Origin of the sequence: Haloferax marinisediminis (assembly GCF_009674585.1) — an archaeon.
GTDB classification, from domain to species: Archaea; Halobacteriota; Halobacteria; order Halobacteriales; family Haloferacaceae; genus Haloferax; species Haloferax marinisediminis.
The window spans coordinates 115,343-173,013 of the sequence record NZ_WKJP01000004.1 but is presented as its reverse complement, the minus strand read 5'-3'; the positions used below and the strand labels follow the sequence as shown (position 1 = coordinate 173,013).

The 57,671-nt window shown below is 57.6% G+C and carries 42 protein-coding genes and 1 pseudogene (2 of these 43 running past the window's edge); 18 read left to right on the top strand and 25 right to left on the bottom strand.

The genetic code is table 11. The features are described from left to right. Both GJR98_RS15345 and GJR98_RS15340 read left to right on the top strand, forming a co-directional pair. Window positions 1-554 carry the end of an archaea-specific SMC-related protein gene (locus tag GJR98_RS15345; protein WP_151139605.1) on the top strand. 1,399 nt of this gene lie to the left of the window's left edge, so 554 of the gene's 1,953 nt are visible here — the last part of the coding sequence; its start codon lies off the left edge, out of view; it ends in the stop codon at window positions 552-554. Window positions 555-1,226: 672 nt separating this feature from the next. Beyond that, entirely contained in the window at window positions 1,227-2,162 is a 936-nt protein-coding gene (locus tag GJR98_RS15340) for a DMT family transporter (protein WP_151139604.1), read from the top strand. Window positions 2,163-2,240: 78 nt separating this feature from the next. Here GJR98_RS15340 and GJR98_RS15335 read toward each other — a convergent pair. From GJR98_RS15335 to GJR98_RS18015, 11 genes and pseudogenes are all read right to left on the bottom strand, one after another. Further along, window positions 2,241-2,726: pseudogene (locus GJR98_RS15335) on the bottom strand (hypothetical protein). After that, complete coding sequence (locus GJR98_RS15330; RefSeq protein ID WP_151139603.1) at window positions 2,716-3,408, bottom strand: nucleotidyltransferase domain-containing protein; 693 nt, start codon at window positions 3,406-3,408, stop codon at window positions 2,716-2,718. The pseudogene GJR98_RS15335 and the gene GJR98_RS15330 overlap by 11 nt, the downstream one beginning before the upstream one ends. Before the next feature lie 198 nt (window positions 3,409-3,606). Next, the gene (locus GJR98_RS15325) at window positions 3,607-3,759 is read right to left on the bottom strand and encodes an HVO_2142 family zinc finger protein (RefSeq protein ID WP_154269865.1); all 153 of its coding nucleotides are present in this window, start codon (window positions 3,757-3,759) and stop codon (window positions 3,607-3,609) included. A gap of 176 nt (window positions 3,760-3,935) precedes the next feature. Next, entirely contained in the window at window positions 3,936-5,786 is a 1,851-nt protein-coding gene (locus GJR98_RS15320; RefSeq protein WP_151139602.1) for a hypothetical protein, read from the bottom strand. Next, complete coding sequence (locus tag GJR98_RS15315) at window positions 5,783-8,569, bottom strand: hypothetical protein (protein ID WP_151139601.1); 2,787 nt, start codon at window positions 8,567-8,569, stop codon at window positions 5,783-5,785. The genes GJR98_RS15320 and GJR98_RS15315 overlap by 4 nt, the downstream gene beginning before the upstream one ends. Beyond that, window positions 8,570-10,066, bottom strand: a complete 1,497-nt coding sequence (locus GJR98_RS15310; protein ID WP_151139600.1) for an alkaline phosphatase family protein — start codon at window positions 10,064-10,066, stop codon at window positions 8,570-8,572. Window positions 10,067-10,198: 132 nt separating this feature from the next. Beyond that, window positions 10,199-11,632 carry a sulfatase-like hydrolase/transferase gene (locus tag GJR98_RS15305; RefSeq protein ID WP_151139599.1) on the bottom strand — a complete coding sequence of 478 codons (1,434 nt, stop codon included), beginning with the start codon at window positions 11,630-11,632 and terminating at the stop codon, window positions 10,199-10,201. Between the two features lie 24 nt (window positions 11,633-11,656). Next, the gene (locus GJR98_RS15300; RefSeq protein ID WP_151139598.1) at window positions 11,657-13,582 is read right to left on the bottom strand and encodes a glycosyltransferase; all 1,926 of its coding nucleotides are present in this window, start codon (window positions 13,580-13,582) and stop codon (window positions 11,657-11,659) included. Further along, on the bottom strand, window positions 13,579-14,865 hold the full coding sequence (locus GJR98_RS15295; RefSeq protein WP_151139597.1) for a hypothetical protein: 1,287 nt from the start codon (window positions 14,863-14,865) through the stop codon (window positions 13,579-13,581). The genes GJR98_RS15300 and GJR98_RS15295 overlap by 4 nt, the downstream gene beginning before the upstream one ends. Window positions 14,866-14,868: 3 nt before the next feature. Next, the gene (locus GJR98_RS15290; protein WP_151139596.1) at window positions 14,869-15,687 is read right to left on the bottom strand and encodes a hypothetical protein; all 819 of its coding nucleotides are present in this window, start codon (window positions 15,685-15,687) and stop codon (window positions 14,869-14,871) included. A gap of 394 nt (window positions 15,688-16,081) precedes the next feature. After that, complete coding sequence (locus GJR98_RS18015) at window positions 16,082-16,855, bottom strand: helix-turn-helix transcriptional regulator (RefSeq protein WP_449271770.1); 774 nt, start codon at window positions 16,853-16,855, stop codon at window positions 16,082-16,084. 212 nt (window positions 16,856-17,067) lie between these two features. On the opposite strand from GJR98_RS18015, the gene GJR98_RS15280 reads away from it, so the two are divergent. The 4 genes from GJR98_RS15280 (at window position 17,068) to GJR98_RS15265 (ending at window position 22,178) form a co-directional block, all read left to right on the top strand. Further along, window positions 17,068-17,985 carry an NAD-dependent epimerase/dehydratase family protein gene (locus tag GJR98_RS15280; protein WP_151139594.1) on the top strand — a complete coding sequence of 306 codons (918 nt, stop codon included), beginning with the start codon at window positions 17,068-17,070 and terminating at the stop codon, window positions 17,983-17,985. A 312-nt stretch (window positions 17,986-18,297) separates the two neighbouring features. Beyond that, a complete protein-coding gene (locus GJR98_RS15275) occupies window positions 18,298-19,242 on the top strand; it encodes a UbiA family prenyltransferase (RefSeq protein ID WP_151139593.1) in 945 nt (314 codons plus the stop codon). Window positions 19,243-19,421: 179 nt separating this feature from the next. After that, window positions 19,422-21,098 (top strand): histidine kinase N-terminal 7TM domain-containing protein, encoded by a 1,677-nt coding sequence (locus GJR98_RS15270; protein WP_225316446.1) that lies wholly within the window; start codon window positions 19,422-19,424, stop codon window positions 21,096-21,098. 69 nt (window positions 21,099-21,167) lie between these two features. Beyond that, entirely contained in the window at window positions 21,168-22,178 is a 1,011-nt protein-coding gene (locus tag GJR98_RS15265) for an aldo/keto reductase (RefSeq protein ID WP_151139592.1), read from the top strand. 309 nt (window positions 22,179-22,487) lie between these two features. Here the strand turns inward: GJR98_RS15265 and lrp are convergent, their stop codons facing one another. After that, the gene (gene lrp, locus GJR98_RS15260; RefSeq protein ID WP_151139591.1) at window positions 22,488-22,946 is read right to left on the bottom strand and encodes an HTH-type transcriptional regulator Lrp; all 459 of its coding nucleotides are present in this window, start codon (window positions 22,944-22,946) and stop codon (window positions 22,488-22,490) included. Between the two features lie 143 nt (window positions 22,947-23,089). Here lrp and GJR98_RS15255 point away from each other — a divergent pair, with 143 nt between their 5' ends. The 3 genes from GJR98_RS15255 to GJR98_RS15245 all read left to right on the top strand — a co-directional run bounded on the left by GJR98_RS15255 (window position 23,090) and on the right by GJR98_RS15245 (window position 25,639). Beyond that, window positions 23,090-23,914 (top strand): carbon-nitrogen hydrolase family protein, encoded by an 825-nt coding sequence (locus tag GJR98_RS15255; protein ID WP_151139590.1) that lies wholly within the window; start codon window positions 23,090-23,092, stop codon window positions 23,912-23,914. Between the two features lie 85 nt (window positions 23,915-23,999). After that, on the top strand, window positions 24,000-25,223 hold the full coding sequence (gene lhgO, locus GJR98_RS15250) for an L-2-hydroxyglutarate oxidase (protein WP_151139589.1): 1,224 nt from the start codon (window positions 24,000-24,002) through the stop codon (window positions 25,221-25,223). A 62-nt stretch (window positions 25,224-25,285) separates the two neighbouring features. Further along, window positions 25,286-25,639 (top strand): hypothetical protein, encoded by a 354-nt coding sequence (locus GJR98_RS15245; protein ID WP_151139588.1) that lies wholly within the window; start codon window positions 25,286-25,288, stop codon window positions 25,637-25,639. Between the two features lie 48 nt (window positions 25,640-25,687). On the opposite strand, the gene GJR98_RS15240 is transcribed toward GJR98_RS15245, so the two are convergent. The 7 genes from GJR98_RS15240 to GJR98_RS15210 form a co-directional block, all read right to left on the bottom strand. Continuing rightward, the gene (locus GJR98_RS15240; RefSeq protein WP_151139587.1) at window positions 25,688-26,914 is read right to left on the bottom strand and encodes an AGE family epimerase/isomerase; all 1,227 of its coding nucleotides are present in this window, start codon (window positions 26,912-26,914) and stop codon (window positions 25,688-25,690) included. 175 nt (window positions 26,915-27,089) lie between these two features. Further along, the gene (locus GJR98_RS15235; RefSeq protein ID WP_225316436.1) at window positions 27,090-28,445 is read right to left on the bottom strand and encodes a hypothetical protein; all 1,356 of its coding nucleotides are present in this window, start codon (window positions 28,443-28,445) and stop codon (window positions 27,090-27,092) included. A gap of 12 nt (window positions 28,446-28,457) precedes the next feature. After that, a complete protein-coding gene (locus GJR98_RS15230) occupies window positions 28,458-29,606 on the bottom strand; it encodes an ABC transporter ATP-binding protein (protein ID WP_151139586.1) in 1,149 nt (382 codons plus the stop codon). After that, a complete protein-coding gene (locus GJR98_RS15225) occupies window positions 29,599-30,753 on the bottom strand; it encodes an ABC transporter ATP-binding protein (RefSeq protein WP_151139585.1) in 1,155 nt (384 codons plus the stop codon). Before GJR98_RS15225 ends, GJR98_RS15230 begins: the two co-directional genes overlap by 8 nt. A 1-nt stretch (window position 30,754) precedes the next feature. Further along, the gene (locus GJR98_RS15220; RefSeq protein ID WP_151139584.1) at window positions 30,755-31,675 is read right to left on the bottom strand and encodes a carbohydrate ABC transporter permease; all 921 of its coding nucleotides are present in this window, start codon (window positions 31,673-31,675) and stop codon (window positions 30,755-30,757) included. Between the two features lie 46 nt (window positions 31,676-31,721). Next, complete coding sequence (locus GJR98_RS15215) at window positions 31,722-32,630, bottom strand: carbohydrate ABC transporter permease (RefSeq protein WP_151139583.1); 909 nt, start codon at window positions 32,628-32,630, stop codon at window positions 31,722-31,724. 27 nt (window positions 32,631-32,657) lie between these two features. Continuing rightward, window positions 32,658-34,046: an ABC transporter substrate-binding protein gene (locus tag GJR98_RS15210; protein WP_151139582.1), complete on the bottom strand. Its 1,389-nt coding sequence runs from the start codon at window positions 34,044-34,046 to the stop codon at window positions 32,658-32,660. 156 nt (window positions 34,047-34,202) lie between these two features. On the opposite strand from GJR98_RS15210, the gene GJR98_RS15205 reads away from it, so the two are divergent. The 4 genes from GJR98_RS15205 to GJR98_RS15190 all read left to right on the top strand — a co-directional run bounded on the left by GJR98_RS15205 (window position 34,203) and on the right by GJR98_RS15190 (window position 39,978). Continuing rightward, window positions 34,203-35,288, top strand: a complete 1,086-nt coding sequence (locus tag GJR98_RS15205; RefSeq protein ID WP_151139581.1) for a TrmB family transcriptional regulator — start codon at window positions 34,203-34,205, stop codon at window positions 35,286-35,288. A 14-nt stretch (window positions 35,289-35,302) separates the two neighbouring features. Further along, window positions 35,303-37,210, top strand: a complete 1,908-nt coding sequence (locus GJR98_RS15200) for a glycogen debranching N-terminal domain-containing protein (protein WP_151139580.1) — start codon at window positions 35,303-35,305, stop codon at window positions 37,208-37,210. 201 nt (window positions 37,211-37,411) lie between these two features. Further along, window positions 37,412-37,978: a TATA-box-binding protein gene (locus GJR98_RS15195; protein ID WP_151139579.1), complete on the top strand. Its 567-nt coding sequence runs from the start codon at window positions 37,412-37,414 to the stop codon at window positions 37,976-37,978. A 767-nt stretch (window positions 37,979-38,745) separates the two neighbouring features. Next, window positions 38,746-39,978, top strand: coding sequence for a Cdc6/Cdc18 family protein (locus GJR98_RS15190; protein WP_151139578.1), 1,233 nt, complete (start codon window positions 38,746-38,748; stop codon window positions 39,976-39,978). Between the two features lie 855 nt (window positions 39,979-40,833). Here the strand turns inward: GJR98_RS15190 and GJR98_RS15185 are convergent. Both GJR98_RS15185 and GJR98_RS15180 read right to left on the bottom strand, forming a co-directional pair. Further along, window positions 40,834-41,223 (bottom strand): hypothetical protein, encoded by a 390-nt coding sequence (locus GJR98_RS15185; RefSeq protein ID WP_151139577.1) that lies wholly within the window; start codon window positions 41,221-41,223, stop codon window positions 40,834-40,836. Further along, entirely contained in the window at window positions 41,220-42,083 is an 864-nt protein-coding gene (locus GJR98_RS15180) for a ParA family protein (protein WP_151139576.1), read from the bottom strand. Before GJR98_RS15180 ends, GJR98_RS15185 begins: the two co-directional genes overlap by 4 nt. Before the next feature lie 476 nt (window positions 42,084-42,559). On the opposite strand from GJR98_RS15180, the gene GJR98_RS15175 reads away from it, so the two are divergent. Together GJR98_RS15175 and GJR98_RS15170 are read left to right on the top strand one after the other, a co-directional pair. After that, a complete protein-coding gene (locus tag GJR98_RS15175) occupies window positions 42,560-43,054 on the top strand; it encodes a TRAM domain-containing protein (RefSeq protein ID WP_151139575.1) in 495 nt (164 codons plus the stop codon). A 73-nt stretch (window positions 43,055-43,127) separates the two neighbouring features. Then, window positions 43,128-44,045: a TIGR03571 family LLM class oxidoreductase gene (locus GJR98_RS15170; RefSeq protein WP_151139574.1), complete on the top strand. Its 918-nt coding sequence runs from the start codon at window positions 43,128-43,130 to the stop codon at window positions 44,043-44,045. Between the two features lie 22 nt (window positions 44,046-44,067). Here the strand turns inward: GJR98_RS15170 and GJR98_RS15165 are convergent, their stop codons facing one another. Then, window positions 44,068-45,597, bottom strand: coding sequence for a helix-turn-helix transcriptional regulator (locus tag GJR98_RS15165; RefSeq protein WP_151139573.1), 1,530 nt, complete (start codon window positions 45,595-45,597; stop codon window positions 44,068-44,070). A gap of 776 nt (window positions 45,598-46,373) precedes the next feature. Between GJR98_RS15165 and GJR98_RS15160 the strand changes: the two genes are divergently transcribed. Further along, on the top strand, window positions 46,374-46,805 hold the full coding sequence (locus tag GJR98_RS15160; RefSeq protein WP_151139572.1) for a molybdopterin-dependent oxidoreductase: 432 nt from the start codon (window positions 46,374-46,376) through the stop codon (window positions 46,803-46,805). A gap of 217 nt (window positions 46,806-47,022) precedes the next feature. On the opposite strand, the gene katG is transcribed toward GJR98_RS15160, so the two are convergent. After that, window positions 47,023-49,161: a catalase/peroxidase HPI gene (katG, locus tag GJR98_RS15155; protein WP_151139571.1), complete on the bottom strand. Its 2,139-nt coding sequence runs from the start codon at window positions 49,159-49,161 to the stop codon at window positions 47,023-47,025. A 316-nt stretch (window positions 49,162-49,477) separates the two neighbouring features. Beyond that, window positions 49,478-52,198, bottom strand: a complete 2,721-nt coding sequence (locus GJR98_RS15150; RefSeq protein WP_151139570.1) for a cation-translocating P-type ATPase — start codon at window positions 52,196-52,198, stop codon at window positions 49,478-49,480. Window positions 52,199-52,443: 245 nt separating this feature from the next. Here GJR98_RS15150 and GJR98_RS15145 point away from each other — a divergent pair, with 245 nt between their 5' ends. After that, on the top strand, window positions 52,444-55,782 hold the full coding sequence (locus tag GJR98_RS15145) for an Eco57I restriction-modification methylase domain-containing protein (RefSeq protein WP_151139569.1): 3,339 nt from the start codon (window positions 52,444-52,446) through the stop codon (window positions 55,780-55,782). Window positions 55,783-55,821: 39 nt separating this feature from the next. Here GJR98_RS15145 and GJR98_RS15140 read toward each other — a convergent pair whose 3' ends face one another. Next, window positions 55,822-56,610 carry a helix-turn-helix transcriptional regulator gene (locus GJR98_RS15140; RefSeq protein WP_151139568.1) on the bottom strand — a complete coding sequence of 263 codons (789 nt, stop codon included), beginning with the start codon at window positions 56,608-56,610 and terminating at the stop codon, window positions 55,822-55,824. A 206-nt stretch (window positions 56,611-56,816) separates the two neighbouring features. Between GJR98_RS15140 and GJR98_RS15135 the strand changes: the two genes are divergently transcribed. Beyond that, on the top strand, window positions 56,817-57,671 hold the 5' portion of the coding sequence (locus GJR98_RS15135; protein ID WP_151139567.1) for a DMT family transporter. The gene runs 90 nt beyond the window's last position; the window shows 855 of its 945 coding nt (coding positions 1-855); it begins with the start codon at window positions 56,817-56,819; the stop codon falls past the right edge of the window.

Genomic DNA, 57,671 nt, shown 5'->3' with positions numbered 1-57,671 from the left:
ACGAGATTGCATCTATCGAGGACCAACTCGACGAGCGCGATGAGTTAGAGGCGACTCGTGACGACATCGACGAAGAACTGAAAGAACTTCGCACGCGAATCGATCGGTTGGAATCAGAGGCCGTCGAGGCGTTCAACACCCACATGGAAGAGGTTCTCGACATCCTCGAGTACGACAACCTCGAACGGATCTGGATCGAACGCACAGAGCGTCGCGTCCGTGAAGGCCGCAAGAAAGTGACGAAGTCGGTCTTCGACCTGCACGTGATTCGGACGAACGACGAAGGCGTAAGCTACGAAGACTCGGTCGCACACCTCTCAGAGTCCGAGCGTGAGGTGACCGGTCTCGTCTTGACGCTCGCTGGATACCTCCTTCACGACGTCTACGAGACGGTCCCATTCATGGTCCTGGACTCGCTCGAAGCGATAGACGCAAACCGAATCTCCAAACTGGTCGACTACTTCGCCGACTACGCCAACTACCTCGTGGTCGCGCTGCTCGAAGAGGACGCACAGGCGGTCGACAGTTCGTACCCACGGTATTCGCCGGTGTAGGAGCGGTCACGCGGGACGTCGCCCGCGACCGTAGTATGAGTCGGCTTTCGAAGCCGACTGCCCCTTGTTCACCGATTCGGTCCAGTCAATTCGATTGCGATGGCCAATAGAACTCAAATACTGTTTAGTTAATATAGTATCAGGAATTATATTATTAGACACTACTCGGTGTGTAGCAGTTCAGCAGGCACAACATATCGTGTGAACCACCTCAAAAAAGCCCGATGTACTACGTTTTCAGTCGATGGTCGTGAAGAGAACAGTAGACGAAGTAGAATTGTGGATTTAATTTTAATATTTTTATTTGATTAGATACTGTTGTTTTTCCCCACTTAATATAGACTTTTCTCCATAATTTACCAGGTAAATGTACTATGTTATATTGACTTGGCCCAGGGCAATTAGCCCAGAAGTGGCAGTTTAAATTAGAACGTTAATTGTGTTTAATTGGGGCGCCCAGCCACGTTTTGGCATATTCTCATTCTGTTCCAGATAGCCACGTTCGCCGCGCACTCGCGTCCGATGACGAGAGCTTCGGCGTCAACCCGAATGGGCCGGTCGGGTCAGCGGAAAACGTGAAATATCTCCACACGTGGTCGGCCCACAAATGGCAGTTGGCAAATAAGAATTCAGTTCCGCCGAGTATTTACAGACGTGCCACCGAGTCGGCACATGGACCTCTCGGCCCCGATTTCTGTCCTCCTTCTCGCATTTGCACCGGCAGTCATGTGGGGGTTCACACCGGTCATCGAGAAACGGGCGCTCTCAGAGGGCGGAGGTCCGCTTCAGGCGTCACTCGTCGTCGTCCTCGTGGACTCTGCGATTTATCTCGCTGCGCTTGCAGTCTTTCAAGACGACCCGTTCGGTGGGATTACGCTCGGAACCATCGGCATCTTCGTCGCTGCTGGTGCAGTGGGAACTGCGTTGGGCCGACTCGCAATCTTCGCTGGAAATGCCCGCGTCGGGGCGAGTATCTCCAGCGCCGTGGTTAGTTCTCGGCCGCTGTTCGCGACTGCCCTCGCAATCGGATTCCTCGGAGAACCTCTCTCAGCGCCGACTGCAATTGGGATTTTCATCCTCGTGATCGGTCTCGGCGTCCTCTCAGTCGCCAAGGGCGGCGACCTCGAAGGGTGGTCGAACCGAGACCTTCTCGTCCCACTCGCCGCTGCAGCGTTCTTCGCGCTCGGCAACGTCGCCCGGCGATGGGGCCTCGCGACCGGTGAAGCGACACCACTCGAAGCAGTGGCCATCAACGAGTTCGCTGCACTCCTCACACTCGGTGCCTACGTCGCCGTCGCCGGTCGAGGGACGGTTCTGAACCGGCCACGTCGGTCGTATCTCGTGTTCGCTGCGAGCGGCGTCATCACGTCAGTGGCGCTCCTCTCGATGTTCACTGCACTGGCGGCCCCAGCGGGTCGGATTGCAGTCGTCGACCCACTCGTCGCGACTGCGCCGCTGTTCACCGTCATCTTCTCGTGGATTTGGCTCGGCGACCTGGAACGAGTCACTCGTGGTGTCGTCGTCGGAGTACTCCTCGTCGTCTTCGGTGCTGCACTCGTGACTGGTGGTCCGTCGTTGGTCCGTGGGCTCGGTGCGCTCGGGTTCTGACCGCGTCGACGACTGGTTCGGGGTTCACCGCGTCGACAACGTACTCGAGATTCACGCTGCACTCTCGACTTCGTATGCTTACTCGCAGAGACACTCGAACTTCTTCGTGGACTGGTTCACGACGAACTCGTGTACCTCGGAAGCCAGTTCGAACAGTTTCTCTGCGCGTTCCTTCGCCGCAAGCCCGTCTTGATAGTACGTCTTCGCTCGGTGGTTCCGCCACAGGTCTTGGAGGTTGTCGGCGACGTGTTCCGAGAGGATTCCACGCCTCGCTGCTTCAGTGTATACACCCGGATGTGTTCCGGGGAGGTCTCGTGCTTCGACACCCCCTTCGAGCAGCTTGAACTCGATAACTCGCTCCATCGCGACGAACGACATCTCGATGACGATCGTGTAGAACCCCTGCCTGAGGAGCGTTTCTGCACCTGCGAGCAGTCGACACGACTTCCGAAGTTGGAGGATATCTGCTTCGTTCGTGTCCAACCCAGTTTCTATCTCGTCGGGTCGGCGGTCAAAAGCCGCCTACACCTCGTCGACGAGCGTCTCGATTTTGTTACCGCTCACTGTTCATCACCTCCTTTCGGACCTGTTGAAACTCGTCTCCGCCGAGCACCGTGACACCCTCTTGGAGTGTCTCGCGGAGTTTTGCACCCGCACGACGAGTGCTCTCGACGGATTCGACGAACGGTTCGAACGTGTATCGGTCACCGTCGAACCGCGTCTCACCGAGTTCAGCGGCGATCCCGGAGACGATGCGCCGGGCTGTGGTTCGGTCACCGTCTACGAGAACGAACACGTCGATGTCGCTCTTCCGGTCGGCCTCACCACGGGCGACGCTCCCGAAGACGAGGACGCCGAGTAATTGTTGCACGTCGTCCGTCTCTTCGACAGCATCCGTGACACGCCCAACGAACGCTCGAATCGGTTCGTGGTACTCGACTTGCTCGATGGCGAGTATCGGGTCTGCTTTCTGGAGGTGTGTCGGGTCGATTGCGACGTAGTTTCGCTGCGTCGTCTCCCGTATCTCGATGACGCCGAGTTCGTCGAGGAGGCCAACCGCTCGCCAGATAGTGGACCGACTGTGGTCCGTCGCCGTTGCCAGTTCAGTCATGGTAAACTCCGATTCGTGTGCGTCGACGAGCAGTCGCAACACGTCGTCGGCAGCACGGAGCCTGAATATCTTCGTGTCCTTCCCTGGGTGGACACGCAAGCACACTCGTGGTTGTTGTTTCGTCTCGTCGGACACTGTTTCGTTTTATGCAACGACATATAATAAGGATGGCGCCCCAGTCAGACGTAGCTCACCAGAATAAGGCCGTATTCGACGCCTGAAACGCCGCGGAAGCATCGGGGCGGTTCAGATGTCGAAAGATAGAGTCGAGTTCGAAGAGAAACTCGCACTCAGCAGCGTCCGTCTGGGTCGTCCACAGACTGTCCGCGCGGGTTAGTCGTCGCCTACGAACCGGTCACGCCGGTACCGGCACTGCTCACAGAAGAACTGTGCGTAGCCAGTTGGTATCGTTCCAGTAAACAACATCTCAGTACCACAATCCGGACACCACTCTGCGAGTCCGTTTTGTTTGTGGTCTGTGCTCATACCACGTTCATACAGACGGAGGGTTATTACATTATCGATTATAACAAATTCACTCGAGATGACGAGTCCGCTCGTGTCGCGACCAGTTCACCTTCGTGTGGGCAGAAAAACACGGACAGCAGTACGACACCTCGGTCACTGGGCGGCCGTGTTCGTCACTGAGGACAGCACATCCACTATCGCTCGCTGACGGAGCGGCGCACGAGAGCACAGGTTGCCCCCACCGACACGAGACAGCCGAATCCGAGCGCGCGACCCGGTACTGGCGGTCCTGCGCGTGGCCACTCTGCTGAGCGGTCTTCGTAGACTTCGTTCTCGTACACTGTCAGCCCCTCGCTCTCGAACGCGACGGTGAAGTCCGAATGTGAGCGTAGACTCTCGTACTGTCGATAATCGGCTTCGTGAGCCAGCACGACGTACTCGATACCCACTGAGGCGAGTTTGTCACCAAATTCTGGGTCGGACGGCGACGTGAGCGCCTCACGGACGCGAGAACGTGTCGGGTCACTCCCGCGCGTCTCGATACCACCGACTTCGATGTTACGTCCCTCGATCACTGTTCGGTCGAAGAACAGCACGGCTGGAGTCGCGAGACGTCGGTCGGCCCACGAGAACGTGAGATACTGATGCCACGGGAGAAAGAGCACGCGACCCGAGCCATCCGTTCCAAGCAGGTCGTTCGCCTCGTGCCACGATTCCGGGTACTCAGTGGTGTCCAGTTGTCCACCGAAGCCACCGAACATCGGTGCGGTGTAGACGAGTGGCGAAACCAGTAGAAGAAAGACGAGGACGAGACTCGTGAGCTGAGGCGTGTCGAGCGGTGTGGCGGGCCTCGAAATTCGGTGTGTGACGAACTCGTCGACCCCACGCGCGCCGAGCAGAGCGTACGCCAGTACGACGAGCCCCGCGAACTTCTGTGTATCTCGCATCCCTCGGAGGATGGGGACGAAATCAAAAAGGGTCCGAACGAGTGGTTCCGAGACTGCTGTACTCACTCCAAGACTCAACACGAACCCGACGACTCCAACGAGGACGAGCCCACGAACCCTCGAATCAGTCCACCGATGGAGCGTACCGTAGACAGCGACGTACACTAGACTGGCGAACAGGAGTCCAACTGACCACGTGGGAAGGACGTCGAGAGCCGTCGTCGCCCCACCCCGCCAGAACCCGTACAGCATCGCAACCGACAGTGGGACGTTGCCAGCGATTGTGCCGCTGGCACTGAACACCGTCAAATCTGCGCCGGAGATGACCGACAGTTGTGTCTCACCTCCGACTGTGGTGACCGCCGAGGGGAACAACCAGTACGCGTTCACGGCGGCGGCGGCGAGACAAAACGAACCAAACCGACGAACGTAGCCGCGCAGTTCGGCGTTCGAGGTGCCACCCGACTCTTTCCACACGGTAGGAACGGCTCGGACGGCCCACAAACAGCCACCGGCGACTGCAACGAGTACCGTCGCGTGGGGGTCGAACACGCTGACGATAGTCGTCCACCCGACGGCTCGCACGAGCGCCCGGTCGGTGCCAGAATCGACGTACCGGTCGAAGGCGACGACTGCCAACGGAACGAACGCATACCCCCAGAGGAAGTACCAGTGCCCAGCGAGTAGCCGGACGTAGACGAACGGGTTGATGGCGTACAGCGTCCCAGCGAACAGTGCGGCGATTCGCGTCCGCGACTCGCACGCCGTGTACATTGCCAACCCACACACGGCTGGAAGCGACACGAGGAGGAGTTTCTGGATGAGCCAATCATCGAGGAACAGTGCGAGTCCATCGAGGACGAGCAGGAATGGGAGCCTGCCGTAGTACAGTGGCCCCTTCGTGTGCAGACCGAACTGGAGATAGTCAGCATTCGGTGCGAAAATCATGTCCAGCGTGAGGATGAACCCCGGTTTCAACAGTGGGTAGAAGACGAGGAGACTCAGTGCTGTGAAGTACGCCCCGGGTAGCGCGAGCGCAGCGGAAACCTCCCGTATCCGACGTCGCGCATCGGCGCCAGTCCGGGGTTCATCGTTCATAGACGCGACTGTTCGTCACTCTGGGACTGCTGTCGACGCTTCCGCACGTTGATGATGCCGAGTGCGCCGAGTGTGAGCGCCCAACTGCCAGCCCAGACGTTGACGACCCAGCGACGAACCGTCCCGCCAGTCCATCGAATCTCGGATGGAGTGGCGTCGATGTAGCCGTTGGCCCACCCGTAGGCCTCGAAATGAGTCGAGTCAGTCGGTCCCTCCCAGCGTTCGTCGTAGGAGGTGTACAGCACCGTGACCGGGCGGTCGTCGAACTCGCCGACGACCCAGTAATCGAGAACTGTGCCGTTCGGATGGTCGAAGGTAACGACACGAGCCTCCGCTGGAACAGATTCAGGAACCTCGTCGTCAGGGAGCAACACACCGGCACCCTGCCGATAGGAGTCGTCGTACACGAGTTCGCCGTCGAGGACTGTCTCAGCGTCACGAATGCTGACAGCAGGGTCGACCAGTTCTGCCTCGGTCTGGTTCAGGTTGACGCCGACAGCGACACCGACCGTTTCGTTGGTCTCTCTGCCGTCGATGACGACACCGGGAACCTCGTCGGTGTTCGCGGTGAAACCAGTCCGTCGCGGATACGTCGTTTCTTGCAGTGACACGCGTTCGATTTGGACTCGCGATTCGTTCGGACGGATACGAATCGAGAGCGTCGAACCCTGTGAGACGACAGTCTGTGGCGACGCGTTGAGCGCGTAGCTCTCTCGTTCGACGAGGTTCTCGGGAGACCGAGTGCCGTTGTACCAGTACAAGTAAACGTTCCCAGAGCCCTCAGCGTCGAGAGTCAGTTGGTAGGGCTGACCGGGAGAAACGACGGCCTCCTGAGCGATTGGATAGATGTCACCCGATTCGGTCACCATCTCGACTGCGTGGCCGTCCGCCGTGTCGACGACTGTCGTTTGTGTTCCGTTCGACCCATCCCATGCCCACCAGCCTTCGAGACCGTCGTCGAACTCACCGTTCGCGACGAGATTCGGCCCATCGGTGTCGGTGTAGTCGGGTCGTTCCGGATAGTATACTTGGTGTATCCCGTTCGACTGTTCGAACCGTTCGTGGTCGGTGGCACCCTCGACGCGGTAGACGGTGTACTCACCAGCAGTGAACGCATAGTCGTAGCCGCTGCTCTCGTTGAGTGCCGTGTTGTAACTCTCCGGAGAGCCCCACAGCCACGGCGCACCCCATCGCTCGACGACACGGGGCGGCCCATGGGTAATGTCGCCCGGCGGGTCCGACTCGACGACGACGTAGTTCACACCCTGTGATGCGAGTTGCTCGTGGACTGTCTCGGGGTCCTCGGCGAAGTCGTGAAACAACGAAGAGACGTACTCGGTGTTCTGGATGCCGTGAAGGACACCACCGCTCTTGATGCCGAGGTGGTCGGGGGCGGTATGCCGCAAGCGCAACTGGGTCGTGTAACCGTAAGGTGCCCACAGAATTGTCCCGTCTAACTCGTCCGTGAGTTCAGCGTGTTCCTGTGGCACGTAGTAGCCGTCACCACGAACTTCTTCGAGACCAAGCGCACCTGATGCGGGTGCAGCGTACGACAGCAGCGCGAGCACGACCACGGCGACGACGAGGACGTTACTCTGCACTGTGGTTCCGCCGTCGGTGAGAGCGTGTGATGACTGTGACGACTGAGAATCCCACCAGACGACCGACCCGTTCGGCCCGGCGAGGACGGTTTCGAGGCCCGCACCAAATAGGATACTCAAGCAGACCAGTAGTGGGTACTGAAGTTTCACCGGGTTCCGAAGCGACCACACGGGCGGGAACAACTCGAACAGAACTGTCGTGTATCCGTGTTTGGTCAACACGATGAACGCGATGATGGCCCCGGCGATTCCGTAGTAGACGTGGAAGCGTCGCTGGCGGATTGCGAGGAGGGCGATTCCCGGGATGACCAGCCCGATGAGCATCGCGGGGTCGGTGTTGTATCCGAGTTTGTTCATCGCCATCACCCCGTGGTTGCCCGCGAGACGAGCGACTGTGAAGACAGTCGCCTCGGCGTAGTTCCACGTCAGCGTACTCGACAACACGCTCTGGCCGCCGTCGAACCCGAGCGCGCGCTGGAGCATATGGTGGACACTCGGGAGTGAGAGAACGACGCCGAGGACACCGGACGCACAGAGTTTCAGGATGGTTCTGGGAGCGTCACGGGCGCGATAGACCAGATAGCCTGCGAAGGGGGCAACCATCCAGAAGCCGAGCCACGGACTGACAGTGGTCGCCCCGAAGACAGCCCCCGTCTTCAGTGTCTCCTCCCACCCGTCAGTGTCGACGATGGCATACAGGTAGTGCAGGAGGAGCGGGAGGGCTGCGTACCCGATGAGGGCGGCCATGCCACCGTTGACGAACTCACCGATGGTCAACGGGTTGATGGCGTAGACGAACGCTGCGAGGTGGCGCACGGGAATCGACTCGATGAACCGTCGTCCGAACAGTACGAAGGCGAGGTACCCCATCGGGAGGAACGACAGGAACAAGAGATTCTGTGCGAGCACTCCCCCGACGAGCGTGACGGCACCGAGGTACAGCGGGAGGACGTGGTAGATGTACGAGAATCCAAGCCCTTGGTCGACCCACACGGTGGTGAATTTCTCGATTCCACCCATGCCGTAGAACGGCGGAAAGTCACCGAACGTGTACAGTTGTCCGATGGTGATTCCTCGAAGGAGGTACGCGTAGACCGTCAGAAAGCCCAGGAAGCAAAGTACATGAGCCAGTCGTTGGCCGACACGAGGGCGTTCGAGCAGGTTGTCGACTCGCCGGGTCATCTACAGGTAACCAAGGTTCTTGAGTTTCTCCTCGACGTCCGAATCGTGTTCGACGACGCGCTCGACGTTGCGCTCGACAGGCACGGGTCGGCGCTGGCTGTTCGACCCAAGCAGGCCGATGCTCTCGCCACGCATGTCCTCGGGAACGTCGATACCGAACCCATCGAGGATGGTCGGCGCGAGGTCGTACAGACGCGGTTCGTCGAACTCGATGTCCTCCACATCGGGGCCGCGAGCCGTCAGAATCCCATTCCGACGGTGGTGGGCAGTCTTGTGATGTCGCCAGTCGCCGTCGTACTCGAACAGCACACCGGGCTTCACGATGTCGCTGATTCCGTAGTCGGTGTGTTTGATGACGAGGTCCGGAACACGCACGTCGGCGTCAGGGTAGATGTCCTCTCCGTAGTACACCTCCTGGATGACCCGGTCGCCGTACTTGTCCGTGACTTCGAGGAGTTTGCTCCGAATCTCGTCTGCGACTGCTCTGTTCCGTGTGTAGATGAGCGGGGCGAGCGCGACGGCGTCGGCCTCCCATTCGATTTTGTCTTCTAATCCCTCCAGTTTCCGGTTGCCCGGCATCTGTCGGGCCACCTTCCGAAGGAAACTCTCTGGGAGGACGTCGAGGACGACACCAGACAGTCGAAGCTTCTGCATGAGTGCGAGCGCCCTGTCGTAGTCGAGGCCAACCAGACCGAACAGGTCGCCGAAGTCGAATCCGGAGTCGTCGATGTGGATGTAGCCTTCTTGTTCGAGCCACGTATTGAGGTAGAATCGACCCTTCGTGTGGCCGAATCCGTGGTCAGACATGAGAACGACGTTCCACTCGTCGTCGAGTTCGTCGAGGAACCACGCGAGTTTCTCGTCGACCGACTCCCAGAAGGACTTCGCGACCGGGGAGTCCCACTCTGTGTGCTGAACTGTGTCGGTGAGATACAGCGTCGTGTGGACGAAGTCGGCCGTCTCGGTGAATCCGAGGGACGTCTGGAGTTTCGTCTCTACCGAGTCGACTGCCTCCCCGATGTCGTCGGGGTCACGTGAGAGGTAGTACTCAGGCAGAATCGTGTACCCGTTGCGGTCGAGGGTGCGTCCGAGTTCCTCCGGGCGGGTGTAGTCTTCTTGTTTCCCCGAGAACGGGCCGCTGATCTGCCACCCATCGATGTCACGCGGTGGGTACGTCGTCGGCATGTTGACGACGGCACTCTTGTGCCCGTGTTCGCCGAGGTAGTCCCAGATTTCTCGCGTCGTGAACGACTCGTTCGTGACGGTCTTGAATCGCTCTTCTTCGAAGTCGGGTTCGACGAAGGTGAACACCCCCAAGTCGCCCGGGTTCATCCCCGTCGAGTACACTTTCCACGCCGGCATCGACAGCGGTGGAATACAACTGTCGAGGGTCGTCCGGCGTTCGTCGGCGAAGGATTTGATGGTCGGTAAGTCGTCGAGCCACGGGTCGAGCAGGTCCCACGTGGCCCCATCGAGGCCGATGACACAGACCTTCATAGCGCACCCTCCAGTGAGTGAAGAGTGCCCAGCGACGCTTCGGGTGTCGAATGTTGTTCTGCGGTCGGTGCGATGCGCTGTGTAGTCGTCGTTAGCTGTTGTTGGTGCATTGGTTGAGTGAGTACTGAATCGTTAGACATAGCCGAGGTCCTCCAGTCGCTGCTGGGCCATCCCGGAGACCTGAACGTCGGCTTCTTCGCCGTCTGGCCACGTTGGGAGGGCGTCCGTGAGTCGGCGTTCGACGTCTGCCGGGAGGTCCGTCGGCACTTCGTCGGGGAGTCGGAACCCGACCGACTCGTCGTCGCCCTGAGAGACGATGAGCTTCCATTCGTTGGCGTACGCCGCCTTCTTCTCGTAGCCGTAGCGCGCACTCTCGACGAGCACGATTCGGTCGGGTGGGGCGTCAGTGCGAAGTGAGACACCAGTCGTCGCCAGTGCGTCGTCGAGACCAGCAACGTCGAGGAGGGTTGGTGCAAGGTCGACGAGTGAGGCGAGGGAGTCGGTGTATTCACCATCGATATCGAGTCCATCGACGGCGAGGGGGACGCGCGTCAAGGACTCGTAGGGGGTGCCACCGTGGTCGACGCAGTAGGCGGGTCGGGAATCGTCGAAATGGGCCGCGTCGAATCCGGTGTACTCCCAAAATGCCTCGCCGTGGTCGCCCGTCACGAGGAGGGCGACGTCGCCGTCGAGTCGGCGGTTGAGGTCGTACTGGAGTCTGTCGAGTTGGTCGTCGACGTACGCGAGTGCGGCCCGGTAGAGTCCCCAGCGGTGGTCGCGATAGCGTTCGCCCTCGGGTCCGGGGTTTGCGACGTCAGTGTAGTCCCACGTCGTGATGTTGGGAATCTCGCTGTCGATACCGTACTTGTTCCAGTAGAGTGCAGGGGGGTCGACCGGTTCGTGGAGGTCACCGATGTGAAGGTACGAAAACGTCCTGTCGCGGTCTGTCTGGTCGACCCAGTCTCGAAAGTCGTCGAAGACGGCATCGGCGTCGGCTTTGTCGTGGACTGCGTGGGTTTGGAACCGGCCACCGAGAGCGAAGAACGGCATATGAAACGAGAACCCACCGTAGGTCTCGTAGCCAGCGCTCCCGAAGACGTCCGGCAGGGCCTCTCGGTCGGTCGGAAGTTTCGGAGGGATGACGAGGTCCGTCGAACCGGTATCAGAGTCGTCGGACCGTCGAATTGACCCGTGTTCGTGTGGATACGTCCCTGTGACGAACGAGGAGACAGCGGGGAACGTCCACGGTGCTGGCGTGACGAGGTCGCCATGCAAGCGAGCGTGGAGGAACGGGCAATCATCTGCTTTCACGGCGTCAGCGCGGAGGGCGTCCACGACGACACAGACGACGTGGTCGGGAGCATCGGCAGTTGGCGTTCGCGAGGGAAGTGTCCGCTGTCGACGCCGATACTCTCGGTTGGCTTTGACGGTCAGTACGCGGTTGTACGGTCCCACGAGTCGACGCTTCACACCGTCCGGCAGTGACTCCATGAACCGGCGTTTCGCTTTGTCGACACCGTCCGCCACGACAGACGTCGGAAGCAACCCGTGGTCGGTGTCAGTCACGACTGGCCACCCGAGCGTGTCTGCTCATGCAGTCACCTGTTCTTTGATGAGGTCGGCCATACGCGCTGCAGTGTCACTAATCGTGTACGAAGACGCCGCTTCGGAATTCGCCTGAGCGAGTCTTTGGAGTCGCTCTCGGTCGGCGTGGAGGGTTCGGAGTTCGTCTGCGAGTGACGATGGGTCACCAGCAGTGTAGAACTCGGCGCTGCCACCGGTTTCGACCGTCGAAGTACGCATCCCATCGACGTCGGCACTGATGACCGCCGTGCCGTACGACTTCGCGAGTTGGAAGACGCCGCTGACGCCGGTACAGGTCCGGTAGGGCATCACAACGAGCGAGGCGTTTTCCCAGACAGCATCCATCTCGTCGTCTTCGACGTATCCCAGGAACTCGACACCGGGTCGGTCGCCGAACTTCGCTTCGAGTGTCTCCTTGTGGTTCGGGAACCCCGGATGCGACCCACCGGCGATGACGAGTTCGGCATCGGGTATCGACGTGCGGACCTCTTCGAACGCCTCGACGACCGTCTCGATGTCTTTCGTCGGACTGAGGTGGCCGAACACCATGACTCGGAAGCGCTCGGGGAGGTTCGGCAACCCACCGTCGGCGTAGGCGAACGTCCCGTGCGGGACGTGATGGACGTTCGATGCGTAGTAGCGGTCTGCGACGATATCCTTGTACTCCTCGGAGGTGACCGTCGACGCGTCGCCCATGAGGACCATCTGTGTCGCCGCACGGGCGCCGACCTGTTCGACGAGACCGATGTCCTCGTCGACCGCATCCTCTTCGACCACTTCTATCAGGTCGTGCATCGTCGTCAGCACCGGGATATCGTAGACCCGACTGAGTAGTGGCGGGAGCACGAGACCGATGAAGCGGTGGACGTTCTCGTCTCCGAAGTACGTCATGTGGATGTTGAACTGGACGGCGTCGTAGTCACCCGCGAGAAGTTCGTCGAGAAGCGCCCGGGCACCATCGAACGAGTCACGGTCCCAGACACGACGGACCTCGTAGCCACGACGGAACTCGACTGGAGGTGCAGTATCGCTCCGTTGTGCGAGGACAGTCACGTCGATGTCGTCTCGTCGTCCGTACGCCCTCGCGAGTTCTTCACCGTATTCGGCGAGGTGACCACGGGTCGGTGGGTGTGACGTGACGAGAGCAACGCTGGGAGTGTCGTCGTCTGACGAGCGAGTGGCAGTCGGGCCACGAATCGATTCCCGGATTCGGTAGAGCGACCAGAACATATCGGGGACGTCGCTCACCGGTGAGACGCTGCTGTCGCCGGGGTCGTCCCAGTCGATGGAGGTCTCTTCCACTTCGTAGCCGTTGTGGTGGACGCGAGCGATGAGTTCGGTATCGAAGGCGAATCCGGTCTCAGACATTTGGTCTGCGACCCGTTCCCAGACCTCCGAACGGAACGCCTTGGCACCGCACTGGAAATCTTCGAGCGGTGCGTTCGTGACACGACGGGCGAGCGAGCGGTACCCCTTCGCGAGGCACTGTCGAACGGGAGTCTGTGAAGTTCGACAATCGCCATCGAGGTCACGAGACCCAACTGCGACCGACGCACCACCGTTTTCGACTACGGTGTACAGTCGGTCGAGTTCAGCCACCGGAATCGCACCGTCGGCGTCGACGTATCCGACAACGTCACCGTCTGCGGCGTCGAGACCGTCGATGAGTGCACCACCTTTGCCACGGCGTGTGTCGCTCGCTATGACGGTGGTCCACGATTCGGTCTCGAGCGTGTCGAGGGTCTCCCGCATGTCCAGGCTTGGGCGGTCAGCACAGACGACCACTTCGTGCCAACCGGCACTATGGAGGTCGTCGACGAGGGAGACGACGGTCGACGGCGGTTCGGCGTAGACCGGTACCACCACTGACCGGGATAACTCGACGGACGATGCTTCGAACTGTACTTCGGGTTGTGTATCTTGTAAGCTCATGAGTTCACTTCCAGTAATCCGAGGGCAAACAGCGACGTGTTGCCGAGCAGGAGGATATGTAAGAACTGCACGGGAGACGCGTGGAAGAACCACATCAGGGAGATTTCCGCGAGTGAGACGAGAGTAAAGACGTAGACGAACCGGTTCCGGGAACGGGCCAGTTCGAAGTTGAGAACGACGCTAGCGAGCGCGAACGCGAGAATCGAAACGCCGTACCAGCGAAGCAATGGCACCGCTTCCGCGTACGCAGCACCGTAGAACGTCGTGAGGACGAACTCGGGTATCACCCAGTAGGTGACTGCACCGAGGCCTGCGATGGCAGCGGTGTACAGCATCGCGCGCCAGAGCAATGCAGTTGTGGCGTTCTCGTTGGCTTCCCGGGTCGAAACCTTCGGAAACAGCGCGGTGCTAATTCCCATCGGAAGGAAGATGAGAATCTTTCCGAGCACCGACGCGGCAACGAAGAGACCCGCAACTCGCGACGTAAAGAAGTGTTTTGCGAGTATCACGTCGACCGTCGTCGGGACAGTCACACAAAAACCGGTGAGGATAGCCGTAAGCGTGTAGCGGTACGCCCGACCGAAGTCCAAGGCCGGACGAAGAGTGGATGTCTGCAACCGGTGACGCAGGTGCAGCGTCGTCAGTCCGTACACCACGATGGACGCGAGTACCAGTGCTGAAAACGCACCGAACACGCCGTAGCCGAGGATGACGAAGAGGACACCAGCACCCAACTTGACGCCGGCGAGCAGGACTTTGTAGCCTCCCAGTGGTACGAACCACTGGACTCCTTGGAGCGTGCCGAAGTTCACAGTCAGCGCCAGACCGAACGGCGCTGTCCCCGCGATGGCGACTGCCAGCAGCGTCGTCGGTACGTCCAGAAAGTCGCTCAAGAGCGGTGCAGCAGCAACGAGAGTGACGAAGATACCGATGCTGAACAGCGTCGACTGCCGCAAGAACTCCGAGTGGAAGGCCGCCAGCGCGGGTCGGTTGTCTGCGAGTTCAGCCGTGAATCGAGTTGCGCTGAACCTGATTCCACGACCGAATACGTTCACGATGTAGAACAGCGCGAACAACGCGCCGAACACGCCGTACTGTTCCGGTCCGAGGGCACGGCCCATGAACACCTGAAAGGCGTAGTTGAGCGCGCCACTAGCCACCGTTGCGATGGCGATTACACTCCCGTGTTGGAGAAGGTCGTCACCGAGGACGTATCGACGAACCAGCGCGACCGGGCCACTGGCGACCTGTCGGACGGCGAAGCTATCGGTATCTTGGGACATTACTTATCGAATGAGACCTCCTTCCGAACTCGTCACGAACGTGGGGACAGTCACAGCAGAACGTCCTTGGGACGTGTCGGAACCAGTTGCACGAGTATCCGACCGTCGATTCTGGTCGCCGCGACTCGGTCGGTCAGTGTCTTCAGCGTCGTCGTGTTCGTCAACGCCGTCGCTTGCGGCACCATCTTCAGCGTCTTTGGTCGGGCGAGTTACATCGAACTGGAACTCATCAGACTCGAAGGACGTTTCGTCACTGGTGCCGATACCCAACTGACCGACGAACGTTCCGCGGTCGAGCGCCGTCGCTCTGAAGGATATCTCGTATTCGAACTCCGGTTGTTCACCGTAGCCGTAGCCGTAGCCGTAACCGTAGTCTCGGGTTACACCTGCGTTCTCATCGAACGCAGTTCGAGAGCCGTAGTCGTACGACGCACTACTCCCGACGGGTGTAATCGTGAGCGTCTTGACGAACTGGTTGATTCTGATATCACCGCGGTTGATCGTTCCACGCTCGGGCGTCACTTCGAGGACGGTTCCGTTCGGTGCGAACGTCACCGAAAGCTCCCCGTCAGCGTCTTCGGGAGAGATGGTGAATACGTACGTCTCGATTGGAACGCGCTCGCCGTCTTTGATGTCGACAGTCGCAGTGACAGTTATCCGGTCGTTCCGGTCGACTTCGTCCGGTCCAGTCAAGCCTGTCTCGAGAGCACTGGATGGCATTGCTGCGGCGGCCAGCGACCCAAGAAGCATCACGGTGACGGCGAGACTCATCAGTGACCGTCGGTGTTCCGAGAGAACTGTCACGACTGAGGGTCGGTTCATTCTCTCATCACCACCCATTCCGCGTCACTTCAGGTGAGGTTTGGACACTCTTACGACGAGTATTCGACCGTCGAGAACCCGAAGTGGAGGTTCCGGGAATCCGCCCGGTGCGTCGACTATTGATTCGGTGTGCCGATGGCATGGTTAGCGTATCACCATCAACAGAGGAGAGATTTCGTGGCCTCTTATTATTATTTCACTTAATTATGTAAACTGGAAGGTTTCTATTTAGAAGCGTGAACAGGAGCTACATCGATGAGTCAGTGTTCACTCTGTGAACACTCTTTCACGGGTTGAACACTCACCTATATGACAATAATATCAAACCAGTCTCGAACTCTCTCACCGAGAGTACGGGGTCAAAAAAGTGCGCTGTAAAAAGTTCGAGGTTCAGTTACGGGGACATCTTGTGAGGTCGACGGGCGTTCTGTCTGTACTGCTCGTACAGGTCACGGCCCCACGCGACAGCGTCTGGGTTATCGTTTTGGATGACACCACGAAGGGTTCCGTTGTCGTCAACAACGACGCACACCGACGCTGCAGGTTCATCTTCGATGAGGAGTCCAAATGGTAGTTGCTCGTCGACTACGAGCCAGTCGAGTCCCTCACGGGTTGCCTCTTCGAACTGTGCCTCCCACTGCTGAGAGGTGTACTCGAACACTTCTGGTGGTGTGATAATCTCCGCATCGAGTGACCCAGCGGTGTGTTGTTCGTGAAACAAAGAAGCATATCGGCCAACGATGAACGGTGTAAATCCACGGACAGTGGTCGCACCACGGACGAATGATTCGACCTCAGAGATTGGTTTCTCGGGTGCAAATGGGACCGACTTCGTGTAGGTTGCACCATCTAATAACGAATCAGAAAGCAGGGACGTGTCTTTCAGTCCTAAGAGGAGTTCTCTATTCTCCTGGATGTCGGTAAACTCCACCAGAAACGAGCGGTACCGTTCGAAGAGGAACTCCCCGTACGAGGTCACGACGTATCCATCGGCGGTCTCGGTGACTATCTGGTGTTCCTGTAGTTCTTTGAGACTTCGGTGTACTGTCGGCCGAGAGACGTCAACAGATTCTGTCAGACTCCTTATACTGATTGGGCCGTCAAGAATATGTGTGACGACTGTGTCCCGACGAAGGAGGAGTCGAAGAAGAGATTTGGGGTCAGTCACAGAAGTCTATTTCCGTAAAGATTGAAAAATATTCTGGCAGATGGTGAAATAACAATCGCCTTGTCAGACATTAGTACACAATCTGTCAATTAATCGTTCGACTATCTTCCAACACAAATAATTCATTACTTATCCTCGTTTCTGGGTGTGCGAGAGCAGACAAGTAGTTCGGCCAAATTCTATATATACGACTGTTTCACGAATTGAAGTGTATGAACAACCAGAACGTACTGGTGACAGGTGGAGCAGGGTTCATCGGTTCGAACCTCGCAAACGAACTCGCGACGGATAACGACGTGACTGCCCTCGACGACGGTTATCTCGGGTCACCCGATAACCTCGATGACGCCGTCGACTACGTGGAAGCGAGTGTCCTCGATGACGACTTACCGACAGAAGACGTCGACGTCGTGTTCCACCTCGCAGCACTGTCGTCCTACAGGATGCACGAAGAAGACCCGGCCAAGGGCGTCCGGGTCAACGTCGAAGGGTTCGTCAACACCGTCGAACAGGCACGCAACGACGGCTGTGAAACCGTCGTGTACGCGACGACCTCGTCTATCTACGGCAATCAAACTGAACCGTCGCCTGAAACCATGTCTGTCACTGCGAACACCGGCTACGAGGCGTCGAAGCTTGCCCGCGAACGCTACGCCGAGTACTTTCACACCCACTACGATATGCAGTTGGCAGGAATGCGATTTTTCTCGGTGTATCAAGGGTACGGTGGCTCCGAAGCGCACAAAGGCGAGTACGCGAACCTCATTGCACAGTTCGCAGACGATATCGCGAACGGAGAGACACCGGTCATCTACGGTGACGGGTCACAAACGAGGGACTTCACTCACGTCGACGACGTCGTTCGCGGACTAATCGACGCCGCTGACAACCGACTGAACGGCGTCTACAACCTTGGAACTGGTGAGAGTTACGACCTGAACACACTCGTCGATAAACTGAATACCGAACTCGAGACGAACGTCGAACCGGAGTATATCGAGAACCCGATCTCTGAATCGGTCTACGTCCAAGACACGATGGCAGATACGACAAAGATGAGCGAGGCCACAGGGTGGGAACCGAGAGTCTCCTTCGAGGAGGGGCTCCGGCGAGTCTGTGCACAGTACTAGGGTGTCGGCGTCCCACTGAGTGTCGACGAGGGGTGTCGTCTACAGGGCGCGATGAAGACGGCCACTTTCTCGATGCAATGGAGCTCGTTGGTCATGGACACATCGAACATCCACGGCAAGGACACCAACATGTACAGTATCAAGATTATTTGGATTGTTTGAATTATTCAAATTTAAGAAATAATCTTTCAATCGGGCATCAGTATACAGCCAAATGACACGATTCGGCCGTTCAATTGACGGTTCTGAAGAGTATCGTACAATCCGACGGTTGTCGAACGCGAATTTCGGTCGACAGTCGTCCGAAAAATCATGTCAAGCGAACCACGAAGACTGTCCATTTATTCCGACAGCAACGACCTACAGTACAACCAGTTCGTTACGCCGCTGTTCACCGGAGCAGAACGAATTAAAGACGTATTGATTCACACCTCGACGTATCTCGTCTTCATCGCGATGGTCCAGGTTGCAACGGTGATGGTCGCACTATCCATCGAACCGAATCCTGCACTCCTCATCATCGGACTCGTCACCTTCGCAGTGTACATGGGTGACCGAATCGCCGACGTGGATACCGACGAAGTGTCGAATCCGAACCAGTCGACGTTCGTGCGGCGACACAAGAGTACACTCTCGGTGCTGACGGCAGCAGCGTACGGGGTGGCGATTGCGATTTCAGTTCTCGGTGGCCCCGTTGCACTTCTCGTTACCCTCATCCCCGGCGTGTTCTGGATTCTCTACGCATCAGACTGGCTCCCGACCATCGGTTCGTACTTCAAGCGACTCAAGGAGATACTCATCGTCAACTCCGTTATCGTGGCCCTCGCTTGGGCCATCTCGCTGGTGTTCCTTCCGCTCGCGTTCGCCGATGCTGCGTTCACTCCCGTCGCTGCCGTCGTCTTCTTCTACTACTTCCTCGATACGTTCGTCAACACTGAGATTCCGAACGTGAACGACGTGGAAGCGGACGAAGCAATCGGCGTGTCGACCCTCCCAGTCGTCTTCGGTGTCGACCGAACGCGCCAAATCGTCTACGGCCTCGACCTCGTGCTCATCGGCTTCGTCGTGTTCGCGTCCCTCCGCGGCCTCCTGACCGACGTGCTCGCAGTCGCAATCCTCATCGGTCTCGGCTATGCACTATTGTTGGCCGCATTCGTCGGCCGAACTGAACACGAAGGGCGACTCGGGATTGCAGGCGAGGCGAAGCATCTCGTGGTGATGGGGATTATCCTCGTCCTCTCCGGGACTGGATTTTAGAACTGGTCGAAGCAGACCAATCGGTGTTTTTCTGAATTGATGGTACTGGAAATGAGTGGAGAGCATCCGGCGAGTGTGCTGAACAGAGAGTTAGACGAAGTGTCTCCACCGCCACACCCGGTGGACCAACCGACATTTCATATATCGTGACTGGATTGTATGCTGTACCTGTGGCACCCGTGGTATCTCTGGTCCCATTGTTGTTCATCTCTATCGCCATCGGGTCAGCGGCGACGATACTCGCCTGGCGGGCCCGGCCCGAACCCGGAGCGAAGCCACTCGTCGCACTCCTCGTCGCACAGAGCTGGTGGTCGACGTGCATCATCTTCAAACTCCGCGCAGCCACCCTCGATATGAAGTTACTCTGGGCGAACCTCGCGTGGATCGGCGTCGTCACGATTCCAGTCGCATGGTTCTTTTTCGCCCTCGAGTACACCGGTCGAGACGAGTATCTTCGTCCCCGGTACGTCGGAGCACTGTCGGTGATTCCGGTGCTGACAGTCGTCCTCTCTCTCACGGGACAGTACCACGACCTGTTGTACATTCAGCCGACAGGCACCTCGACGAACGGCGTCATGTTGGTCGAACAGGGAGGACCATGGTTCTGGATAATCGCAGCGTACACGTACATCCTCGGTATCTTCGGCATGATTCCGATTCTCGGCCTCCTCACGAGCGACGCGGTCGCCTTCCGGGGGCAGAGCGCTGCACTCGTAATTGGCCTGTTGGCACCGTGGGTGACCAACATCCTGTTTCTGGCTGGCAGTCTCCCGACGGCTGGGGTCGACCCGACGCCGATTGCCTTTTCAGTCTCGGGTATCGTCTATCTCGCTGCACTCACTCGATTTCGACTGCTCGGGACGAGTCCTGCCCCGAACAAACGAGCACGGCAGTTCCTCTTCGACCGAATGCAAGGCGGGGCAATCGTCGTCGACGCGAACGACTATGTCGTCGATTTGAACGATAGTTGTGTCGAGATTCTGGGCGTCGACCCACGCGAAGTGCTGGGTTCTTCCGCCCGAGAAATCATCCCCGAGTACGACCGACTCCCAGACGACGGAGCACTTCCCGGCCATCTGACTATCGGCGACGAACTCAGTGGTCACCCATACGACGTCGTGTCGACCCAAATCACCAACGTCAACGGGACAGCAATCGGACGTGTCATCACGTTCCACGACATCGGAGAGCACCTGCGGCAACAGCAACGCCTCGAAGTACTAAACCGAGTTCTCCGGCACAACATTCGAACCGAGACGAACGTCATCTACGGATACATCAGTCGATTCGAAGACAACGAGAACGCCAGAACCGTCAAAGAACGGGCGCTACGAATCGAAGAGATTGGAAAGAAGGGACGGGAGGCCATCGAGCTCTTCGACAAGACCCGTGATGGGACCGAACCGGTCTCACTCGACGCGCTTCTCACCCAGTGTCTCACCTCCGTGTGTGGAACTGAACCAGCGGTCACAGTTCAGACCAAATTCGCTCACGAGGACGTCGAGGTTGCCGGGTTACTTCGGCCAGTCTTCTCGAACATCATCGAGAACGCAGTCGAACATAACACGAACGACGACCCTCACGTCTGGATTACGACCCACGTCGAAGGAACGAACGTCCACGTCGAAGTTGCTGATAACGGTCCGGGTATCGCAGCGTACGAACTGGCAGTTCTGGAAGATGGGACCGAAACTCCGCTCAAACACGGGAGTGGGCTCGGCCTCTGGATCGTCAAGTGGGGGACTGACATCGCAAGTGGGGACGTTCGGTTCACAGAAAACGACCCCGACGGGTCTGTCGTCACCGTCGAGGTTCCGGTGCTCTCACAGGGCCACCCCTCACAAGTAGCCGAGTGAGCTTCAGTCGGGGGGGTGCCACCGGCTACCCAACACTTTTCGTTCGAATCGCCGTACACGAATACGATAATGAGCACTCTCGAAGATATCGAATTGGAGTTCGTCCCGCTCGGAGAGACAGGGTTGCAGACGAGCGAACTCCAGTTCGGTACCTGGCGGTTCGGCAAAGAGACCGAAGCAGGGAACGTCGAAATCGGCGAGGAACGTGCACACGAACTGCTAGACGCCTACGAGGAGGCCGGCGGGCGGTTCATCGACACCGCAGACGTCTACGGCGGTGGCAAGAGCGAAGAGTGGATCGGTGAGTGGCTCGCCGACCGTGACCGCGAGCGCTACACGGTCGCCTCGAAGATTTTCTGGCAGATTCGAGAGGGTGACCCCAACAGTCGCGGCACGAACCGAAAGAACATCCGACACCGAATCGACGCCCTCCTCGACCGTCTCGACACCGACTACGTGGACGTGCTGTACATCCACCGCTGGGACGACGACACGCCGACGCGCGAGATGATGAAGACGCTCAACCGCCTCGTCGAAGACGGGAAAGTCCACTATCTCGGTGCGTCGACGATGCGACCGAACGCGTGGAAAGTCGCAAAGGCAAACGAAATCGCTCGCGAAGAGGGATGGGAACCGTTCACCGTCTCGCAACCCCGCTACAACCTCGTCGACCGCGAAATCGAAGGCGACTATCTCGAGATGAGCCGGTCGTACGGGATGGCTGTCTGTCCGTGGAGTCCGCTCGGACAGGGCTTCCTGACCGGGAAGTACACTCGTGAGGAAGGCCTGACGGGAGAATCTCGCGCTGCTGAGTCCAGTCGCTTCGAAGAAGCGTACCTCACAGAGGAGAACTTCGACCTCCACGACGAACTCGACGCAGTGGCCGAAGAAGTGGACGCGACGCCGGCACAGACCGCACTCGCGTGGCTCATGCACCGCGACGGTGTCACGGCGCCCATCGTCGGTGCACGGACCGTCGAACAACTCGAAGAGAACCTCGCGGCCGCGAGCATCGACCTCTCCGAAGAACAGGTTCAGCGACTGACCGAAGCGAAAGCTGGTCCGTACGCCGGGCTATAACTCCGAACAGGAGGTTACCAACCGTCGGGTTCGATACGCAGGTCGAACCCTACAACGCTGTTTCACCCCCTGTGGAGCCACTCTTTCCAGAGTTACATCCGCGAGGGTACCGAGGGGTGTCCGGTTATGGAATGGTGTTCGACGCGCAGCTCACCTCGAATCGACGAACCAAGTCACGAGGACAACCGCAGGGGAGAACAACAGCATTCGGCCGAGGCAGAAAGCGATTGCCGCGTGAACTGTGCTGTTTCCGTGTCCCGCTCCATCGATAGAGAAGGAAAGCGAGTGAAAATTCCGAAGTGAGTGCTGTTACTCGTCGATGTCGAGTTCGAACTGGTCGTTCTCCGAGACGGCGTTGAGCACGACGCTCGTATTCGATTCGCGGATATCTGCTTCCTGAAGAACCGCCTTGATCTGGTCGTTCATGTCGTCCGTGTTTCGGAACTTGCCGATTGCAATGATGTCGTAGTTCCCGGTCACTTCGTAAACAGAGACCATCCGCGGTTGCTCTCGAAGCGAGTCGGTGATGTCAGAGAGCGCCTCACCTTCGACCTTCAACTGCATGACAGCGGTGACGTCGTATCCCAGTGCACTGTAGTTGACCCGTGGTGTGTATCCCTCGATGACGCCCTCTTCTTCGAGGTCGCGCAGGTGGTTCGAGATGGTCGTCACCGAGACGTCGAGTTGTTCAGCGAGGTTTCGGAGACTCGTCCGGCCGTCGTCGAGAAGTGCGTTAACGAGTTTCGAATCGAGATTTTCGTACGTCATTACACGTACGAGTCAACCAGAGGCATTAGAACTTTGCGAATGTCCAGCTTCAGCCAGATATTGCGAGAGTCGTCAATAATCGAGACAGAACGGCGTATGGAGAGTCAATACCATGCTGTTGGAACGCGCACCGTCTACCAGACATGTCTCAATTCGTGGCCGCAGCGGTTCAGATGGACTCCAAAGACGACAAACGAGCAAACGTCGAGCGAGCGCTCGAATTCGTCGACGAAGCGGCGACTGCTGGTGCTGACTTCGTCGCGTTCCCGGAGATGATGAGTTACATTGGAGAAAAAAGTCGCTACCCCGACGTCGCGGAGTCACTCGACGGTGAGTTAGTTCAGCAGTTCGCCGAAAAAGCACGTGAGCACGAACTGTACGTTCACACGGGGAGTTTCTTCGAGCGTATTCCCGACTCCGACCGAGTGTACAATACGTCGGTGATGATTGGTCCCAGTGGAAACGTCCTCGACTCCTACCGGAAGGTGCACCTGTTCGACATCGAACTCGACGGCAACGTGGAGTACGAGGAGTCCGAACGCGTCGCACCCGGAAACGAAGCGGTGACGGTCGAGACGGACCTCGCGACGTTCGGCCTCTCGATCTGTTACGACCTGCGGTTTCCACTCCTCTATCAGACGATGGCACACCGTGGTGCGAACGTGCTTCTCGTCCCGTCTGCATTCACGATGTACACCGGAAAAGACCACTGGGAGCCACTGCTTCGGGCGCGTGCAATCGAGAATCAAGCGTACGTAATCGCACCGGGGCAGATTGGTGAGAAACCGTCGGCACCCTCGACGTACGGGCGGACACTGGTTGTCGACCCCTGGGGGAACGTCATCTCGAAAGCGAAGGACCAAGAAGAACTGATTACGACCACCATCGATTTGGACTACCTCGACGAGACACGACGAGAGCTTCAGAGCCTCCGTCATGCACGTTCGGACGTGTACGAACTTCCGTAGTTTATCCACCGATAGCTGAGAGAGCAAATCGTAGTGAGGGCGGCATTTATTTCAGCACGTTAGCTGTCTCTGTGAACAGGGAGCAATGAAGCACCACGACGTCACCATCGTTGGTGGTGGCTGTGTCGGGTTGTCGACAGCAAAGCACCTCTCGGAACAGACTGACCTCGACATTGCCGTCTTAGAAAAAGAACACCACCTCGCCGAACACCAGAGTGGCCGGAACTCGGGTGTCCTCCACCCTGGGTTCAACTATCCTCCAGGTTCGAAGAAGGCACAGTTTGCCACCGAGGGGACACGACGGATGAAACAGTACTGTGCCACCCACGGCGTCCCGTGTGAGGAACTCGGCGTGCTCGTCGTCGCCAAAACTGACCGTGAAGAAGCGTATCTGGACGTCCTGGCTTCACGAGCAGAAGCGAACGGCGTCGAATACGAACTGCTGGACTCGCAGGCGGAGATACGAGAACACGAACCCTACGCAGTCGGGCAAGCCGCGTTTTACGCCCCAGAAGCAGCCTCAGTGGATTCGCAACAGTACACGTACGCGCTCGCGCGCGAGGTACAATGGAACGGTGTCACACTCTACACTGGACACGCCGTCGAGAGAATCCGGAAGCAACCGTCCGGCTACCACCTCACGACGAGCAATAGCGACATCGAAACCACGTATCTCGTCAACGCTGCAGGACTCCACGCCGATACGCTGGCACATCAGGTTGGCGTCGGTCACGGCTACCAAGTTGTCCCCTTCCGCGGCGAGTACTACGAGGTGACACCCGACCGAACCAAACTCTGCCAAACGATGATCTATCCGGTGCCTGACCCGGACCTTCCGTTCCTCGGCGTCCACTACACTCGGCGGACGGACGGAAAGGTGATTGTGGGGCCAAACGCAGTGTTGGCGTTCGGTCGAGAAGCCTACCAGAACACGGACGTCAACCTTGCAGAACTCAAAGAGATACTGACGTACGAAGGGTTCAGGAGATTACTGCAGTCGAAGACGATGCTCTCGGTCGCGTGGTCCGAACTGAACAAGTCCTACCGAAAGACCGCGTTCACGAAGGCCGCACAACGGTTGGTTCCAGATATCATGGAAGACGACCTCCACAAAAGCTACGCAGGCATCCGGGCACAACTCGTGAGCAAAGACGGGAAACTAGTCAAGGACCCCTTAGCGATCGAAACCGACGACGCAGTGCACGTCCTCAACGCAGTCTCACCAGGGCTTACCTCCTCACTGCCGTTCGGTGAGCACGTCGCAACGTCGGTCATCGAGATGGAAAACGACTCGTCGTCGCATTTGTGACCCACTCGAGGACCACGCCCCGAGGCACGTAGATTTTTCAGCGCGCTGTCCAACAACGACCTATGACAGATGGTCTCCGCCCGACTGAGAGCTACGACGGCCGAATCACGGTCGCCCTCTTGGACGATTCCGACGGGAGAACAGAGATTCCGTGCTCGTCGTACACCGACGCAATCGAAGTCGTCAAAGAGCACCGTTACGACGTGACGGCGGCGAAAATCATCGACAGAGACGACGACGTCGTGTTTACCTCGGCAGAGATGGACATCGACGTGTGGGAGTCGATTTGGAAACACGAAAAACAGAGTATGAGTGCCACTGTCGAAGCATACAACTGCCCGTACGACAGCATCTCGTGTTTTGCAGACGACCGATGCGTGCAGTGCCAGATGGACGAGATTCAATCGCGGTGGTGAGACGAACGCCACGGCCGACCAGCGAAGTCGAGTAGGGGGTCGACCGGCTCAGTCGACGTACTCAGCGGTCCGGAGCACCTCGTAACAGGCGTTTATCTGGTGGTAGCCAACTTTCACCTCGGGTGAACCGTCGAGGTCTGAGTGAACTTCGTTTTCGCGGGTGAGTTTGAAGTACCAGTTTCCGTTGCCGCGATTGACCACGTTCTCCCACGTGTACGACCAGATTCGGTCGTACCAGTCGAGGAACCGCTCGTCCCCGGTCGCCTCGTTCAAGAGTACCGTCGCACCGATGCCCTCAGCGAGGGGCCAGTAGTACTTGTCTTCGACGATGGTCTCACCGTCTCGGTCGAAGTTGTAGACGAACCCACCGTACTCGTCGTCCCACCCGTTTTCGACGGCCGCGTCGAAGAACCGAACCGCTCTCTCCACCAACCAGTCGTCGTCGCGGTGGTGTGAAAGCGAGACGAGCAACTTACTCCACTCGAGGAGGTGGCCCGGTTGGTACCCCCACGGACGGAAGAGATGACCTGGTTGGTCTCGGTTGTACTCCCAGTCGAGTTCCCAGTCTTCAGAGTAGTGTTCCCACAGCAGGCCGTCACCACGGTCAGCGAACGTGAGCGCGAGGTTCTCTGCGATGGTGTAGGCTCTGTCGAGGTAGTGTTCGTCGCCAGTGTAGTCGTAGGCAGCGAGGTGTGCCTCACACATGTGCATGTTCGCGTTCTGTCCCCGGTAGGTCGAAATCGGGTTCCAATCGGCGTCGAGGTTCGAGCGGAACAGTCCGGGGTCAGATTCCCAGAACTGTTCTTCGATGATTTCGGTTACGTCTTCGAGGTACTCGTCTACGTCACCAATACCCGCCTTTCCGGCGGACGCGAGCGCGAAGAGGACGAACGCGTGGCCGTACGTCGAACGCGTGGGGTCTTCGACATCTCTCCCGTTCATGACCCAGGCGTAGCCACCCGTCTCGGCGTCTCGGTGGTGGTTCAAGAGGTACGAGAGACCGTGTTCTGCCGCCTGTTCACACCACGACGGTCCGTCAAGCATCGAACCGACGCTGTAGTTGAAGATGAGCCGGCACGTCGCAGGGAGCATCTTCGACCGAGAGTCGTAGATGGTCCCATCGTGGTCACTCAGTTGTGGGATGTACCCACCGTAGGTCGTGTCGATGCACGTCGGATGGTAGAACTTCAATACGTTCGTCAGATGCTGGTACACCCAGCGCGGGTCTCTAAACGTCGATGCAGTCGGTCGAATCGAGTGTTGTGTATCGCTCATTGTCAGTGCAGGTCGGTATTGCTGTCAGGTAGTTAGTAGGTGTGGCGAGGAAGGAGTTCCACCCATCGTCGGTTCGCACTCAACCGTTCGTCGAGGTCCCCGGTGTTCGGGTGCTGACGAATGTGGGGTGCGACCCTGTCTGTTCGACTGTGTCCCTAATCGGTCCGTTGTCCAGTTACGCGTCTGCTCGTATGAGGGCGGTCAAGAACTCGGCGTGGCACCACGCGAGTGGCCGGGCGAACCCAACGACATCCGCCGTCTCGACTCGGTCTGCGATACCCTCGTAGGAGTCACGCATATGACCCAGTTCCTCGGAGACGAGGTCGAACGAGACGTCTCTGAGCACCGCATCGTCGAACTCTTTCTCGAAGTCCAGACCGGTGTCCCACTCGTTTTCGACGAACGACTCGAACCGAGCGCGCGTCGTGAGGTGTTCGGGGATGTGGCCGTCTTCGTCCGCGTAGGAGGCGACGTTCTGGAGAATATCGTCACCCCGTGCGTTCTCACCGCGGTCGTATCGGTACTGAGCGTGCCACGCGGTGTACTGCATCCACGGTCCGTTTCCACCGTGTTGGTGGACCTCGAAATCTCGGTAGAATCCGAGGAACCGCTGGAGACCACCGAGACGTGGGTCTTCGAGTGCGGTGGCCGCACGCTGCGCTGCCTCGTCGGCAGCGTCGCCAAAGAGGTCAGAGAGACCGAAGTAGTACGGCGAAAACAGCGTCACGTCGGGGCGAAAGTCGAGTTCACCCTCGGGGGAGTATCGGCGTGGAACTTGCTGTGGGCTGGTGAACGCGCGTTCGACACCACCTTCGAGAATCGGCAGGAATTCGTCGATGCGAGACTCGATGTCGCTCTGTTCGACTCCACCGACAGAGAGCGCACGCCGTGCCTGACGAAGCCCACTCACGAACGCAGCGTTGACCCAGAGGGTGTATCCAGACTCGATTCGGCCTTCGTGAATCGACGTCGTACTCTCGACGAGGTGCGCGTTCGGGTCGTACAGTTCGCGGCGTGTGTAGGCGATCGCTTGGTCGATTGCCTCGGCGACGTCGTCGACGAATTCGTCGCCGACAGCTGACCACGAATCCGTCTCGTCCAGTGCAAAGACGGCGTGCGAGAGGACACGCAGGCCGTGGGCGACGTTGTCCTCTTGAATGTAGATTCCTTTGTCCGTGCCGTCGAGTGCGTAACGCTGCTGCCACGCACCGTCGTCACCCTGCACGCCGAGGTGGAACCGTGCTGCATCCACGATGTGTCGACGCGAACGGTCCACGTCGACACCGGCCCGAACCGCAGCAAGCCACGCGCGTGTGATACACGCGATGTCACGTGGATATGCGTACGGGTAGCGGTGGTCCGGGTCGCTCGCGAGCGGAACCGCACCCTCGACATCACCAGACGCCTCATAGACAAGGTCGTCGAGGACGTCCAAGTGGAACTCGGGGTGCATCAGGCGGTCGTCACCGTCGTCGGTCGGTTCGTCGGGTTCGCTCTCTACTGCAGATGTCTTCGGAGGGTTGCTTACCATATGTAGAGTGTGTTAGTTAGTCGATGAAGGTGTTCGGATGGACGGTTTGTCGGTGCTGGTGCCACGTGTCTTGATGGAGTTTCCACTTTCGATATCGAAGAGATAGACATCCTCGGGTCGAACGCTGACGCCAACTTCGTCGCCGGCGTCTGGGTAGACTGCCGGTGGGACGCGGGTCGTCAGTTCGATACCGTCGGATTGGAGGTGGACGAAGTTGTCGTTGCCCTGATACTCAGAGACGGTGACCGTCGCGGTGAACGTCCCATCTCCGTCTGTGTCGAGAGTGACGTCCTCGGGTCGAATACCGAGTGTGACACGGTCTCCGTTGGAGAGAGACACAGAGTCAGATGGGACTTCAGCATAGACCGTCCCGTCCTTGACGAGCGAGGCAGTTTCGCCGTCAACCCGAACCGTCGTCTCGAAGGTATTCATCGCGGGACTCCCGAGGAACGTCGCGACGAACTCGTTTACCGGGTGGTCGTAGGCAGTCTCCGGCGGTGCGACTTGCTGGAGTTCGCCGTCGTTCATCACGACGATTCGGTCAGCCATCGTCATCGCCTCCGTCTGGTCGTGGGTGACGTAGACAGTAGTGACGTCGAGGTCCGATTGGAGTCGCTGCAGTTCCGTCCGCATCCGAGACCGAAGTTTCGCGTCGAGGTTCGACAGTGGTTCGTCGAGCAGGAATACGTCCGGGTCGCGAACGATTGCCCGACCGAGTGCGACGCGCTGTTTCTGGCCGCCGGACATCTCTTCGGGCTTGTCTGCGAGGAGTTCGGTGATGTCGAGTAACTCAGCAATCTCTTCGACTTTCTCTTGGCGCTCAGCTTTCGAGAGTCCACTGGAGTGTTTGAGTCCGTACCCCATGTTCTCACGGGCAGTCATCTTGGTGTACAGTGCGTACGACTGGAACACCATCGCAACCGAACGCTTACTCGGCGCAAGTTCTTGGACTTCGTTGCTACCGATTTCGATCGTTCCGTCGGTGACCGTCTCGAGGCCAGCGAGCATCCGAAGCGTCGTCGACTTCCCACAGCCGGAGGGGCCGACGAGGACGACGAACTCCCCGTCTTGGACGGTGAGTTCTATCGAATCGACTGCCGTTTCGGTTCCCTGTGCATCGTCGTAGATTTTCGTGACACCGTCGAGTCGGAGTTCACCCATCGGTCTCACCTCCTGCCGTCGTCAGCGAAACACCGTCTTCGTCGAAGGTGTTGAGACTGTCCGCTTCGAAGAACACGTCGACGGTCTCTGCGGTGCGAACTTCGTCGGGGAGCGACCGCACGCGCGCGGTGAACTGTACGCCACCGCGTTCGAGTTCGAGTTCGTAGGCGTTCCCGAGCGGTTCGATGACGAGCAGGTTCGCCGTGAATGCAGACGTTCGAGCCTGTTCAGCCGAGTGCTGTGAGGCAACTGCAACGTGTTCCGGACGGATACCAATTCGTTCGGTCGGTGCAGGAATCGGGCCTTTGAGTCGAACTGGGTCGTCACCGAGAATTTCGACGCCCTCCGGCGTCTGGGAGACGTCGAAGAAGTTCATCGCTGGTTCACCGAGGAACCCCGCGACGAACTCGTTTTCTGGGTTCTGGTAGATCTCTTCTGGCGAGCCGACCTGTTGAATCTCACCGTCGTTCAGGATAGCAATGCGGTCTGCGACACTCATCGCTTCTTCTTGGTCGTGGGTGACGTACACGGTAGTCGTTCCGAGGTTCTGCTGAAGTTCGCGAAGTTCGGTTCGCGTGTGGACGCGGAGTTTCGCGTCGAGGTTGGACAACGGTTCGTCCATCAAGAACGCACGAGGCTCGCGAATGATGGTTCGACCGAGCGCAACGCGTTGTCGCTGACCACCGGAGAGTTGCCCCGGTTGTTTTTCCAGGAGGTCCGAAATCTCCAGTATCTCTGCCGCACGCTCGATGCGACGAGTCCGTTCGTCGCTAGAGAGGTCCATCTTCTTCAGCGGGAACGCGAGGTTCTCGCGGACCGTCTTGTGCGGGTAGAGTGCGTACGACTGGAACACCATCGAGAGTTCACGCTTCTGCGGCAGCATCCGCGTGACTTCGTCGTCACCGATGTATATTTCGCCATCAGTAGGCGTCTCCAAGCCGGCAATCATGCGGAGCGTCGTCGTCTTTCCACACCCCGACGGGCCGAGGAGGACGAGGAACTCACCGCTCTGAATCTCCAACGAGACATCTTTGACTGCAGTGAGTTCACCGAACTCTTTGCGGACACGTTCGAGTCGGATTGGTTCGCCAGCACCACCGAGTTCGACGCTGCCCGAGTCGGGGGAAGGGGAGTCTTCGGCCGACATATTATCCCTCCACCGCCCCGAAAGTGAGACCCTGAACCATGTACTTCTCGAGGTAGATGAACATCACGATGATGGGGATACTCGTCATAATCGAGGCTGCCATGATCTGACCCCACACTTGGTGGAAACCAGACGAGAGCGCGTCGAGGCCGATCGGGAGCGTGAACGTCGCCTGCGTCTTGAGGAAGATACTCGCGAAGAGATACTCGTTCCACGCAATCATGAACGTGTAGATAAACACGGCGACGATTGCAGGCGCAGACAGCGGCAGCGTGATGCGGAGGATGACTTCCATACGGGAGTAGCCGTCCATCATCGCCGCTTCTTCTATCTCCGGCGGAACGCTCCGGAAGTAATTACCGAGCATGTAGAGCGACACCGGAAGCGTCTGGACGAGGTAGGTGACGACGAGGCTCTCGAGTGTGTCGACGAGGCCAAGCCACACGACGACCTGAAACAGCGGAACGACGAGCAGGATGCCCGAGAACATGTACACGAGGAGGACCCCTCGTGAGAACAGTCCACGGCCGGGGTATTCGAGACGGGCAAAACTGTACGCCCCGAAGGTGGCGACGAGCACCGAGAGTCCCGCAGTGACTGTGGCGATTATCAGGCTATTCTTGAAGTACGTCACGAAGGGGAACGTCTCCGGACTGAAGACGCTCTTGTAGTGTGCGAGCGTGAACTCTTCCGGGATGACTGTCGGTGGGAGCGCGTAAATCGCGCTCTCGGTCATGAAGCTCGTGACGAGCATCCAGTAGAACGGGAGCAGAGAGATGAACAGTGTGAGTCCGAGACTCACGTAGAACACCGCCTGCTCGAGGCGCGAACTCTCGATCTTGTCCGAAGAGAACGCGGACTGGAAGGCGTGAACCGTCGTCCGCGCACTTTCGGTCGTCGTTTGAAGTATCGTAGCTAACATTGTTGACTCCGAGTGTGTCGTTGTTCGAGTACGGTCATAGGGCGAATCACCAATCTAGCACCACCCCGACGTACAGTGTCACGAAGCCCATGAGCGCCAAGAACAGGACCATCGAGATGGCCGCTGCCTGACCCATTGCGTAGTTCGCGAAGGCAGTCTGATACGCGTACAGTGGGAGTGTTTTGACTTGCTTCGTCAGGAGCCAGATGTCTGCGAACTTGTTGAAGTTCCAAATCCACCGAAGCAGGAACACCGTCGCGAGGACGTACTTCAGTTCGGGGAGCGTGATGTCCTTGAACCGGGAGAATACACCCGCTCCGTCGATTTTCGCGGCCTCGTACATGTCGCTTGGAATCGACTGCACTCGTGCGATGATCATCAAGAACGCGAAGGGGAAGTACCGCCACGTGTCGAAGAGGATGACCATCCACAACGCCGTCTTGGCGTTGTTGAGGACGTCGATGTCGCCTGCGTAGAGACCGAGGATGTCGCTGAAGAACCACGGGAACAGGCCGTACAGCGGATCCAAGAGCCACTGCCAGACGTACGCCACCGCGATCAGGGGTGCGACGTACGGCAGGAGCATGAGGCCACGGGCGATGCGTCGGCCTCTGAACTTTCGGTTGAACAACAGCGCCGCACCGAGACCACCGAGCGTGGCGAGGGTGTCGCTGAAGAATGTGAAAATGACAGTCGTCTTGAGCGAACTCCAGAACTCACTGCTCGAAAAGAGCATCTGGTAGTGCTGGAGACCAACCCAAACGGGAGATTTGTTGGGGTCGAGCGGCACTTCGGTGAAGCTCAAGTAGACGTTGTACCCCACTGGGTAGAGGATGACACCCGCGACGAGGAGAATCGCCGGTGCGATCAGCGCGTACCCCAGAAGTGACTCCTTCTGTTCGAGGGTGAGGTCTGAGCCGTTGAGTATTGGTTTTACGGCGTTCTTGACGGACATAATAAATGGTGAGCAGGGAGTGGGTAGTTACTCGCTGATGGCCTGTCGCATCTTCTCGGCCTGTTCGGACGCGACAGTCTGGGCGTCTTCACCGCTCGTCACGCGGGAGACTGCCTCCGCGATGAGGAACTTGTTGGTGATGTTACCCAGCTTTGGGAAGGACTTGCCGTTGACGTAGCCGAAGCGCTCGATGTTCTCGAACCCTTGGGAGATGTCCGCGACGGTGTCGCCCCACGCGTTGAGCGTCTCGTTGTCCTGGTAGGCGTCGCTCTGTGCGGTTGGCTTGAGCACGGCGTTCATGCCACCGGGGGCCATGTGGAGCCATTCGACGTACTGGTCGCCAGTGAGCGCGTACTCTGCGAAGGATTCGGCCGCCGCACGCTCTTTGTCGGAACTCGACGAAAGCAGGTTCAGCGTGACGATCTGGCCGAACGAACTACGGCGCTCGTTCTCGATGTACGAACTGAACGCGGTGTCGTCGACCAGCGACTGGCTCTTGCCGACGATGTCGTCCATGATGTACGTGGAGTACATGATGAGCTGACACTGGTCGTTCAGGTAGGTGTTGTTCGCCGTCTTCCACGTGTCCTTGCCCGGGGGCGTGTACTGGGCGAGTTCAGCGTAAAATTCGAGTGCTTCGACCATCTCGGGGCTGTCGAAGACGATCTCGCCGTCTTCGTTGAACACGCGTGCACCGTTGGAGCGGGCAAACGGCGTGAAGCACTGTCGAGCGAACGGCGTCTTCTTCGTGCCGATGACGATACCGAACTGGTTTTCGTCTGGGTTGTGGAGCTCTTCCGCTGCAGCGAGAATCGAGTCCCAGGTAGTCGGTGCGTCGAGACCTTTCTCTTCGAAGGTGCTCTCAGAGTACCAGAATCCTTCGAGCCAGCCGTGGAACGGAACCGCGAAGTTCCCACCCTCGGGCGCCTCGGTGAGTTTGAGCGCACCCTCGTAGAACTTGTCGCGGCCGATGCTGTCGATGACGTTAGCTGCCGCCTCCTTCGAGAGGAGACCACCAGTTCCGAGTTTTTGCATCGGGCCGAGACCCCATTCGGCGACTGCAGGAAGCGTGTCAGATGCACGTGCAGATGCAATCTGCGACGGAAGGTCGTCTTCTTTGACCGCAACCATCTCCATCGAAGGGTCGTGGCTGGACTGGAAGTCCGAGACGATGCCCTTGATTGCTTGCTGACGTTCGTTTTCGGTCTGAGTCGTCCAGAACGAAATCTCCGCAGGCTCCGGAGCGTCGGTCTTCTCGGTCGAGTCCGAGCCAGAGTCAGACGAATCACCCTCCGACGTGGAGGACTCACCACCACCACTCGAGCCAGTACAACCCGCCAGGAGCACCGTGCTCCCTCCAGCGAGCGCTTTCAGCACGTTCCGTCGATTGGTATTCTCCGCTGAATTTCCAGACATGGAGTCTGTCACAAAAAGAAATGAAATACAAAGGTATATAAAATTTGTGTATGTTGTTGTAACTGCAGTGAATATGATTGAGAGGCATAGGGCGAACAGCACTCGTCCCCGCTCACCGCAAGCGAAAATTGGCACGACGCGTAACTGAACAGCAACATGGACACAAAGGAACTCAAGCGTGGTCTCAAACAGGCCGGCCTCACTGAGTACGAGGTCGATGCCTACGTCACGCTTCTCGAGATGGGGAATACTCCCGCGACCGACCTCGCTGCGCAGTCAGAAGTCCCGCGGTCGCGTATCTACGACGTGCTCCGGAGCCTCGAGGACAAGGGCTTCGTCGAGACGTTCAAACAGAAGTCACTCCGGGCACGGGCTGAAGACCCCTCGAAAGTGTTCGAGATGCTTACATCCCAGGCAGAAACCCTCGAGAGGACAGCAAAAGAGATTCAAAATCGGTGGGAACAGGCGGAGCTCAGCGGCCACCAGATGAGCTTCGTCAAACGCCTCGAAACGGTGTTCGAACGCGCCGAGGACGCCATCAACGCTGCAGAAGAACAGATTCAGATTTCGATGGCTCCTGAGCAGTTCGACCGCTTGCGGCCTGCGCTCGAGTCGGCACTCGACCGGGGCGTCTACATCACGATCTCTTTCAACACCACTCCAGACTTGCCGGTCAACCTGCCGACCGACGTCGAACTCGAAGGGGCGGTCTACGAAGCGCGGCACCGTGACCTTCCGGCAGCGTTTCTCCTCATTGCCGACCGTGAAGTCACCTGTTTCGCTCCGCACATTAACTCGGTGAACCAGTACGGGGCGATTTTCGAAGACGAAGAGATAACCTACGTCTTCCGGTGGTACTTCATGGCAGCACTGTGGGAGTCCTGGCCGATGGTCTTCAGTGGCCATTCCGACGAACTGCCGTTCGAGTACGTCGATATCCGTGAGTGCATCCGTGATGTCGCCCCCCTGTTAGCAGACGGTGCACGCATCACCGCGACAGTTCGCGGAACCACGACGACACAACGCGACGAAGTTGAGCTGCACGGCCAAATAGTCGACCTCATCTTTGCGGACCGGCGGAACAACCCGACGAACACACCCTCACTGTCACAACTCGCTGGGCGTGCAGCAATCGTACTCGACACCGAGGACGGTGAAGTGAACGTCGGTGGGTGGGGCGCAATCGTAGAGAACATCGAAGCCAGACGAATCTACATCGAATCGATCTCGTTCGAAAACTAGGAGAACAACCAATAATGCTTCCAGACAACTGTATGCTCGCATTGCACGGTGGTAAACAAGTCGTCGTCGACAAACACGGCGACGTCGCCACTGAGAACGACCACTGTGGAATCTACAGTACCGACCATCGATTCCTCCGAGGTATCGATCTCACCGTCCGTCAGACCGACGGTGAGATACAGTGGGAACGCCTCGGCCGAGAGTCCGATGGAGACTCCGTGACGACCGTCCTCACCAGTTCGACAGCAGGCCCTGGGCGGGGAGACGTCCGAGCGTGGAGTCTCACCAGAAAGTTCAGTATCGACCCGGATGGCGTGACGGTTACACTCACGATTCACAACAATACAAACGAGCCTCGTGAATGCGAACTACAGGCATCAATCGTCCCAGGATTCAACCACATTTTCGAGATAGAATCGTTCTTTTCCGCTCGTGACGCGCGAGAACGCACGGTTTCAGCGACCTACTCGAGTGACGACACCATTCAGTTCTCCGCTGAGGGAGTCGACGATGCAGAAAGACACGTCGCTATCGAACTGACCCAAGACGGTTCGAGTGACGACTCAATCATCAGTGTCGAAATCGGAGACGACAGTACGGTCGCCCTCACGAGTGACCGAACAGTCTCTCCGGGTGAGAGCGAGACGATGGAGTTCTCTGTTTCACTTCCCGGTGACGCTAGTGAGGTTCCGTCTGTCGATACGAGTTCAGCCATCGACCCGCGGTATCGTTCACTCGCGGACGCAGCGACCGAAGCACTCGACGCTCTGATGCTCCCCGAAGGTGTTCCTGCTGCCGGTGCCCCTCGATTCGTCGCCCCCTTCGGCCGCGACTCGCTCATCGTTGGGTTCCAGCTGCTCGAATTCGATACGAATGTTGCAGAACGAACACTCCGGTTCCTCGCCGCCGAGCAAGGGACGGACGACGAGTACGAGACACTCGAAGAATCGGGGAAAATCCTCCACGAGAATCGAACCGGTGACCTCGTCGAGGCAGACATCTCGCTCAGACGACCGTACTACGGAAATATCGACTCGACGTCGCTGTTCGTCTCCCTGTACGCGGATACAGTCGCCGAAAGTGAGTCGAAGACGCTCGAAGACGACCTGTACGACGCCGCAACAGATGCTGTCGAGTGGATACTCGACAACGCGGACGAGGATGGGTTCCTCAGATACAGTTCTCACGACCATCCGTACGGTCTGAACCACCTCGGCTGGAAAGACAGTTCAGAGGCACTCTCTCACCCCGATGGTCGGGAACCAACCGGGCGAATCGCACTCTCAGAAGTTCAAGGCTACTCCTACCGTGCACTCCAACAATTCGAACCAATCGCCCGTGAGCACGGTGACGAAGCACTCGCAGACGCCTGCAACAGTCTCGCTGAGAAATTATTCGATTCCTTCGAAGAGCAGTTTTGGGTCGCCGACGAGGGCTGTTACGCGCTCGCGTTAGACGGGTCAGAGCAGATACCCAGTGTCGCGACGAACCAAACGCACGCGTTCTGGGGTGGACTCGGAACCGACGAACGAATCGAATCCGCCGTCGAGCGTCTCCTCGAGGCAGACGTGCTTACGTCGAGTGGGTTGCGAACCTTCGCCGGAGACCATCCCGCGTTCGACCCACTCTCGTATCACCGAGGGAGCGTCTGGCCACACGACAACAGTATGGCGGCACTCGGATTCGCCGAGCGCGGGTTCGACCACGCCGCGAAAATCATTGCCGAACGAAATCTCCAAGCACTCGAAGATAGTGTCACCCGCGGTCGGCCTAGCAGACTTGGCTTCCCGGAACTGTTCACCGGTCTTGACGAAACGATTTCGAACGGGTATCTCGTTCATCCGGATTCGTGTGAGCCAGCTGCGTGGGCAGCAGGAAGCGTCTTCGGGTTCCTTTCCGCTCATCCAGAGTTGGGGCCGTAGCCGACTGTCGGATCACCGGTGTCGGGGGTGGCTTCGTGGCTGAACGATTACCATATCGGCTCTCCAATCACCGGTGAAATTTCTACGGTGACGGCAATGTGACGGCAATTCGGTTTTTCGGTAACCAAGGTACACAATTTCAGATTGTCGTTAGAACGACCCCTGTATTTTAACATGTGCCAATGTCAATTACTACACATCATGTCCCAAATGGACGCGGTGGAGTCCATCGAGATTCAGAACGTCGTCGCCTCCACGCAAATCGGCATTGAACTCGATTTAGAGCAACTGTCACTGGACTGGGTGGGTACAGACTACGATCCCGACAACTTTCCTGGACTGGTGTACCGCACGACCGACCCGAAGTCAGCGTGTCTCGTGTTTCGGTCTGGAAAGATCGTCTGTACGGGAGCAGACAGCGTTGCGGGTGTGAACACTGCTCTCGAGATATTATTCGACGAATTCGAAGACCTCGGTATCCCCGTTCCCGAAGACCCTGAGATTACGGTTCAAAACATCGTCTCGAGTGCAGACCTTAGACACACACTCAACCTGAACGCGCTCGCAATTGGACTCGGTCTCGAAGATGTCGAATACGAACCGGAACAGTTCCCCGGCCTCGTGTACCGCCTCGACGAACCGAACGTCGTCGTCCTCATGTTCGGAAGTGGAAAGGTCGTTATCACGGGAGCGAAGCAGGTTGTCGATGCTGAACGTGCTATCGAGGTTGTGACCGACCGGGTAGATAACTTGGGGCTACTCGGCTGAGATAGTCGACTCTCCTATATCTTCGACAACAGTGTCACTAGTTCTAGCTATGAACTAGAACACTAGTTACTATACTAGACAAGGTGAACGCAGTCGGTTGATTTTGAGAACACACACACCACCTTCGCGTTTGTAACGAGTACGCGAGACTCTAGCAGCATTCAACACACCCCCCTCGCGTTTGTAAATGTAGGGGAAATTCCTGCCGGGTTCTGGCGGTTTTGCTGACCCCCCATCCCACCCTTTCGCGTTACATACGCGAGGGTAGTGTGTCTGGCCAGGACGATTCGTGCTCGTCATCGGATAAACCAACGTGAACAACCCCCGAGTTTACAAACGCGAGGGTGGTCTCCACTCGAGTGTGCCCAGAACGCTCTCGTTGTACTGCAGTCGGTCGTCGTTACATTCGCGAGGATGGTCTCGTACGCTGCGTGTTGTTACAAACGCGAAGGTGGTCCCTCACCTCACGTTACATTTGCGACGGTAGTCTCCCCCATCCACAGTTACAAACGCGACGTCGGTCCCTCTCTTACAAACGCGAAGGTGGTCCCTCACCTCACGTTACAATTGCGACGGTAGTCTCCCCCTATCCACAGTTACAAACGCGAGGGTGGTGTCTGACGTTCTTACTTGCGCGACACTACTTCTATATTCTAATAATCGCTGAAAAGGTGTACAGGTCACGAAAACATCGATTCTCTCGTTGTTACAAACGCGAGACTACCCCCCTCACTTTTATTATGGATGGGTATGAATACCGAACCCACATGACACCGAACGAGACCGACGGGGGCGGTCGAGACCCACTTTTCCGCTACGACCAACCCATATTTGCGAACGAGGACATCCTCAAAATCTCACATCTCCCTGGTCCTGACAAAATCGTCGGTCGCGACGAGCATATGTCGAAGGTTGCACAGGCACTCAACCCTGCGATCTTCGGTCGCGAACCGACTCATCTGTTTATCTTCGGAAAGACCGGGTCTGGAAAGACACTCAGCGCTCGCCTCGTAAGTGAGCGGCTACAGAGCGAGGCACGTCGAGAAGACGTAAATGTGGAAATCGCTGTCATCGACTGTGGTGAACAGCACACAGAAGCATCGGTTATCAAGACGCTCGCTTCACAGGTCAACGACCCATCGAAGAGTGGGATGTCTATTCCCGAGCGTGGCCTCTCGACTGGTGACTACTACAACCGACTGTGGCAAGTACTCGACACCTGTTCTGATGTCACCATCGTTATTCTCGACGAGATCGACATGCTTCGAGACGACGAAGTGCTTCGAAAACTTTCACGCGCAGGCGAGAATCAGAAAATCGTCGATTCGCGTCTCGGTATCATCGGTATCTCGAACAAGATCGACTACCCAGAGGAGCTCACCGAACGCGTCAAATCGAGCTTCGCACACGACGAACTCGTCTTTCCGTCGTACGATGCAAATCAACTCCGCGAAATTCTCGAAAATCGTAAAGACGCTTTCAAACCGGGTGTTCTCACTGAAGACGTGATTCCACTCGCGAGCGCCCTCGCTGCACAGGAGCACGGTGACGCTCGGAAAGCAATCGATATCCTTCGAAACGCGGGCCGAATCGCGCAAAAAGAAGGCGCCGAAACAGTCACCGACGACCACGTCAGAGCAGCGAAAGAAAAGAGTGAGGCTGACCGGTTCAGCGAACTCCTCGAAGGGACTGCGACACAGTCCAAAGCCGTGCTGTACTCTCTCGTGCTCCAAACTGGTGGACGGAAAACTGCTGAGATCACCACCAACAAGATTTATCGACAGTACCTCACCGTCGCTGACGACCTCGACATGGACCAACTCTCCGAACGACGAGTTCAAGAACTACTTCAAGAGCTCGACTTCCTCAATGTAATCCAGTCGGAGGTCCGTGGCCGTGGTCGAGGCCAGGGCGTCCACGGAACACACCGACTCCTCGAAGACCCCGATATCGTCAAACGAGTGTTGCTCAGAGATAGCCGTATTTCTACGCTCGAATAACATGACAGTCAACGCGACTTCGTTCTCGATTCTCGTTCACCGCTCACTCTGATACACTCCGTTGTTCAGCCACTCCATCTGATACTTGTTCAGCCTCTCGGCCGACGTCTCTCCCAGAGTCTTCCCTTTGTTAGTTGGAATTATCTAACAGACCGGCCAGTGTGTTCTCTGCGCCAACTGCTCAGACAGGCAGTTTGAATCTCTCGGATAATTTGACTAATTTAGATGTCTCTAATAATTTGGATTACTTGGATTCTTTGGTGAATTTGAGCTATCTGGGACATATAGGACATTGGGATGGTCTACCTGGCCTAAGTGGCGTGAGTCGTTTGGATGGCTTGGAGGTTCTACAAAATACGCACTTGAGCTACTCTCTCAGGACCCACTCATCTTCAGGTTCTGTCTTAGTCTCACGCTGGTGTGCAAGCAGAAATAATAATCTACATTTTGTAGATAATCTGCATGTCTTGGTCTGTCACCAACCCTCCTCAAAGAACCAAAATTAATGTCTAATTCGTCGACCCAGCAAAAGCAAGCTCTCCTTGGCTTCTGAATAGCTCGAATAACCTAAACAATCTAAATAACTTCAACAACCTGGGTTACTCCTCTCTTCCCGTTGATTATCAGACAAGCGTCGATATCGTTGCTTACCCACGAAATCAAAATAATCCACGTAATCTGCAAACCGTAGATTGTGTAGCAAACCTACCTATTGTGGTCGCTCACCACTCCTGATTTTGCTCGTCTTCGATGCCGAAAATGGTCGCTACATCGAAGACTCGCTGGAATATCTACCCAATCCACCTACGTCGCCTGTCTTGTCTAATCTGGATAATGCGAATTATTTGGGTGGTGTTACTCTCTGTCGAGACCGCGTTGTTCGAGTACCTGTTCGACTATCAGGTCTGGGTGCTCAGCGACCACAGTGAGTGCGGCGTTGTGTAACTCGCTTTTTTTGATGTTCTTCAGCCCGTGTTCTCGTGTGAGCTCGCGTTCGACGTCGTACGTGATGATATCGTCAAAGTTCGTTGCGGCCGCTTCGAGTACGTAGAGTGCTTTGTGAACGGTTTCGTCGAACTCGAACGCTGGCTGTTCGAGCGGGGATTTCTCCTCTCCGAGTTCTTGTTCTTCTGTTTGGGTAGCCGTCGAATCTGTGTCTTGCTCGGGTTTTGGCTCCGGATCTGAAGCCGACGAATTGGTATCCTCCATCGCTGCGTCGAGGTCACCGAAGGGGTCGTCACTCATCGGTCGACCTCCCCAGTCTCGACAATTTGTGCTAATTCGTCGTAGCACTCGAGTTGGTCACACGAGCTATCGTAATCTCGAAGCGGCATGTGCTCGCGAATCGAGGCGTCGATGGCCGACCGGTGTCGGATGCCCGGTTTCGGGAGATCGTCGTCCCACGACCCATCGTCGATAGCTTCGAAGAACGACGGGTCGACGTACCCAAAGTTTGGTATCTTCGATGCGATGTTTTGTTTCGACACGAGGGCTTCGATGAGTCGCCGAGACGGCCGCTCGTGGTCGATACGGTCTCTGAGGTCGGTCGGGACGACGGCGAGAATCTCGAGGTCGAAGTGCTCGCGAGCAGGCTGGATTAGTCGTTTGACCGTTTTTTCGAGTCCGGACAGTGCACCCGATTCTGGTCGCATTGGCAACACCATGTTTTGCGTCGCGTAGAGGGCGTTGTCGTTGAGTTTCCCACGTGCTGCGGGGCAGTCGACGACGACGTAGTCGTACTCGTCGCCGAGGAGCGGGTCGACTACTCGCTGTTTGAGACGTGCAGAACCCATCATCACACCACCCAAGTCCGACTCCACCTGTTCGATGCGGTCGTTCGACGGGAGGAGGTCGATCTCGAAATCGGTCTTTAAAATGAGTTCCTGTGGTTCGAGTTCCGCGTCGTCGAGGAGCACGTCACCCAGGTGTGCTTCCGAATAGAACTCTTCGCCGAACCCGAGACCAGTCGTCGTATGACCGTTCGGGTCGAGGTCGACGAGGAGTACGTCGTTGTCTCGGTGAGCGAGTTCTCGAGCGAGGTTGATCGAGGTTGTTGATTTACCGATACCGCCTTTGAGGAGACAGACACTGACTGCGCGTGACATGGTGAATGGGAGTTGTATCGCATCGAGTGATTGTCGCCATTCTTGAAATAATTATGGTTATCTTGGTCTGCTCGATAATCTAAAAAATTCTAATTATCCAAATAATCCGACTTGGGATGGTTTTCTTCAGACCATCTCAAACGTGCATTTGGGGGCTTGAAGCGCAAAAGTGACTCATTAGATTATTCAAATAATCTCGTTGTTTCTACTCACTACTGTTCGATAATCTCGGGAATCGTAAGGGGTTGAATTCAACATTATCCAAATTATCTGAATTATCCAAACTATCGATAACGCTTGGATAAGGCGTTAAAACGAGTATGAGTAGCTCAGCAAGCTTCTCTTTTGCACCCGAGTGGATGACTACCCAGAGTCGTCAATCACGGTTTGGGCCTGTGCCTTGCACAGCAGGCGAATCCCAGCGTTCGACACGATATTCATTATGATTTAAGCCACTGTTCCCCATAATTCGAGGAGTGACTGGTATCTCAGACTCTCTACGACTCTTGTTCGAAGCGTCGATCGAACGAGACGGTAACCGATACGTCGTCCCGATTCCGAAGGAACTCGTCGAAAATGGTTCGTTCTCTACCACAGAGACCTACCGGATTGCATTGTTGACGGCCGCTGCATCGGCGACTGGCTCACAATCCGCTCCTGAACCAGAAACTGACTCGACCAACACTGACACGACACGGTCAGAACGTGAGTGGGCCCAAGCCGATTCCACACACGACTCGTCGAACTCACAGGGTTCTGGCACACGGCGTCCACCGGTCGAAGAAGGTGACGTGCGCTCGGTGACGATCGACACCCTTGGCGACCAAGGTGACGGTATCGCGAAGGTCGAACGTGGGTTCGTTATCATCGTCCCCGACACCCGTCCCGGTGACCAAGTCGAAGTAGAAATCACCGATGTCAAACAGACCGTTGCATTCGCCGAGATGAAAGGCGAAGCGACGGTACGCTAACCCGGCCCCATCCGATGCGATGGAAGTTAGTGACTACTGAACGGTGAGCACACTTTCTCTCACGAATTAGACGATGACCCCACACGATAATCTCGGGTATCAACGGTTGTTCGACGATGGTCTCTCTTTCGGAGTGGGATTCCCGCTCACGAACCAAAACGACACGATGCCCGACGTCGACGAAGAACTCCGACTTGCCCGACACGCCGAGTCGGTCGGATTCGATGCGCTTTGGGCACGGGATGTTCCGACGTACTGGCCTTCGTTTGGCGACGCGGGACAAACGTTCGACGTCTGGCCGTGGCTCACGCAGGTTGCGACAGTCACCGACGAACTCGCGTTGGGTACTGCGAGCGTGGTACTCCCACTTCGTCATCCACTTCACGTCGCCAAAGCCGCAGCCACAGTTGACCAGCTCTCAGGGGGACGACTCGTCATGGGTATCGCCTCGGGTGACCGTGACCCCGAGTTCCCAGCGTTTGGTGTCGAGCTGTCGGACCGTGGAACGTTGTTCCGTGAGAGTGTCGAGCTTCTCCGGACTGTCTGGCGTGAGGACTACCCAGAAGTCGAATCTTCGTGGGGGACACTCGATGGGGAGATAACCCTCGTACCGAAACCGACGACAGAGACTGTGCCACTCCTTCCGACTGGCTACGCACGTCAGACACTCGAGTGGATTGCCGAACACGGTGATGGCTGGTTGTTCTACCAACTCCCTCAGTCCACGCTGGAGAGCTATCTGGCCGACTGGCGCGATGCCGCCGGTGACACGCCGTTCTCGATGGCGGTGCAAGTCGAACTCGCAGACGACCCGGGAGACGGCCCAGAACATATTCATCAGGGGTTCTGTGCAGGAACCGAGTGGTTCCGCGACTACTTCAGCGGTCTCAACGAGATGGGCGTCGACCACGTACTCGTGGGTCTACAGAGTGACGACCCAGAGGCTGACCTTTCGAGGTTCGCTGACGAGGTTATTTCGCCGCGATCGTGATCAGCTGTGACCGTTCTCGAGCTCACTTATCTTCGAACGGTGACTTCGCGTGCTCAGGGACGGAATCTGGCCGAGTGACGATGTTCTCACGGCCGATGTTTATCTTCTTGATGTCTCCTTCGTCGGCCATCCGCGAGAGAACCCGGCTCACTTTCGACTTCGACCATCCTGTTCCGTCGACGACTGCCGACTGACGGAGTTGTCCATCGTGTTGGTCGAGGAGGTTGAAGATGCGTGCTTCGTCACTGAGTGGTTGTTCGGGCGGGTGTCGCATCTGCGCACCAACAGTTTGCTGGGGCTGACCAGCTGCAACGAAACGGCCGTTCTCCGCGTCAGTTCTCTGAGCGTTCCAGTTCGAGATTCCTTCTGGGAGACGTACCTTGCCGCTTGCGAGGGCGAGTCCGCCACCAACGAGGGCGATGAGGCTGATGATGAGGACGATGATCGTCGGTTCGACGCCCACGCCAAGCGGATCGATTCCTGACCCTGGTGCACTGTTCGGGTCCGTCCCTTCTTGAATTTCGGTCCCGTCACCGATGCCGTCCCCATCTGTGTCCCCTTGATTTGGGTTAGTGTTAGTGACCGTCACCTCTCGGCCATCTTCGAGGCCGTCGCCATCGGTGTCGACCTCAGTGGGGTTCGTCTCGTAGCGAGTCAGTTCTTCGTTATCGTCGAGGCCGTCGCCGTCGGTGTCTATCGCCGTCGGACTCGTTTCGTGAATATTCACTTCTGGTCCGTCTTCGAGGCCGTCTTCGTCCGTGTCCGCAGCGGTTGGGTCTGTCTGGTACTGCTCGACTTCTTCGCTATCGATGAGTCCATCACCGTCGGTGTCTCCAGTCGTCGGGTCACTGCCGTACGTCGTTACTTCGACGCCGTCTTCGAGGCCGTCACCATCGGTATCGACCTCGGTCGGATTGCTCCCGTGTTCGTTTACTTCCACACCGTCGCTGAGTTCGTCTCCGTCGGTGTCTGTGTTCGTTGGATCTGTCTCGAACCGGTTTACCTCGGCTCCGTCTTCGAGGCCGTCGTTGTCAGTGTCTGCAACGCGGATACTCGTGCCATGTTCCAGTTCGCGTTGGTTCCCGAGAGAATCACCGTCGATGTCTCCCTCTGCAGGTAACACGAACAATGGGTGACTCGCTTGTGCGAGCGGTTCGCCTCCGGTCGAAGGTCGAACCTCCACGGTCAGGACTTGCTCGCCCGTGGAATTCATTGGCCACTGTGCGATATCGATGGTGGCTCGCTGCTCACTCCCTGTCGCTTGAATTTGCTGGCAGTCTATGCTCGTCGTCGAGTCGCCGCCTTCAGTACCGATACAGACGTCGTACGTTCCCTGTTCTGCGACCAGCACGACACTGACACTCGATGGCTGCCACGCAGTGACGTACGTCCGACCGTTCTCTGTCGCGACGACGCCCGTACCAGAGTGTTCGATTGCGCGTATTTCGACGCCGTCTGCCGCTGCAGCGGCAATCGGAGCAACGCCTGCGGAGACGAGAAGGAACGCCATCAGAAGGGCGTATCCAGACCACGAGGCGTTTCGGGAAGACATGTGTTCGTTCTATGATTGTCGATTCTCCGGGAGTATAATGTTTTGTTTATCTTCCTGCTCCCAATTATTCAATAAAAGCTAACATTCTTGGCTATCATAATTTCACAATTTAAACTACTTCGCCCCCTTTTGGAGGCCACGTTTCGCAACCTGTGGGCCCACTGTGCAGCAAGTGCAGTACCCGGATACAGTACTCGAGCGTAGTTCACACGAGGATTCGACGGAACAATTACCAGAATCGAATAACGATGTTCCTGAGACGGTTCAAAATCAGTAGACATCAACGCTTCCTTCTCAATTTACTTCCTATTCAGAAACAAACAAGTGCTGTTTTTAACACTCAGTTAATCCGACTGAAACAGTCGAAACAGTGGTCTGAAACGGTTGTTGGCATCAAAACTGTCGGGACGACTCTTCCCCCTTATCTTCCAGCGTCGAATACAGAAAATTGCGATGTGCAACACACCGATTCGGCGGACGTTCGGTGCTGGCGTGGTCGCGACCCCGTTCGCGCTCACCGGTTGCACATACTACTGCACCTCACCCGTGCAATCCCCCCCTCCAAAACGAATCCCCCGTTGACGTACACCTCCAGTCCGCTGACGCAACCCTCCAAACGACCCCGCTGACGCAACCCTCCAAACGACCCCGCTGACGCAACCCTCCAAACGACCCCGCTGACGCACGGCCCGAAATACCCTCCATATCTGCTGACCAGCAGGACCTTGCTGCGGCTTTAATTAGGTTCCAAGAGAACGTCTTCTACGAGCTCAACCATGACAACGTCAGTACTCGTCCGAGGCCGAGAGGCAGAAACTCTCGACCGAGAAGCGTTGGAAGCGCTGCCCCAGGAGACACAAGACGTCGTCGTCTCGTGCGCGTCCGGCTCTCAACGCGAGTCGACGTGGGTGGGTGTCTCCATCGGTGCCGTCCTCGATTCTGTCGACATTTCGCCCGAGACGACGCACCTCGCCGTCACAGCAGACGATGACTGCCACATCTACGTCGAGATTGCCGATGCACTCTCCGGAATACTCGCCTTAGAACAGGATGGGTCTCCGTTAGAGTTCCCACGACTGGTCGTTCCAGACATCGACGGGATGCGCTCGGTCAAAAACGTCGTCGAAGTCGAAGCGGTATCGCTCGACCCACAAACCGACCCACTGGACCTCGAACGCCACCCGAAGATTGACGACACCGGGTCGTGACAGCGGTGTCCTCTCTGGGAGTGTTCGAGACAGGGTGTCTTCTCACGAATCCCGATTGTTTTGGACACTACGGTGGTCGAAGGCCCTGACTGCGTGCTACGACTGCTTGTGCTACGACTGCTGAAGCAGCGTGTCCGTGCGTGGTCCGAAAATAGAGGGGTGGGTAGACACCATCGAGACGACACACGGTCAGCGCCCCGATGGCTCTCAGCGGAATTTATTCGAGGTCGAACCGGTCGAGACTCATCACTTTGTCCCACGCATCGACGAAGTCACGCACGAACTTCTCCTCTGCATCGCCGGAGCCATACACCTCTGCGAGTGCTCGAAGCCGGGAGTGCGAACCGAAGATGAGGTCCACGCGGGTGGCCTTCCCTTCGAGTTCACCGGTCTCGCGGTCGCGCACCTCGAACACGTCTTCGGATTCAGAGGACGCTTCCCACTCGGTGTCCATGCCGAGCAGGTTCACGAAGAAGTCGTTGGTCAGCGTCTCGGGTTGGTCGGTGAAGACACCGAGGTCGGACTGTTCGTAGTTCGCGTCCAGTGCTCGCATGCCGCCGACCAGTACCGTCATCTCTGGTGCCGTCAAGTTTAGGAGGTCTGCCTTGTCGACCAGCAGTTCCTCCGCTGGTTGGTCGGCCCCGTCACCGAGATAGTTGCGGAACCCATCGGCGTTCGGCTCGAGTGCCTCGAACGAGTCGACGTCAGTCTGTTCCTGTGAGGCATCGACACGTCCGGGTTCGAATGGGACGTCTACGTCGTAGCCAGCGTCCTCAGCCGCTTGCTCGACTGCGGCACAGCCGCCCAGAACGATCAGGTCGGCGAGCGAGACCCGAATCTCGTCGGACCGCGACTCATTGAAATCTGCCTGAATCCCTTCTAGCGTCTCCAGTACGATAGCGAGGTGCTCTGGCTCGTTGACTTCCCAGTTCTTCTGTGGTTCGAGACGAATCCGCGCCCCGTTTGCACCACCGCGCTTGTCGCTGTCACGGTACGTCGATGCAGACGCCCACGCGGTCTTGACGAGGTCAGCGACAGATAGTTTCGAGTCGAGGATTGCCTCCTTGAGTTCGGTAATCTCTTCGCTCCCAATCAGTTCGTAGTCGGCTTCTGGGAGTGGGTCTTGCCACAGCAACTCCTCGTCCGGAACCTCTGGTCCAAGGAATCGCGATGGCGGGCCCATGTCACGGTGCGTCAGTTTGTACCAGGCCTTCGCAAAGGCTTCTTGGAACTCGTCTGGGTTCTCGTGGAAGCGCTTCGAAATCTCCCGGTAGTCTGGGTCCTCCTTGAGGGCGAGGTCCGTCGTGAGCATCATGGGTGCTTCGCGCTTCGACGGGTCGTGGGCGTTCGGGACATCGTCCTCGGCGGACTCGTCCGTTGGCCGCCACTGCCACGCACCGGCGGGGCTCTTCTCGAGTTCCCACTCGTAGTTGAACAGGTTGTCGAGGAAGCCGCTATCCCAGTTAATCGGGGCGCTGGTCCATGCGCCTTCCAAGCCACTGGTAATCGTATCTTCACCGTTGCCCGTGCCGTGGCTGTTCTTCCAACCGAGGCCTTGTTCTTCGATTGGGGCTCCTTCTGGGTCCGGACCGAGGTTGTCGTCGGGAGCGGCACCGTGGGTCTTCCCGAACGTGTGCCCACCGGCGATGAGTGCGACCGTTTCCTCGTCGTTCATCGCCATGCGGTCGAACGTCTGTCGAATGTAGTCCGCAGCAGCGAGCGGGTCTGGTTCGCCGCCCGGTCCTTCTGGGTTCACGTAGATGAGACCCATGTGGTCGGCGCCCAGTGGCTCTTCTAAGTTCCCGTCTTCGTCGTGACGCTCGTCTCCAAGCCACTCGTCTTCGGACCCCCAGTAGACACCCTCGTCAGGTTCGAAGGCGTCCTCGCGTCCGCCGGCGAAGCCGAACGTCTCGAACCCCATCGATTCCAGGGCGACGTTTCCGGTCAGAACCATCAGGTCGGCCCACGAGAGTTTGCGGCCGTACTTCTGCTTGACGGGCCAGAGCAGTCGGCGAGCCTTGTCGAGGTTCACGTTGTCGGGCCAACTGTTGAGGGGTGCAAAGCGCTGTGCACCGTCGGACGCACCACCGCGCCCGTCGATGGTGCGGTACGTGCCGGCGCTGTGCCACGCCATCCGGATGAAGAGCGGGCCGTAGTGACCGTAGTCAGCGGGCCACCACTCCTGCGATGTCGTCATCACCTCCGCTATGTCTTCCTTCACGGCTTCGAGGTCGAGCGACTCGAACTCCTCGGCGTAGTCGAACTCTTCGCCCATCGGATCGACTGGGCGAGCGTTCTGGTCGAGGACCTTCAATTTCAGCTGATTCGGCCACCAATCTTGGTCGGAGCCTTGCATCGTCGCGTAGTTCTTGTGTTCGTGTAATAAGATTAGCTAAATAAGAATTCAAGTTTCGATTTGAGAACCAAGTCTCCCAAACACGGAAAGGAATCTATCGAACATGTGAACTATTGTGCTACAGTCGTTAACATCGTCCGTGACGCGCTAGTACGAATGATGCCGCTCGACTCTATTGTAGAAACAGTCCTCTTCCGACGGTGTCTCTCTGCTGTCTCGTCGCTCTTCGTCTGTGCAGTTCGTCCTCATCCTCCCCGGGTCCCAGCCATCTGAAACCTGTATCGTTCACCAGCAGTTCCAGTCACTCGTGACGGCGCTATAGGAATCGGTCGTAGACGAGTGACAGCACGTAGTTTGCGATAAGGACGGCGAGGACTGCAGCGATGAGATACCCCCACTCTGCCAATCCGAGCGCGTACACACCGAAGAGGTCGGCGACTGGGGTGTACAGCACGAGTAACTGGAGTACCAGCGAGAGTACGACTGCACCGATGAGCCATCGGTTCGAGAACAGCGGTTGACCGAACCGCCGTCGGATGACCTGAATGATTCCCATCTCTGCGACCACGAAGAACGTAAACAGCAGTGTCTGTGCGCTCACTAACGATTCGGTGGTGCCCAGTGTCTGGAAAAACACCAGTAGACCGGCGATGGTCACGGTCACACCGATAGTGAGGATAGAAACCATCACTCGCGTATCGATGACTGGGTCGTCCGTGCTTCGCGGACTTCGTTCGAGGACGTTCGGTGCTTTCGGGTCGACGCCGAGTGCGAGTGCCGGAAGGCCGTCGGTGACGAGGTTGATCCACAGCAACATGACCGGTGTCAGAATGAGTGCTTCTGACTGGGCCGCAAAGAGTTCGGGGAACAGTGCACTCCCGATGAGCACGCCTACAAATACAGTCAGAACCTCGCCAGCGTTTGCAGACAACAGCAAATTGACGAACTTTCTGATGTTGTCGAAGATTCCCCGGCCTTCGGCGATTGCATCTCTGATTGTCACGAAGTTGTCGTCCTGTAGCACCATATCCGAGGCCGATTTGGTGACGTCCGTCCCTCGGATGCCCATCGCGATGCCGACGTCAGCGTTTCGCACACCGGGTGCATCGTTGACACCGTCACCAGTCATCGCCACACGGTGATCGTTTGCCTGGAGTGCCTTGAGAATCCGAACTTTGTGGTCCGGCGCGGCCCGGGCGAACACCTCGACGTCTTCGACGACGTCTCGCAGTTCTTGGTCGCTCAACTTCTCGACTTCGGTACCCGTCATCGCCCCGGTCGGGTCGAACCCGATTTGTGCACCGATGGCTTTCGCAGTCTGAAGGTTGTCTCCGGTCACCATGACGACCCGAATACCTGCGTCGCGGCAGTCGGAAACCGCCTGGTCGACTTCCTCGCGTGGGACGTCGATCATGCCCTGCAATCCGAGGAACACGAGTTCCTCTTCGAGAACTGATTCGTCGGCGTCGGGGTCGTCGACGGCTTTTCGAGCAAATCCGAGGACGCGGAGTGCGTCCCCCGCAAACGATTCAGTCGTGTCGATAATTTCGGCACGTTTCTCGTCGGTCAACTCCTGAATCTCACCGTTCACTGCAACACGGTTGCACCGTTCCAGCACTGTTTCTGGAGCACCCTTCGTATACGAGGTGTGGGCACCGTCTTCTTCGACGACGACCGTCATCCGTTTTCGTTCCGACGAGAATGGAATCTCACGGACACGCACACCGGTCTGCTCTACACCCGCCTTTTTGGCCGAGACGAGGAGCGCGACTTCTGTCGGGTCGCCGTAGTACGCCTGGTCCTCTGATTCGGGTGCCTTCTCGGCGTTGTTACAGAGGAGCCCACATCGTAACACCGGGTCGATGCTGTCGGGGTCGACACGCACGTCGTCGTGGTGGAACTCACCGTCGGTGTCGAGTCCAGTGCCGGTCACTTCGTAGATATCTGAACCATACGCGATCCGCGTGACGGTCATCTGGTTCTCGGTGAGCGTCCCCGTCTTGTCTGTCAGAATCACGTCTACCGACCCGAGGCTTTCGACGACTGGGAGTCGCCGAACGAGTGCGTTCTTGTCGACCATCTTCCGTGCACCAATCGCCAACGTCAGCGTCACGACGGCAGGTAACCCCTCTGGAACCGCAGCAACGGCGAGTGTGATTGCAGTCAACAGCACGGCGATGGTGCTGGCTTGCGTGAAGAGTAGCTGAACCACGATGACGAGGGCGATGAGCCCCACGATACCGTACCCGATTCGACGCCCGAGTTCGTCGACTTCTTCTTGGAACGGTGTCTGGCCTTCGTCTGCCTCGTGAATCTGCGTCGCGATTCCTCCCACTTCGGTACGCATTCCGGTCTCGACGACGACTGCCTTCCCCCGCCCCATGACTGCGTCCGTGTTCATGTAGAGCATGTTCGAGCGCTCGGCGAGCGGCGTCTCTGGGTCGAGTGTGTCCGTCGTCTTCCCGACACTGGCACTCTCGCCGGTCAACGGCGCCTCTAACGTTTCGAGGTTCGTGGCCTCGATGAGTCTGCAATCTGCCGGAACCGCGCCACCCTGTTCGATGACGACCACGTCTCCTGGAACGACGTCTTTGGCGGCGATGGTCCGCTTCACGCCGTCACGCAGCACTGTCGCATCTGGTGATGAGAGTTCCCGTAACTCTTCCATCGCCTTCTCGGCGCGGTAGTCCTGCACGAACCCAAATATTCCATTCCCGAAAAGAATCAAGAGAATCAGGCCGGCATCGACGTAATTTGGCGCTTCCCCGGGGAGAAGACCGACCGCCAGCGAGAGGACTGCCGCAAAAACCAGGAGGTAGATGAGGAAGTCCTTGAACTGCGAAATGAAGATCTCGAGGGGAGAGATGTCGTCACCCTTGTGAATCTCGTTCGGTCCGTACTCCTCCAACCGATTCGCGGCCGCTGTCTGCGAGAGTCCCGCTTCGTCGGTCTCGAGTTCCGCGAGCGTCTGGTCGATTGAACGCGCGTGCCACGCGGTTTTGGCCCGTTGGTGCTGGTCTTGGGGTGCGGAACTCATGTTCTCGATAGGCGACACGGTGATAGTTTCACACCTGGTGACTTCAAAACTAGCAATCACTGACACGAACGCCGTTGGTTTTCCTCACACTCTCGACCGTCATTCGGTGGTGGTCCCTCCTCACTTCTGTATCGATGACACGTTTCCCGCTGCCAATAACGTCAGCCGAGCTAAACTTAACACTCTCTGGGCACAAGTAACCACATGCAGAGTTGCATCGCGGTTGATTCACACTCCCGCCACTGATGACCGACGAGCAAACCGAAGGGATTCGTCGCCGTCTCGACGAACAGCTCTCTCTCGAGGAATTCGAGGGTGGCAATCTGTCTACTGAGGCTGCCGCGACCACGTTCTTCCAAGACCTCTTCGTCGATGTTCTCGGCTACGAGACGCCGCTGACACGCGAAGACGACGCTCCGTGGCAAGACCTCCAGGTCGACGAGTGGCCGGGTACAACCGAGGTGTTGGGTGTCCGTCTCTTCGCAATCGCGGATGGTTTCCGAGTTATCTACGTCGAACTGGGGAGGCTAAGCCGTGCTGCGGAACGAGATGTCGTCTATACGCTCACGCAGTCCGATTCGACGAGCGAATGGGCAACTGGTGGGAGATTTCTGGCCGTTTTCCACGCGCCGGACAGCGGTGTCTGGCACCTCGCAACGGCCTTCCGAGCGGGTGTGGACGATATCACGACTAGCCGCCTCGTTCTCCGTCGATACCTCCTCGGTGAAGGGCAGACACACAGCGTCGTTGCGAGCGCACTCGCCGAACTTCGTCAAGCCGATGACCGTCTCGCGACACGAATCGACCACGTCTTCAGGGTCGAAACTGTAACCGAAGCGTTCTACGAGGACTACAAGCGCACGTTCGAGTTGCTCTACGACGACCTTCGTGAGCAGGGGTTGGAAGTCGAGCGCGCACACCAGTATGCCCACGTCACACTCACACGACTGCTGTTCTTCTACTATCTCCAAACTACTCGGTGGACTGCTGACCGAACGGACTTCGTTCGGTGGTTCCACGACCAGTACCGAACGTCAGGCGACGAGCAGCAGTTCCACGAAACTTGGCTCTCAGCGCTCTTTTTCGACAGAAGGACTCACTCCACAGGAACGGACCCAAGAACAGCCCTTCCGGACGAAGTCGAAGCAGTTCTCTCAGACCTCCCGTCGATGGACGGCGGCCTCTTCCAACCAATAGACGCTGACGAGAGCGACGTGTTCCTCTCAGATTCTACCCTCTCCGTGGTCATCCGTGAATTCCTCGAACAGTACAACTTCACCATCAGCGAGGAGAGTCCCTACGACGTCGATATCGCGGTCGACCCAGCGATGCTCGGGAAGATTTACGAATCGCTCATCGCTGAACAGGAGCGCAACGAGGCTGGTATCTTCTACACTCCCCGTCTCGAAGTGGACTTGATGTGCCGGATGGCACTCTTCGAGCAACTCTGTGACCAGACAGACGCTACCGACACCGAGAGCAAACGGCGGCTCGTGGCGTTCATCTTCAGCACTCCACGGGAGTGGAAGTCGACGAACACCGTCGACGAAGACACGCTCGAAGCAGTCCTCCGTGACGTACGTGTCCTCGACCCTGCGTGTGGAAGCGGGGCCTTCCTCGTCGGGATGAAACAGGTGTTGACAGAACTCTACGAAAAACTTGGAGTTGTAGTCGACTTCGACCGGGCACAGCAGATTCTCGGGACGAACCTCTACGGTATCGATATCAAAGAGTGGGCCGTCCGAGTCGCCGAACTCAGGCTCTGGCTTTCACTCGTCGACAGTGAAGACGAACTCCAACTTCGGACGGCTCCCCTGCCTGCGTCTTCGTTCAACCTCTACACCGGAGATAGCATCGTCCATCGAGACGATGATCCACTCGATTCCGTGGCCCCTGTGCGAGATGGTGGATTCGACATCGTGATAACGAACCCTCCGTACGTCGACCACCAGCACATCATCCAGCAGGACCTCACGAACAGGGCTCTCGACCAGATGGCCCACGATGAGATTCGATCGCGTAAATCATCGTACAAGACGGAACTGGTGACGTCTGTTCAGGAGCAGTTCGGAATCAAGCCGTATCGGACCAGCGATTTGTACCTCTACTTCTTTTTCGTGGCAATCGGTGCGCTCAGAGACCACGGGACGTTGATGTTCATCACGTCGAATACGTGGCTCGATACTGCCTACGGGAAGCGATTGCAACAGGGGTTGCTCGAACTCACCAACCTCGAATACATCGTCGACAATCGTACGAAGCGAAGCTTCGTTGGCGCGAGCATCAACACCGTTCTCACACTGGCGAATAGGGCCGACGACCGAACGCTGTCCGGTGACGTCGGGTTCGTCGCACTCGGTGAACCGTCCCACCGACTCGTTTCGGCGACGACCATGGATGCTGTCCTCGTCGACTCCTCGAGCGAACAGCCGACGGACCAGTTCACACTCGGCAACGAACGAGGACGCATTCACCGATTCGGGAATAGTCGGGTCGTCCGTCTCGAAGAAAGTGCACTCTGGCGACTCGGTGGAGGGACGACGACTGAGCGACGAGAGACTCGTGGTTCGGTTCGACGCTCACGCGTCGATGTTCCCACTGGGACGTACACTGGGAACAAGTGGGGTCGATTCCTCCGTGCTCCCTCGGCGTATTTCGACCTCCTCGAAGCGGGTTCAGGTGTCTTCACGTCTCTCTCTGACGTTGCGGCGGTCAGTTCCTACTTGAACACCGGCGGTGCAGATGACTTCTTCTTCGTCGATGTCGTCGAGGGTGACCCCACGACTGACCCGTCCGTGACGATACGAAATCGAGAGACTGGCGAACTGTTCACTGCCGAATCTGACTTCGTCGTTCCGTTCGTCGAAACCCCTCGTCACGTCTCTCACGTCGACCTCTCGAAGAGCGAACAGGAGAGCCACATCCTCTCGATTCCGAAGGGGACAGACCTCTCACGGTCGCACGTAGGCGACTACATCACCTGGGGTGAGAAACGAGGGTACCATACCGCCTCAGGCCGACGCGGGAGGGTGGAGTGGTGGGTTCTCGGAAGCCGTAGTGAAACGAACACGAAGGTGGTTTGGCCGAACCGACAGAACGACCGTCACTTCGTCGCCTACAACCCTGACCGGACTGTCACACACCGTTTCTACCGATTAGAACCACACGACTACGTAGACCTGACCGCAGAAGAGTTGGCGGCACTGCTGAACTTCTCACCGACGTCGCTCTTCACCGAGGTGCTAGCGACGACTGGATTGGGTCTCGGTGTCCTCGACGTCACTGGAACCACCTTACAGCGAGTTCCAATCGTCGACCCAGCACACCTCTCGGATGCGAGTCGGACGACCATCTGTGATGCCTTCCGTACGATGTCTGCTCGGCCGATGGGGTCGATTCACGATGAACTTGGAGCGAGAGCGGCCGACGACGTCGCCCTCGACGCTGTCGCCGCTGACCGACGGCAGTTGGACCGCGAGTTGTTCGAAGAGTACCTCGGTCTCGATTCACGGGAACAACTGGCCATCTACAGTGCGATTATCCAAACGGTCAACGACCGAATCGACAAGTCACGGAGTCTGTAACGCGCCTGGAAGCCACGTCCCCGAATATTCACGTGGCCCTCATAGGTGGCCGATAGTGAGCGGTTCGGCAGTGTTCCAGTACTGCTCGAAGAGGGTTTCTGCCCACGAGTGAACCTCCGGTTCGTCGATATCGACTGAAGCTTGGAGAATTCCGTTGTCGTCGCGCAAGAAGAGGTGCACGACTGAGTCAGCAATCGTGGCGGCGACTGGAATCGGGTCGTCGGCGATTCGAATCGTTGCACCGTCTGCTGTGAGGAGATTCCGAAGTTGTTCACGCAGTTTCGAGTCGTCGGCCAGCGCATCGATCGCGCTCGATGAAAAGACGCCGTCGAATCGTTGTTCTCCCGCCGCTGTCCGCTCTGCGATGCGTTCGAGACTCTGTTCGTTGAACGCGTACGAGACGACCTTGACCTCGTTCGCATCGTTGAGCAAGTCGAGCACTCGTTTGACGGGTGCGTTCGGCCGGACTCGGCTAGGTGTCGTCACCGTCGCCGCCCGCAGATGGTCGAGGTCGAATGTAATTTCGTCAGCTGGTAACCACCGAACGATTGGCCGAAGTTCGACGTCAGTCTCGAGAATCCCCACTAACTCTTCGAACCCCCGTGAGACGAGTTTCCCAGTCACCGTTGCAGTGTATGTGCTATCTTCCTGTCTGACCCACGCTCGGTCTTCGAAGTCGTGGAGTATTCGACCGAGTGTCGGTTGTGACGCACTGGTTAGCTCTACGAGTTCGCGGCGTGTACGCGGTTCTTCGGTGAGATACTGAAGTGCTGCTACCCGATTTGGTGAGAGGGCAAGAAACTCGATTTCTTCTAACGCCGATTCCATACGTGTCTCTGCGGGGGCCGAAGGTATACGATTTTCGACCCTCGAAATAATTTCACATATTGAAACCACGTTGCCCCACCACGAGATTTTCTTACTCCGAAATATTTTCTGAAACAATGTAAGTACGAGACACTCGTATACAGAAGTAGAATGAGTTCACTGTCGCAATTTCGATTCGCTTCGGCAAGTTGGGGTTGGTCGTGGTAATGGGCACTCGTCGTCGACTCGCGTTGTTCGCGTTGGCGAGTTTCTTCTTCGGTGGGACGTTCGTCGCCGCAAAAGCCGGTCTCGACTACTTTCCACCGCTCCTGTTCGTCGCACTTCGGTTCGACATCGCTGCCGTGGCCTTACTCGCGTACGTCGGTGTGAGCACCGCACGTGACGAACTACTCCCACGCTCTGTCGGCGACATCATAGGCATCCTCGCGACTGGCGTGTTCGTCATCGGTCTCTCGAACGCTCTCCTCTTCGTCGGACAGCAGTACGTTTCGAGTGGTGTTGGGTCGATTATCTTCAGTCTCAACCCTATCTTGACACCGGTGTTCGCGATGGTGTTTCTCGCGAACGAACGGCTATCCACGCGTGGTGCAGTCGGGATGCTCATCGGGCTGATTGGTGTGGCCCTCGTCGTACAGGTTGACCCCACGAACCTCCTCGACGGGGCCGCATTGTGGAAAGGTGTCGTGTTCATGGGTGCCGTCAGCGGTGCACTTGGCACGGTTCTCATTCGTTGGGCAGACACGTCGCTTTCGAGCACCGTCCGCACTGCGTGGGCACTCCCTATCAGTTCGCTTCTCACGCACAGTCTCAGCGATGTCTCTGGTGAATCGTTCGCGATGATTTCGTGGACGCCAACGGCACTCATAGCGCTCGCGTATGTCGGTCTCTTCGCCGGTGCGCTGGCGTACATCGCCTACTTCGGCCTTCTCGACGACGTGGGTCCGATTCACGGGAACCTCGTCTTCTATGCGGTTCCCATCGTCGCAACACTCGGCGGTTCAGCCCTTCTTGGTGAGTCGATATCGCCGCTCACCATCGCTGGGTTCGTGACCATCTTCGTC

What these genes read in the sequence shown, in the direction of transcription:
- GJR98_RS15160 (WP_151139572.1), top strand. Translation starts at nt 46,374, where the DNA reads ATGACAACGTCAGTACTCGTCCGAGGCCGAGAGGCAGAAACTCTCGAC.
- GJR98_RS15280 (WP_151139594.1), top strand. Translation starts at nt 17,068, where the DNA reads ATGAACAACCAGAACGTACTGGTGACAGGTGGAGCAGGGTTCATCGGT.
- GJR98_RS15195 (WP_151139579.1), top strand. Translation starts at nt 37,412, where the DNA reads ATGTCCCAAATGGACGCGGTGGAGTCCATCGAGATTCAGAACGTCGTC.
- GJR98_RS15290 (WP_151139596.1), bottom strand. Translation starts at nt 15,687, where the DNA reads ATGAACCGACCCTCAGTCGTGACAGTTCTCTCGGAACACCGACGGTCA.
- GJR98_RS15295 (WP_151139597.1), bottom strand. Translation starts at nt 14,865, where the DNA reads ATGTCCCAAGATACCGATAGCTTCGCCGTCCGACAGGTCGCCAGTGGC.
- GJR98_RS15180 (WP_151139576.1), bottom strand. Translation starts at nt 42,083, where the DNA reads ATGTCACGCGCAGTCAGTGTCTGTCTCCTCAAAGGCGGTATCGGTAAA.
- GJR98_RS15210 (WP_151139582.1), bottom strand. Translation starts at nt 34,046, where the DNA reads ATGTCTGGAAATTCAGCGGAGAATACCAATCGACGGAACGTGCTGAAA.
- GJR98_RS15325 (WP_154269865.1), bottom strand. Translation starts at nt 3,759, where the DNA reads ATGAGCACAGACCACAAACAAAACGGACTCGCAGAGTGGTGTCCGGAT.
- GJR98_RS15275 (WP_151139593.1), top strand. Translation starts at nt 18,298, where the DNA reads ATGTCAAGCGAACCACGAAGACTGTCCATTTATTCCGACAGCAACGAC.
- GJR98_RS15265 (WP_151139592.1), top strand. Translation starts at nt 21,168, where the DNA reads ATGAGCACTCTCGAAGATATCGAATTGGAGTTCGTCCCGCTCGGAGAG.
- GJR98_RS15320 (WP_151139602.1), bottom strand. Translation starts at nt 5,786, where the DNA reads ATGAACGATGAACCCCGGACTGGCGCCGATGCGCGACGTCGGATACGG.
- GJR98_RS15190 (WP_151139578.1), top strand. Translation starts at nt 38,746, where the DNA reads ATGACACCGAACGAGACCGACGGGGGCGGTCGAGACCCACTTTTCCGC.
- GJR98_RS15240 (WP_151139587.1), bottom strand. Translation starts at nt 26,914, where the DNA reads ATGAGCGATACACAACACTCGATTCGACCGACTGCATCGACGTTTAGA.
- GJR98_RS15205 (WP_151139581.1), top strand. Translation starts at nt 34,203, where the DNA reads ATGGACACAAAGGAACTCAAGCGTGGTCTCAAACAGGCCGGCCTCACT.
- GJR98_RS15225 (WP_151139585.1), bottom strand. Translation starts at nt 30,753, where the DNA reads ATGTCGGCCGAAGACTCCCCTTCCCCCGACTCGGGCAGCGTCGAACTC.
- katG (WP_151139571.1), bottom strand. Translation starts at nt 49,161, where the DNA reads ATGCAAGGCTCCGACCAAGATTGGTGGCCGAATCAGCTGAAATTGAAG.
- GJR98_RS15245 (WP_151139588.1), top strand. Translation starts at nt 25,286, where the DNA reads ATGACAGATGGTCTCCGCCCGACTGAGAGCTACGACGGCCGAATCACG.
- lhgO (WP_151139589.1), top strand. Translation starts at nt 24,000, where the DNA reads ATGAAGCACCACGACGTCACCATCGTTGGTGGTGGCTGTGTCGGGTTG.
- GJR98_RS15200 (WP_151139580.1), top strand. Translation starts at nt 35,303, where the DNA reads ATGCTTCCAGACAACTGTATGCTCGCATTGCACGGTGGTAAACAAGTC.
- GJR98_RS15300 (WP_151139598.1), bottom strand. Translation starts at nt 13,582, where the DNA reads ATGAGCTTACAAGATACACAACCCGAAGTACAGTTCGAAGCATCGTCC.
- GJR98_RS15150 (WP_151139570.1), bottom strand. Translation starts at nt 52,198, where the DNA reads ATGAGTTCCGCACCCCAAGACCAGCACCAACGGGCCAAAACCGCGTGG.
- GJR98_RS15255 (WP_151139590.1), top strand. Translation starts at nt 23,090, where the DNA reads ATGTCTCAATTCGTGGCCGCAGCGGTTCAGATGGACTCCAAAGACGAC.
- GJR98_RS15185 (WP_151139577.1), bottom strand. Translation starts at nt 41,223, where the DNA reads ATGAGTGACGACCCCTTCGGTGACCTCGACGCAGCGATGGAGGATACC.
- GJR98_RS15145 (WP_151139569.1), top strand. Translation starts at nt 52,444, where the DNA reads ATGACCGACGAGCAAACCGAAGGGATTCGTCGCCGTCTCGACGAACAG.
- GJR98_RS15340 (WP_151139604.1), top strand. Translation starts at nt 1,227, where the DNA reads ATGGACCTCTCGGCCCCGATTTCTGTCCTCCTTCTCGCATTTGCACCG.
- GJR98_RS15165 (WP_151139573.1), bottom strand. Translation starts at nt 45,597, where the DNA reads ATGTCTTCCCGAAACGCCTCGTGGTCTGGATACGCCCTTCTGATGGCG.
- GJR98_RS15230 (WP_151139586.1), bottom strand. Translation starts at nt 29,606, where the DNA reads ATGGGTGAACTCCGACTCGACGGTGTCACGAAAATCTACGACGATGCA.
- GJR98_RS15235 (WP_225316436.1), bottom strand. Translation starts at nt 28,445, where the DNA reads ATGGTAAGCAACCCTCCGAAGACATCTGCAGTAGAGAGCGAACCCGAC.
- GJR98_RS15215 (WP_151139583.1), bottom strand. Translation starts at nt 32,630, where the DNA reads ATGTCCGTCAAGAACGCCGTAAAACCAATACTCAACGGCTCAGACCTC.
- GJR98_RS15315 (WP_151139601.1), bottom strand. Translation starts at nt 8,569, where the DNA reads ATGACCCGGCGAGTCGACAACCTGCTCGAACGCCCTCGTGTCGGCCAA.
- GJR98_RS15170 (WP_151139574.1), top strand. Translation starts at nt 43,128, where the DNA reads ATGACCCCACACGATAATCTCGGGTATCAACGGTTGTTCGACGATGGT.
- lrp (WP_151139591.1), bottom strand. Translation starts at nt 22,946, where the DNA reads ATGACGTACGAAAATCTCGATTCGAAACTCGTTAACGCACTTCTCGAC.
- GJR98_RS15310 (WP_151139600.1), bottom strand. Translation starts at nt 10,066, where the DNA reads ATGAAGGTCTGTGTCATCGGCCTCGATGGGGCCACGTGGGACCTGCTC.
- GJR98_RS15220 (WP_151139584.1), bottom strand. Translation starts at nt 31,675, where the DNA reads ATGTTAGCTACGATACTTCAAACGACGACCGAAAGTGCGCGGACGACG.
- GJR98_RS15140 (WP_151139568.1), bottom strand. Translation starts at nt 56,610, where the DNA reads ATGGAATCGGCGTTAGAAGAAATCGAGTTTCTTGCCCTCTCACCAAAT.